Source organism: Acidobacteriota bacterium, assembly GCA_016196035.1.
In the GTDB taxonomy this organism is placed as follows: Bacteria; Acidobacteriota; Blastocatellia; order RBC074; family RBC074; genus JACPYM01.
This window is the reverse complement of the sequence record JACPYM010000060.1, coordinates 1-57,671: the sequence shown is the minus strand read 5'-3', so window position 1 is coordinate 57,671 and position 57,671 is coordinate 1. Positions and strand designations below refer to the sequence as shown.

The 57,671-nt window shown below is 58.2% G+C and carries 50 protein-coding genes and 1 pseudogene (1 of these 51 running past the window's edge); 21 read left to right on the top strand and 30 right to left on the bottom strand.

Going from position 1 to position 57,671, the window contains the following annotated elements; translation table 11 throughout:
- Nucleotides 1-525: the 3' end of a PD40 domain-containing protein gene (locus HY011_18545; GenBank protein MBI3424940.1), read on the top strand. 2,466 nt of this gene lie to the left of the window's left edge; the window shows 525 of its 2,991 coding nt (coding positions 2,467-2,991); its start codon lies off the left edge, out of view; the stop codon is at nucleotides 523-525.
- Nucleotides 526-595: 70 nt separating this feature from the next.
- Here the strand turns inward: HY011_18545 and HY011_18540 are convergent, their stop codons facing one another.
- On the bottom strand, nucleotides 596-1,795 hold the full coding sequence (locus tag HY011_18540; protein ID MBI3424939.1) for an aspartate/tyrosine/aromatic aminotransferase: 1,200 nt from the start codon (nucleotides 1,793-1,795) through the stop codon (nucleotides 596-598).
- A 195-nt stretch (nucleotides 1,796-1,990) separates the two neighbouring features.
- On the opposite strand from HY011_18540, the gene aroC reads away from it, so the two are divergent.
- The 8 genes from aroC (at nucleotide 1,991) to HY011_18500 (ending at nucleotide 9,400) form a co-directional block, all read left to right on the top strand.
- Entirely contained in the window at nucleotides 1,991-3,181 is a 1,191-nt protein-coding gene (gene aroC / locus HY011_18535) for a chorismate synthase (protein ID MBI3424938.1), read from the top strand.
- 79 nt (nucleotides 3,182-3,260) lie between these two features.
- Entirely contained in the window at nucleotides 3,261-3,776 is a 516-nt protein-coding gene (gene def, locus HY011_18530) for a peptide deformylase (protein MBI3424937.1), read from the top strand.
- Nucleotides 3,777-4,043: 267 nt separating this feature from the next.
- Nucleotides 4,044-4,586, top strand: a complete 543-nt coding sequence (gene ssb / locus HY011_18525; protein MBI3424936.1) for a single-stranded DNA-binding protein — start codon at nucleotides 4,044-4,046, stop codon at nucleotides 4,584-4,586.
- Nucleotides 4,587-4,838: 252 nt separating this feature from the next.
- Nucleotides 4,839-5,405, top strand: a complete 567-nt coding sequence (locus HY011_18520; GenBank protein ID MBI3424935.1) for a hypothetical protein — start codon at nucleotides 4,839-4,841, stop codon at nucleotides 5,403-5,405.
- 174 nt (nucleotides 5,406-5,579) lie between these two features.
- On the top strand, nucleotides 5,580-5,921 hold the full coding sequence (locus tag HY011_18515) for a hypothetical protein (protein ID MBI3424934.1): 342 nt from the start codon (nucleotides 5,580-5,582) through the stop codon (nucleotides 5,919-5,921).
- Complete coding sequence (locus tag HY011_18510; GenBank protein MBI3424933.1) at nucleotides 5,918-6,856, top strand: methionyl-tRNA formyltransferase; 939 nt, start codon at nucleotides 5,918-5,920, stop codon at nucleotides 6,854-6,856. The genes HY011_18515 and HY011_18510 overlap by 4 nt, the downstream gene beginning before the upstream one ends.
- Nucleotides 6,853-8,295, top strand: a complete 1,443-nt coding sequence (gene rsmB, locus HY011_18505) for a 16S rRNA (cytosine(967)-C(5))-methyltransferase RsmB (GenBank protein MBI3424932.1) — start codon at nucleotides 6,853-6,855, stop codon at nucleotides 8,293-8,295. The genes HY011_18510 and rsmB overlap by 4 nt, the downstream gene beginning before the upstream one ends.
- Before the next feature lie 7 nt (nucleotides 8,296-8,302).
- Nucleotides 8,303-9,400, top strand: coding sequence for a dihydrodipicolinate synthase family protein (locus HY011_18500; GenBank protein ID MBI3424931.1), 1,098 nt, complete (start codon nucleotides 8,303-8,305; stop codon nucleotides 9,398-9,400).
- A gap of 101 nt (nucleotides 9,401-9,501) precedes the next feature.
- Here HY011_18500 and HY011_18495 read toward each other — a convergent pair whose 3' ends face one another.
- Both HY011_18495 and rpiB read right to left on the bottom strand, forming a co-directional pair.
- The gene (locus tag HY011_18495; protein MBI3424930.1) at nucleotides 9,502-10,785 is read right to left on the bottom strand and encodes a serine hydroxymethyltransferase; all 1,284 of its coding nucleotides are present in this window, start codon (nucleotides 10,783-10,785) and stop codon (nucleotides 9,502-9,504) included.
- Nucleotides 10,786-10,872: 87 nt separating this feature from the next.
- Nucleotides 10,873-11,316, bottom strand: a complete 444-nt coding sequence (gene rpiB, locus HY011_18490; protein ID MBI3424929.1) for a ribose 5-phosphate isomerase B — start codon at nucleotides 11,314-11,316, stop codon at nucleotides 10,873-10,875.
- 182 nt (nucleotides 11,317-11,498) lie between these two features.
- Here rpiB and HY011_18485 point away from each other — a divergent pair, with 182 nt between their 5' ends.
- On the top strand, nucleotides 11,499-13,304 hold the full coding sequence (locus HY011_18485) for a glycosyltransferase family 39 protein (protein MBI3424928.1): 1,806 nt from the start codon (nucleotides 11,499-11,501) through the stop codon (nucleotides 13,302-13,304).
- A gap of 1 nt (nucleotide 13,305) precedes the next feature.
- Here the strand turns inward: HY011_18485 and HY011_18480 are convergent, their stop codons facing one another.
- Nucleotides 13,306-15,114 carry a glycosyltransferase family 39 protein gene (locus tag HY011_18480; protein MBI3424927.1) on the bottom strand — a complete coding sequence of 603 codons (1,809 nt, stop codon included), beginning with the start codon at nucleotides 15,112-15,114 and terminating at the stop codon, nucleotides 13,306-13,308.
- A 230-nt stretch (nucleotides 15,115-15,344) separates the two neighbouring features.
- Here HY011_18480 and HY011_18475 point away from each other — a divergent pair, with 230 nt between their 5' ends.
- The 4 genes from HY011_18475 (at nucleotide 15,345) to HY011_18460 (ending at nucleotide 19,338) form a co-directional block, all read left to right on the top strand.
- Nucleotides 15,345-16,049, top strand: a complete 705-nt coding sequence (locus HY011_18475; protein ID MBI3424926.1) for a class I SAM-dependent methyltransferase — start codon at nucleotides 15,345-15,347, stop codon at nucleotides 16,047-16,049.
- 86 nt (nucleotides 16,050-16,135) lie between these two features.
- Nucleotides 16,136-17,932, top strand: a complete 1,797-nt coding sequence (locus HY011_18470) for a proline--tRNA ligase (protein MBI3424925.1) — start codon at nucleotides 16,136-16,138, stop codon at nucleotides 17,930-17,932.
- A gap of 94 nt (nucleotides 17,933-18,026) precedes the next feature.
- Nucleotides 18,027-18,368, top strand: coding sequence for a hypothetical protein (locus HY011_18465; protein ID MBI3424924.1), 342 nt, complete (start codon nucleotides 18,027-18,029; stop codon nucleotides 18,366-18,368).
- A 139-nt stretch (nucleotides 18,369-18,507) separates the two neighbouring features.
- Complete coding sequence (locus HY011_18460) at nucleotides 18,508-19,338, top strand: hypothetical protein (protein MBI3424923.1); 831 nt, start codon at nucleotides 18,508-18,510, stop codon at nucleotides 19,336-19,338.
- Between the two features lie 88 nt (nucleotides 19,339-19,426).
- Here the strand turns inward: HY011_18460 and HY011_18455 are convergent, their stop codons facing one another.
- Both HY011_18455 and tilS read right to left on the bottom strand, forming a co-directional pair.
- Nucleotides 19,427-21,358 (bottom strand): ATP-dependent metallopeptidase FtsH/Yme1/Tma family protein, encoded by a 1,932-nt coding sequence (locus HY011_18455; GenBank protein MBI3424922.1) that lies wholly within the window; start codon nucleotides 21,356-21,358, stop codon nucleotides 19,427-19,429.
- A gap of 145 nt (nucleotides 21,359-21,503) precedes the next feature.
- Nucleotides 21,504-22,910, bottom strand: coding sequence for a tRNA lysidine(34) synthetase TilS (gene tilS / locus HY011_18450; GenBank protein ID MBI3424921.1), 1,407 nt, complete (start codon nucleotides 22,908-22,910; stop codon nucleotides 21,504-21,506).
- Between the two features lie 78 nt (nucleotides 22,911-22,988).
- Here tilS and HY011_18445 point away from each other — a divergent pair, with 78 nt between their 5' ends.
- Together HY011_18445 and HY011_18440 are read left to right on the top strand one after the other, a co-directional pair.
- A complete protein-coding gene (locus HY011_18445; GenBank protein MBI3424920.1) occupies nucleotides 22,989-24,899 on the top strand; it encodes a PEP/pyruvate-binding domain-containing protein in 1,911 nt (636 codons plus the stop codon).
- 83 nt (nucleotides 24,900-24,982) lie between these two features.
- A complete protein-coding gene (locus tag HY011_18440; GenBank protein MBI3424919.1) occupies nucleotides 24,983-25,513 on the top strand; it encodes a hypothetical protein in 531 nt (176 codons plus the stop codon).
- Here the strand turns inward: HY011_18440 and HY011_18435 are convergent.
- Complete coding sequence (locus tag HY011_18435; protein ID MBI3424918.1) at nucleotides 25,510-26,079, bottom strand: hypothetical protein; 570 nt, start codon at nucleotides 26,077-26,079, stop codon at nucleotides 25,510-25,512. The genes HY011_18440 and HY011_18435 overlap by 4 nt on opposite strands.
- 571 nt (nucleotides 26,080-26,650) lie before the next feature.
- On the opposite strand from HY011_18435, the gene add reads away from it, so the two are divergent.
- Nucleotides 26,651-27,706, top strand: a complete 1,056-nt coding sequence (gene add, locus HY011_18430) for an adenosine deaminase (GenBank protein MBI3424917.1) — start codon at nucleotides 26,651-26,653, stop codon at nucleotides 27,704-27,706.
- A gap of 4 nt (nucleotides 27,707-27,710) precedes the next feature.
- Here the strand turns inward: add and HY011_18425 are convergent, their stop codons facing one another.
- The 4 genes from HY011_18425 to HY011_18410 form a co-directional block, all read right to left on the bottom strand.
- Nucleotides 27,711-29,963, bottom strand: a complete 2,253-nt coding sequence (locus HY011_18425; GenBank protein MBI3424916.1) for a DUF3488 domain-containing protein — start codon at nucleotides 29,961-29,963, stop codon at nucleotides 27,711-27,713.
- A 222-nt stretch (nucleotides 29,964-30,185) separates the two neighbouring features.
- The gene (locus HY011_18420) at nucleotides 30,186-31,466 is read right to left on the bottom strand and encodes a DUF58 domain-containing protein (protein ID MBI3424915.1); all 1,281 of its coding nucleotides are present in this window, start codon (nucleotides 31,464-31,466) and stop codon (nucleotides 30,186-30,188) included.
- Between the two features lie 322 nt (nucleotides 31,467-31,788).
- Complete coding sequence (locus tag HY011_18415; GenBank protein MBI3424914.1) at nucleotides 31,789-32,748, bottom strand: MoxR family ATPase; 960 nt, start codon at nucleotides 32,746-32,748, stop codon at nucleotides 31,789-31,791.
- 318 nt (nucleotides 32,749-33,066) lie between these two features.
- Nucleotides 33,067-34,758: a gamma-glutamyltransferase gene (locus tag HY011_18410; GenBank protein MBI3424913.1), complete on the bottom strand. Its 1,692-nt coding sequence runs from the start codon at nucleotides 34,756-34,758 to the stop codon at nucleotides 33,067-33,069.
- 497 nt (nucleotides 34,759-35,255) lie between these two features.
- Here HY011_18410 and HY011_18405 point away from each other — a divergent pair, with 497 nt between their 5' ends.
- Entirely contained in the window at nucleotides 35,256-35,618 is a 363-nt protein-coding gene (locus tag HY011_18405; protein MBI3424912.1) for a zinc ribbon domain-containing protein, read from the top strand.
- A gap of 57 nt (nucleotides 35,619-35,675) precedes the next feature.
- Entirely contained in the window at nucleotides 35,676-36,659 is a 984-nt protein-coding gene (locus HY011_18400; GenBank protein ID MBI3424911.1) for a VWA domain-containing protein, read from the top strand.
- A gap of 9 nt (nucleotides 36,660-36,668) precedes the next feature.
- Here HY011_18400 and purS read toward each other — a convergent pair whose 3' ends face one another.
- The 12 genes and pseudogenes from purS to HY011_18340 all read right to left on the bottom strand — a co-directional run bounded on the left by purS (nucleotide 36,669) and on the right by HY011_18340 (nucleotide 45,811).
- On the bottom strand, nucleotides 36,669-36,917 hold the full coding sequence (gene purS, locus HY011_18395) for a phosphoribosylformylglycinamidine synthase subunit PurS (protein ID MBI3424910.1): 249 nt from the start codon (nucleotides 36,915-36,917) through the stop codon (nucleotides 36,669-36,671).
- Between the two features lie 100 nt (nucleotides 36,918-37,017).
- Nucleotides 37,018-38,358: an adenylosuccinate lyase gene (locus HY011_18390; GenBank protein ID MBI3424909.1), complete on the bottom strand. Its 1,341-nt coding sequence runs from the start codon at nucleotides 38,356-38,358 to the stop codon at nucleotides 37,018-37,020.
- Between the two features lie 8 nt (nucleotides 38,359-38,366).
- Nucleotides 38,367-38,753 (bottom strand): annotated as a pseudogene (locus HY011_18385) (type II toxin-antitoxin system VapC family toxin).
- The gene (locus tag HY011_18380; protein MBI3424908.1) at nucleotides 38,750-38,998 is read right to left on the bottom strand and encodes a type II toxin-antitoxin system Phd/YefM family antitoxin; all 249 of its coding nucleotides are present in this window, start codon (nucleotides 38,996-38,998) and stop codon (nucleotides 38,750-38,752) included. Before HY011_18380 ends, HY011_18385 begins: the two are co-directional and overlap by 4 nt.
- A 31-nt stretch (nucleotides 38,999-39,029) precedes the next feature.
- Nucleotides 39,030-39,227 (bottom strand): hypothetical protein, encoded by a 198-nt coding sequence (locus HY011_18375; protein MBI3424907.1) that lies wholly within the window; start codon nucleotides 39,225-39,227, stop codon nucleotides 39,030-39,032.
- The gene (locus HY011_18370; GenBank protein MBI3424906.1) at nucleotides 39,227-40,408 is read right to left on the bottom strand and encodes a VWA domain-containing protein; all 1,182 of its coding nucleotides are present in this window, start codon (nucleotides 40,406-40,408) and stop codon (nucleotides 39,227-39,229) included. Before HY011_18370 ends, HY011_18375 begins: the two co-directional genes overlap by 1 nt.
- Nucleotides 40,409-40,434: 26 nt before the next feature.
- Nucleotides 40,435-41,232 (bottom strand): MBL fold metallo-hydrolase, encoded by a 798-nt coding sequence (locus HY011_18365; protein ID MBI3424905.1) that lies wholly within the window; start codon nucleotides 41,230-41,232, stop codon nucleotides 40,435-40,437.
- 268 nt (nucleotides 41,233-41,500) lie between these two features.
- Entirely contained in the window at nucleotides 41,501-42,049 is a 549-nt protein-coding gene (locus HY011_18360) for a zinc ribbon domain-containing protein (GenBank protein MBI3424904.1), read from the bottom strand.
- Between the two features lie 227 nt (nucleotides 42,050-42,276).
- A complete protein-coding gene (locus HY011_18355; GenBank protein ID MBI3424903.1) occupies nucleotides 42,277-42,537 on the bottom strand; it encodes a hypothetical protein in 261 nt (86 codons plus the stop codon).
- Between the two features lie 350 nt (nucleotides 42,538-42,887).
- Nucleotides 42,888-43,319 (bottom strand): hypothetical protein, encoded by a 432-nt coding sequence (locus tag HY011_18350; GenBank protein ID MBI3424902.1) that lies wholly within the window; start codon nucleotides 43,317-43,319, stop codon nucleotides 42,888-42,890.
- 188 nt (nucleotides 43,320-43,507) lie between these two features.
- The gene (locus HY011_18345) at nucleotides 43,508-44,788 is read right to left on the bottom strand and encodes an insulinase family protein (GenBank protein ID MBI3424901.1); all 1,281 of its coding nucleotides are present in this window, start codon (nucleotides 44,786-44,788) and stop codon (nucleotides 43,508-43,510) included.
- A 237-nt stretch (nucleotides 44,789-45,025) separates the two neighbouring features.
- Nucleotides 45,026-45,811 (bottom strand): glucosamine-6-phosphate deaminase, encoded by a 786-nt coding sequence (locus HY011_18340; GenBank protein ID MBI3424900.1) that lies wholly within the window; start codon nucleotides 45,809-45,811, stop codon nucleotides 45,026-45,028.
- A gap of 97 nt (nucleotides 45,812-45,908) precedes the next feature.
- Between HY011_18340 and HY011_18335 the strand changes: the two genes are divergently transcribed.
- The gene (locus HY011_18335) at nucleotides 45,909-46,418 is read left to right on the top strand and encodes a tetratricopeptide repeat protein (GenBank protein ID MBI3424899.1); all 510 of its coding nucleotides are present in this window, start codon (nucleotides 45,909-45,911) and stop codon (nucleotides 46,416-46,418) included.
- Between the two features lie 8 nt (nucleotides 46,419-46,426).
- On the opposite strand, the gene HY011_18330 is transcribed toward HY011_18335, so the two are convergent.
- From HY011_18330 to HY011_18300, 7 genes are all read right to left on the bottom strand, one after another.
- Nucleotides 46,427-47,686 carry a hypothetical protein gene (locus HY011_18330; protein ID MBI3424898.1) on the bottom strand — a complete coding sequence of 420 codons (1,260 nt, stop codon included), beginning with the start codon at nucleotides 47,684-47,686 and terminating at the stop codon, nucleotides 46,427-46,429.
- Nucleotides 47,687-48,449: 763 nt separating this feature from the next.
- Nucleotides 48,450-49,862, bottom strand: a complete 1,413-nt coding sequence (locus tag HY011_18325) for a sulfatase-like hydrolase/transferase (GenBank protein MBI3424897.1) — start codon at nucleotides 49,860-49,862, stop codon at nucleotides 48,450-48,452.
- 252 nt (nucleotides 49,863-50,114) lie between these two features.
- Nucleotides 50,115-51,458, bottom strand: coding sequence for an oxygen-independent coproporphyrinogen III oxidase (hemN, locus tag HY011_18320; protein MBI3424896.1), 1,344 nt, complete (start codon nucleotides 51,456-51,458; stop codon nucleotides 50,115-50,117).
- 13 nt (nucleotides 51,459-51,471) lie between these two features.
- Nucleotides 51,472-52,764, bottom strand: coding sequence for a glutamate-1-semialdehyde 2,1-aminomutase (locus HY011_18315; GenBank protein ID MBI3424895.1), 1,293 nt, complete (start codon nucleotides 52,762-52,764; stop codon nucleotides 51,472-51,474).
- 21 nt (nucleotides 52,765-52,785) lie between these two features.
- Nucleotides 52,786-53,745, bottom strand: coding sequence for a porphobilinogen synthase (hemB, locus tag HY011_18310; GenBank protein ID MBI3424894.1), 960 nt, complete (start codon nucleotides 53,743-53,745; stop codon nucleotides 52,786-52,788).
- 45 nt (nucleotides 53,746-53,790) lie between these two features.
- Nucleotides 53,791-55,299 carry a hydroxymethylbilane synthase gene (gene hemC, locus HY011_18305; protein ID MBI3424893.1) on the bottom strand — a complete coding sequence of 503 codons (1,509 nt, stop codon included), beginning with the start codon at nucleotides 55,297-55,299 and terminating at the stop codon, nucleotides 53,791-53,793.
- The gene (locus tag HY011_18300; GenBank protein ID MBI3424892.1) at nucleotides 55,296-56,345 is read right to left on the bottom strand and encodes a hypothetical protein; all 1,050 of its coding nucleotides are present in this window, start codon (nucleotides 56,343-56,345) and stop codon (nucleotides 55,296-55,298) included. The genes hemC and HY011_18300 overlap by 4 nt, the downstream gene beginning before the upstream one ends.
- Nucleotides 56,346-56,576: 231 nt before the next feature.
- On the opposite strand from HY011_18300, the gene HY011_18295 reads away from it, so the two are divergent.
- Nucleotides 56,577-57,521 (top strand): aldo/keto reductase, encoded by a 945-nt coding sequence (locus HY011_18295; GenBank protein MBI3424891.1) that lies wholly within the window; start codon nucleotides 56,577-56,579, stop codon nucleotides 57,519-57,521.
- Nucleotides 57,522-57,671: the final 150 nt, after the last annotated feature.

The window sequence follows — 57,671 nt, the reverse complement described above, 5'->3', positions numbered from 1 at the left end:
GGTCTGGCGCAAATGACTGATGAGCCGGGCAAGGAAGTGATCGCACCGGTCTGGTCGCCCGATAGCCGCAAGCTGCTTTATCAAATCCGCAACGTCAATTCTTACGTCATTGACGCCGACCGGCCAGGCGCTGCGCAAACGCCGCAAGTGTTGCCGGGCCAGCCTGTGCCAGGATTTTTACCTTGGGAGTGGTCGCCGAATGGTCAGTCTCTGGCGGGCTGGCAGCCGCCCCTGCCAGAACAGCAACGGCGCGGCATTGTCGTTTATTCCGTCGCCCAGCAGCGTTATGAACGGCTCACTGATTTAGGCAGCTACCCCGTTTGGCTAAATGACAGTCGGCGGTTGCTTTTTAAGGAAGGGAATGCGCTTTACCTATTCGACCGCACGGGCCAAAAACCGCAACAAATTCATGCCCTCAAACAGCCTAATCAAATTGGCACTCAAGCCATCTCACGCAATAACCGGCAAATCTATTTCACCGAGGTTAGCAGCGACGCCGACATTTGGCTGTTGAAATTGAAGTGAGGCGGCCGATTCCCGGCAAGACGGAGCAAATGAGCCTCTCTCTTGGCGGCGCATTCGGTTTGCAATTCCGCTACAGCACCTCAGCAATCGCTTCGCAGATGCCGCCAATGTTGTGGTCGTTCAGCGCCGCCACACAAATGCGCCCGCTGCCGACAATATAAAGGCTGTTCCTTTCGCGCAGCGTCTTGACCTGTTCGGGATTCAAGCCCGAATACGAAAACATGCCGCGTTGCTGTTGAATGAAGCCGAAATCCTGCTCAATACCCTTCTCGCGCAGCATCGCCACAAACTTGTCGCGCATTTGCTGGATGCGTTCGCGCATCTCGGTCAACTCGGCTTCCCATTGTCCACGCAAGACGGGATCGCTCAACACCAGTGCCACGATCTGCGCGCCGTGCGAAGGCGGGCTGGAATAATTCGTGCGGATCACGCGTTTGACCTGACTCAGCACGTGCTTCGCTTCCGCGCCCGATTCGGTCAGGAGGGTCAACGCGCCGACACGTTCGCGGTATAGTCCAAACGATTTCGAGAACGAACTGGCAATCAAACACTGGATGCCCGCCTCGGCAAAGGCCCGCACGGCAAACGCGTCGGCTGCCAGGCTCTCACCAAAACCCTGATAGGCGAAATCCAGAAACGGCACCAGCGCGCGCTGTTTGACGACATCAAGCACTAGCGCCCACTGCTCATTGTTCAAATCCACGCCCGTCGGATTGTGGCAACAGGCGTGCAACACGACGATGCTTTGCGCGGGCAGCGTCTTCAACGTTTCGAGCATGCTGTTGAAATTCAGCCCGTGCGTTTCGGCGTCGTAATAGGGATAGCTGTTCACCTTGAACCCGGCGGTCTCAAACAGCATCTGGTGGTTTTCCCAACTCGGGCTGCTAATCCAGATTTGCGCGTCGGGCAAAAAGCGCCGCAAGAAATCCGCGCCGATTTTCAGACTGCCCGTGCCGCCCAAGCCCTGCACCGTCACCGCGCGCCCTTCGGCGATGACTTGCGAGTCCGGGCCAAAGAGCAGCTTCTGTACTTCCTTGTTGTAAGCCACCAGCCCGTCAATCGGCAGGTAGCTCTTGGTCGCCTCTTGCTCGTAATAACGCGCCTCGGCTTCGCGCACGACGCGCAGCACGGGCACCTTGCCAGTGGCATCCTGATAAACGCCGACGCCCAGGTTGACCTTGGCGGGGTTGGCGTCCTGGTTAAACGCTTCGGTCAGCCCGATGATCGGATCGGGTGGCGCTTGTTCGATGTACGCAAACGGTGATTGCATCACAGAGTGTGTCCTTCTCAAATTGTTGATTAAAGGTTGGAAATGAGGGTGGATTATGCCTGCTACGGCGAAACGATTCAAAGCAGCGCGCAGCGGCACGACATCAATTTCGTTTATTTGCCCATTGCTGGCGGCACTTCTATACTTCGTGCCTGTCACGAAGCTGCAACAATAAACACTGAAAAGACCAACGCTATGAATTTCTCTTTTACTACTTCGGGCGAATCGCACGGCCCTGCTTTGGTTGCGACTGTCGAAGGCTTGCCCGCCGGCTTGCCCCTCCGGCTGGATTACATCAACCACGAATTGTGGCGGCGGCAACAAGGTTACGGACGCGGTGGCCGCATGAAAATCGAAACCGACACCGTGCAAATCCTGGCGGGCGTGCGCCATGGTGAAGCGTTGGGCGGCCCTATCGCATTGCTCGTCGAGAATCGCGATTTCAAAAACTGGACGGACGTAATGGCGGTGGAGAAGCCGGAAGGCCTACTCGCCCAAGGAACACCCGGAAGAGACCGCAAAGTCATTCGCCCGCGTCCCGGCCACGCCGATTTGGTCGGCGGGATGAAATACGACCGGCGCGATTTGCGCGACATTCTCGAACGCGCCAGCGCGCGCGAAACGACCATGCGCGTGGCTGTCGGCGCACTCGCCAAACAGTTGCTGCACGAATTCGGCGTTGAACTCGCCAGCCACGTGATCCGCTTGGGCGAAATTGAAAGCGCACAACCCGACGCCAGCTTCGCCGAGATTCAAGCGCTGTATGATGACACGGTGTTGCGTTGCGTAGACAAAGAGGCCGAAGCGCGCATGGTCGCGCGCATTGATCTGGCCGGGGTCGAAGAGGGCGACACGCTGGGCGGACTGTTTGAAGTCGTAGCGCAAGGCTGTGTGCCGGGCCTCGGTTCGCATACGAGTTGGACGGCCAAGCTGGACGGGCAACTGGCCCAGGCCGTGATGTCCATCCACGCTGTCAAAGCCGTCGAGTTGGGCGAAGGCGTCGCCAATGCCTTCAAACCCGGCTCGCAAGTGCATGACGAGATTACTTATGATAGCGCGACGCGCACCTTTAGCCGCAGCTCCAACCGTGCGGGCGGCTTGGAAGGCGGCATGACCAATGGGCAGGAGTTGCGTGTGCGCGGTTACCTGAAACCAATCGCCACGCTACGCAAACGGCTCAAGAGCATCCACATTGACACCAAGGAGGTGCTGGAAGCCGACTTCGAGCGTTCGGACGTGACGGCGGTGCCAGCGGCGGGCGTGATTGGCGAAGCGATGGTGGCGATTGTGCTGGCGCAAGCGCTGCGCGAAAAGTTCGGCGGTGATTCGTTGCGCGAGATGAGACGGAATTTCGAGAGCTATCAGCAGCAATTGCTCGAATACTAGGGCCTGGTTGCAAACGCCGTTTTCTTTTGCTTCAATTGATCTTCCCGAAGATCGTGAGAATTGAGGTGAGTAAGGCTATATGATGTTGAAAGTTGTGAAATATGGCGATCCCGTGCTGCAACAGGAAGGCAAGCTGATTACCGAATTCGATGGCAAGCTGGCCGCATTGGTCGAGAACATGTTCGAGACAATGTACGAGGAAAAAGGCTGTGGGCTGGCCGCGCCTCAAGTGGGTGAATCCATCAAACTGTTTGTGATGGATTGCAGCGGCAGCAACCGTGATCCCCAGCGCCGCTACGCGCTGATCAATCCGCGCATCGTCGAAACTAAAGAGACACAGGTCGGCGACGAAGGCTGTTTGAGCTTCCCCGATATTTACTTCGAGGTCGAACTCCCGCGCATCGTGACCGTCACAGCGCAAGACATTCACGGCCAGGAATTCACGATGCAAGTCGAGGATCTGGAGGCTCGCTGTGTCTTACACGAAACAGACCATCTTTATGGCAAGCTCTTCCTGGACTACATCAGCGCACTGAAGCGTGACTTGGTCAAACGCAAAATCAAGAAACGCATCAAACTCGGCGATTGGGATTAGCTCTGAGCAAATAAGCCTGTCAAATTAGGGCACGCGTGAATCACAAACAACTCGCACGTGCCTTTTTCTTTGCCCGTAACCCGCCTCTTTCCCCACACACGAAAAAAACTGCAAAAAACTTGCGTTTCACTGTTGACACAAAAACAAGACAGGCGTATAAGTCTGTTCTGTCAGTGAAACAGTGAGACGCCGCAAGCGAGCGCGGTGAAAGACAATCGGCGCTGCCGCGGTATTTAGGTTGACAGCGTTTACCAAGTGAGGTGCGAAATGTCATTCAACAAAATCACCATCGTTGGTTATTTGGGGCGCGACCCTGAATTGAAACACACGCCGCAAGGCAATGCCGTGTGCAAGTTTTCGGTCGCCACGACGGAACGGCGCAAAAATGCGCAAGGTGAACCGGAAGAAACGACGACCTGGTTTCGTGTGACCGTCTGGGGCCGGCAGGCCGAGTTAGCGAATGAGTATCTGAGCAAAGGTCGTCAGGTGTATGTCGAAGGCCGGTTGCGACTGGAGGAATACGTTGACCGCGAAGGTCACACGCGTATTAGTCCCGAAGTCACGGCGCTTGATTTGCAATTCCTGGGTCAACGCAATGATGTCGTCGAGACGAACAATGTAACGGTCAGCGCCAGCACGACGACGACGCAAGGCATTCCCAACGAAAGTCCAGCGGAGAAGAAACAAGCGATTGCCAAGGCGCTGGGCGCTACGGCAACAAAGCTAAGCACAACGCCGAGCCGTGGCAAGAAGGCCGCGCCAGCGGCGAAAGAATTGGTCAGCATTGAGGAAGATGACATTCCCTTCTAGCTTCCTAAGTTCCTGACCATTTTGGCAGGCTTGAGCAGTTTGGCCGTGTGCCGCTGTGAGCATCCTTGGCTGCTCAAGTCTGCGACTCTGCATCCCCTTCAATTTTTTCGAATAAAGAATCAAGCAGGAGTAGTTTTGAGAAAGGAGTAAGCCATGCAAGTCGCCTGTCAGCGGTTCAGTTGCCAGAAAGCCGTCGAAGTTTGTTATTGGTCGTGCAAGTTCCGGCGCAACTGCAAAGATTGGCAAAAGGCCGTGACGGGTGAACCTGGCTTAGTCGCCATTCAGTCTCGCTTAGAAGCAGCGGCGGCTAAAACCGGGCGCGTGTTTGAGGTGCAAACACTGATAGCCCCGGCCCGCAAAGCGCAGCCTGCTGCCACCAGAGTTTCCGTTGTGTCTCGACCGGCATTGACCGTACAGAGCAATCCTGGAACGAGGTCAGATGTGGCTATGCTGTCACGCGCGCAAACTGCCGTGTCGAGCACAACGGAAGCAAATACCTTCGAACGTAAAAAGCGGCCCGCGAAAGCGCAGTCGCCCGCACCGGAAAAAATGAGCGAACCAACGAAAGAGACAATTACTGAAAAAGGGACAGCGGCCAAATCCAAAAAAGCTGCGCCCAAAACGCCGCGCCCAAAACAACCGGGCAATGGCACGATTTATCTGCTGTTGAGCAAGAACGGCAAGTACAAGGAACTGCGCGAATCGGAACTCCTTAATCAGGCCGCGATGCTGTTGAACAATCCGGCGCTGCGGCTGGTCAAAGGGCAATTGTTGGTCCCCACGATCAGTTTTCAGCTCTCGGCGGAACCCGCGGAATAAGATTTTTTTCGAGTTACACCACACCAACAACGCACCAATCCAGCGCTTATGGCCTCAAGGCACGCACCACCGCTTTGAGGCCATTTTTTTACTCTTGGTCGAAACACCGCAAATTGACTTCCCCGCCACCCGCCGCCTAGACTGCCGCGACGATTCAACAAACCATTTGCCGCCATGAAAAGACATAAAGAAGAAGCATTTTGCTTATTGGTCACGGGCAGTTACGCAAATCAGAACGAAGCCGAGCACGCCTTGCGCGACCCGTTTATCGAAGATTGGGTCGAGCGCACCGGACGCTTTCGCATTCACCAACTTGATTCAATGACCGTAGCGCCCGGCGTAGCGTTAGGCCAACTCAGCATCGAACCCATCGGGGCAGGCGAGTTTCTGATTCAAAGCAGCGACCCGGATCATCCCCTGACGGCACGCAAGGCCACGACGGTTGCCGGAGCGTTGCGCCAGCAGGCGATGTTCGACACCATTGAGATCGAACCATTGGAACCACCAGAAACATGAATTTGATTTTTATGGGCACGCCCGCCTTCGCCGTGCCCAGCTTACGCAAACTGATCGCAGCCGGGCATCGCATCCAGGCTGTCTTCACCCAACCCGACAAGCCCGTCGGGCGTAAACAGGTCATTACACCGCCGCCCGTCAAAGTCTGCGCGCTGGAACACGGCCTGACTGTTTATCAACCGCTCAAAATCAAAACCGCCGAGGCGCGCGCCGAATTCGAGCCGCTGTTTCAGCAGGTGGATGCAGGGATCATCGCCGCCTACGGCCGCATCCTGCCCGATTGGATGCTCGGCGCGCCGCGTCTGGGCTGCATCAACGTACACTCTTCCATCCTGCCGAAATATCGCGGCGCGGCCCCGATCAACTGGGCCATCGTGCAAGGTGAGACCGAGACCGGCGTGACGATCATGCAAATGGATGTAGGCATGGACACGGGTGACATCCTGCGGCAAGACACAACGGCCATTGGCGCGACCGAAACGGCGGAGCAACTGACACCGCGTCTGGCTGAGTTGGGTGCGTCATTGCTGATCGAAACGCTGGCGGGAATCGAACGCAGCAAGATCACGCCACAAAAGCAAAACGAAGCCGAAGCAACTTACGCGCCAATGCTAAAACGCGAAGACGGTTTGGTGGATTGGACGTTGAGCGCCACGCAACTTTACAACCGGCTGCGCGGGTTCACGCCCTTCCCCGGTTGTTACACTTTGCTTCATGAGCAGCGGCTTGAAATCGTCGCGGCAACCGCTGAAGCACACACAGGTGATGCCGCGCCCGGCACGATTGTTGAAATTGCAAAAGACAGCTTTGCCGTTGCCTGCGGACACGGCTCACAATTGCGCCTCACCCAAGTGCAACCAGCCGGAAAAAAAGTGATGGCGGTGCACGATTTTCTGAACGGCGCAAAATTACAAGTTGGAACCAAACTCGGATGAACACACGCCCCCGCCTCATCAAGTCACAACCACCCAGGCCCCGCCCCATCGAAATCTCGCCCGCGCGCCGCGCTGCCTTCGACATACTCTGGCGCGTGGCGACCGAAGACGCTTATGCGACCAACTTGCTGGCCTCGGAAAACTACAACTCACTGTCGCGCGAAGACCACGGCTTGCTCAACGAACTGGTGCTTGGTGTCTTGCGTTGGCAACGCACGCTTGATTTTCTGATCGAACGCTATGCCCAGCGCCCGACCAACAAACTCGACACCGCGACGCAAATCGCCTTGCGGCTCGGGCTCTATCAACTGCGCTGGCTCACGCGCATCCCAGCCCATGCGGCGCTCAACGAATCAGTCAACTTGATCAAGGCCACCGAACAACCCGCCGCCGCGCCGTTGGTCAATGCCGCCTTGCGCAATGCGACACGCGACAGCGCCACCAGTTTGGAAGAAATGCTGGCAACCGTGCCGAATGACTTGGCGCGCCTCGGCATCGAAACCTCGCATCCGTCGTGGTTGCTCAAACGTTGGCTGGCGCGGCTGGGAGAAACTGACGCCAAAGAACTCGCGACGGCGAACAACACGACGCCGCGCACCGCCTTCCGCTTTAACGCGCTGCAAGCCGATCCGGCGCAAAGCCGCGAATGGCTGGCGCAAAGCGGCATTGGCTTCGAACCATCAACAGTCGCGCCGCAAGCGTTCGTCATCACCGCTGGCAAGCTTTCTTCGCAAGCAACACCAGTGCAAACAGGCGCGCTTTACCTGCAAGACGAAGCCTCGCAACTCATTGCACATCTCGCCGCCAACCATCCGCAATCTCAAATTTCAAATCCGCAATGCCTCGATCTGTGCGCTGCGCCCGGCAGCAAGGCGACGTTGCTCGCTTCCCTCTTGCCCGCCGATGCGCGCATTGTGGCCTGTGATCTGCACGCGCACCGCTTGCGCACGATGGATGAAATGCGCGAGCGGCTGGGCATTTTCAATCTCGAATTGAAACAACTCGACGCCACGCAGGAACTGCCTGCCAGCTTTGTCGAAAGCTTTGACGCCGTGTTGCTTGATGCGCCGTGTTCCGGCCTCGGCACGTTGCAGCGCCATCCTGAAATCAAATGGCGCTTGAATGAAGCCAAACTGAAAGAACTGGCCGAACTGCAAAAGCAGTTGATTGCCAATGCCGCGCGCTGCGTGAAGCCAGGCGGCTTGCTGACCTATGCCGTCTGTTCGACCGAACCTGAAGAAGGTGAAGAAGTCGTGGCGTGGTTGCGCGCACAACAAAAAGAAGCGGGCTACGAATTCCGCGATATGACCCGCGAGCGTTTGCTTGAACTAGGGCTTGATCCAACCAACTTCTTGACCGGCGACTTTGGCGGGCGCACCTATCCGCACCACCACGGTTGCGAAGGCTTTTTCTTTTGTGTGCTTTGGAAGAGGAGATAACGCTTCGATGAATTACAGTTTGCGACGCGGCTTGAACGTCCCAACCATCAGCGTGGTGGATGAGGGCGGCCACGTCATCGAGCACGAACAGCGCCAAGTCTTTCGCTACGTCATCCAAAACGGCCACGGCGCCGATGTCATCTTCGCCAACGGCACTACCGGCGAATGGAACCGCTTGCCGAATGATGAGCGCCAGCGCCTCTTGCACCTTGCCGTAGACGAAGTGCAATCCATCAACACTGAACTGTTCACCCAGGGCCGCACGCCCGTCGAAGTCTGGTGCGGCCTCAATGGCGACACCAAGCAGGAAATCCTCGCCAACCTAGACTTGGCGCTTCAACTCAATGCCGACGCCGCCGTCATCGCGCCGCTGGCGATCAACGATCTCGACGAACACGACATCGTGCGTTTCTTTCGCCGCGAGGTGAACGACCTGATCGAAGCCGCGCCGCATCCCATCCCCGTCTTTCTTTACGACAATGCCGACATCAACGCACCCGGACGTACCGACCACATCCGCACGCACATCGTCAAAGAGCTGAGCCGCCTGCCCTGGCTTTACGGCATCAAGGTCTCGGCCTCGCGCACGGTGCTGGGCAATTACACCAAGGCCGCGCTGCATTACAAACAGCCGGGCGAATTCGGCATTTACATCGGCAATGCCGGGCTGATCTTCGATTGGTATCGTCCGCCGCGCGGTTTCATCGGACGCTTGCGCGCGGGTTGGCACGAATTTCTGTTGCACGATGCCCTGCCGATTGGCGTCGTCTCTGGCCCCGGCAACGTGCTGCCGCGCGAATGGCAAAAAGCCTGGCGCGTGTGTTGGGCAGGTGACGGAGAATTGACCGAGCTGTATCGCGATGTCTGTGAAAGCTTCGAACAAGCCTGTTTGTTTGAAGAGGGCGGACGGCGTGCGGGTAAGTTGCTGGCGTGTTTCAAAGAGTCGTTGGTGTTGAATGGCGTGATTGAAAGCGCGCGGGTTTGCGTGGGGACACCCGCGTTAACGGCGGAACAACGTGCGCAGTTTGGTGAACGTTATCAGAAGTTCCAGGCGGCGTTGCACCTGCAAATCCCCGCTTTATGGCAGAGCCAAGCCAACCAATAACTGCTAAAACCACAAAGCAGCAAAGGGCGCAATGCAGTTCAGACCCATCCTGAACTGCATTGCGCCCTTTGCTGCTTCATAACCGAAAGCTGCTTGTTCGACTAATCGCCCGCCGCGCCATCGGCCTTGCTCAAGCGATTCGGATACAGTGGGAATTTCGCCGTCAACTCTTTGACCTTCGCGCTGACGCCCGCGCGCACGCTTTCGTCGCCGGTCGCGGCCAGCACTTCGGCAATCAACGCGGCGATCTGTTTCATCTCGGCTTCACCCATGCCGCGCGTCGTAACGGCGGGCGAACCCAGGCGAATGCCGCTGGCTTTCATCGGCGGATTTTGATCGAAGGGGATCGAGTTTTTGTTCACGGTTATGTGCGCGGCGTCGAGCGCCTTTTCGGCGTCCTTGCCGAACAAGCCTTTGCTGAACACATCCACCAAAAAGACGTGATTGTCGGTGCCGCCCGAAACAACGCGGAAGCCCGCTGCCTGAATGCCGTCGCAGAGCGCCTTGGCGTTACGCAGGACTTGTTGCTGGTAGGTTTTGAATTCCGGTTGCAGCGCTTCTTTGAAGGCGACGGCTTTGGCCGCAATGATGTGGACGAGCGGGCCGCCCTGAACGCCGGGGAAGACCGTGCGATCAATGTCTTTGGCGAACTGTTCGCGGCACATAATGAGGCCGGCGCGCGGGCCGCGCAGCGTTTTGTGCGTCGTCGTCGTGACGAAATCGCAGTGCGGAAGCGGCGACGGATGCACGCCCGCCGCGACCAGTCCGGCGATATGCGCAATGTCAGCCATCAGCAACGCGCCGACGCCTTTGGCAATCGCGGCGATGCGTTCGAAATCAATCACGCGCGAATAAGCCGATGCGCCACACAGAATCAGCTTCGGCTTGTGTTCCGCCGCCAGCCGTTCCATCGCCTCGTAATCAATCGTCTCGTCTTCTTTGCTCACGCCGTAAGGTACGATCTTGTAGCTCTTGCCCGAAAAATTCAGCGGGTGCCCGTGCGTCAAATGGCCGCCGTGCGAGAGGTCGAAGCCCATCACGGTGTCGCCGTAATTCAGCACCGACAGATAGACGGCCATATTCGCCTGGCTGCCTGAATGCGGCTGGACATTGACGTGTTCGGCGCCAAAGAGCTGTTTGGCACGGTCAATCGCCAATTGCTCGACGACGTCGCTGTATTCGCAGCCGCCGTAATAGCGTTTGCCTGGATAGCCTTCGGCGTATTTGTTGGTGAAGACGGAACCGGCGGCTTCGAGCACGGCTTCGGAGGTGAAATTTTCCGAAGCGATCAGTTCCAAGCCTTCGTGCTGACGGCGCGTTTCGTTTTGAATCGCAGCGTAAACATCAGGATCAGCTTCGGCAAGCGTGCGGTAATGGTTAATCATAGTGGTCAGTGGTCAGTGATCAGTGGTCAGCGGGCGCGCGATTCAGTAACCGATCACTGACCACTGACCACTGATCACTGACCACTTTTATTCTTGTTCCAGTTTGGCAATTTTCTCGAGGCGGCGCGCGTGGCGGCCTCCATCAAAGTTGGTCGTCAGAAAGGTGCGGACAATCTGGTCAATCGTTGCGGGCGGTGTGGTGCGTTCGCCAATCGTGACAATGTTGGCGTCATTGTGTGAACGCGAAACGCGCGCGGTCTCTTCGTTCCAGGCGAGTGCGGCGCGGATGCCGGGCACTTTGTTGGCGGCGATTTCCATGCCGATGCCGGAGCCGCAAACCAAAATGCCTTTTTCGTATTCGCCCGCCGCGACGGCCTTGGCGACACGTTCGGCATAGTCCGGATAATCCACGGACTCATCACTATTCGTGCCGAAGTCGGCATACTCGACGCCTAATTCGGCGAGCGTTTTTTTGATAGCTTCCTTGCCGTGGAATCCGGCATGGTCGCTGGCGATGGCGATCTTTTTCATCTTTCAGGTTACCACATTGGGGTGATTGGTGCTTCAGCGGGGAACGCTGATCTCTTAAGTCAGGGATGTTACCCCAGCGGACTTAAAACTGCCAAACAGGGTGAAGGCGGATTGCGGATTGCGGATGGCGGATTTATGCTGCGGCCCATTCTGGCAGCGCGAACCACCAGCACCCACTAGAAATGAAACCTGATCTCATGCCCCAGCAATTTCCAGCCCGTGCGCGTTCGCAAAGGATGCTGCCATTCGCCCTCCGCCATCCGCCATCCGCCATTTTCTTACTGATGCTGGCCGTCTCGTGGCGCCGCTGGTCGAGCGTGATTGCCGACAGCGGGCGCGAATCGGATTTGCCGTTGCGGCTGCTCAACGGCGAATGGCTGTACCGCGATGTGCATTACCTCTATCCGCCGCTTTCGCCCTACTTCAACGCCCTGCTCTATCGCGTGTTTGGCGCGCACCTGAGCGTGCTGCAAGTCAGCGGCATGCTCGGTTCGTTGCTGCTCGTCTGGCTGTGCGCGCGTATCGCACGACGCCTATTGCCACCGAAAGAAAGTGCGCTGGCGGTTTGTGGTGTGATTGTCTGGTGCGTTTTCAAACCGGCGGGCAATTTGATTTCGCCCTACGCTTATGCCGCTTTGCACGCTCTGTTGCTGGCGTTAGCGGCGTTGTGGCTGACCTTGCGCTATGCCGAAAGCAGGCGCAGCCGCGAGCTAATCGGCGCGGGCCTTTGCATAGGCTTGGCCGCCATCACCAAACAGGAATTCGCGCTGGCCGCCGCGTTGACGTTGGTGGCGACGCTGTTGCATTTGCACCGCGCAAATTGGCGCAGTCTGACGCGAGGTTTATTGCTGGCCGCGTTGCCAGCCTTGGCAATCGCAGCTCCGGTTTACGCCTGGCTGTTTCAGCGCATCGGCTGGCCGACGCTGGTCGAAGATTGCCATCTATTTTTCACGCATCTGCCGGCCTCGCTGGTCTATTACAACCGGCAACGCACGGGCCTGGCGCACCCGTTGGCGTCCTTGTGGCAAATGCTGGGGGCCGCCGCTGTTTGGGGCGCGGCCAGCGGTTTGGTGTGCTGGTGGAGCGCACGCCGCAATAGTCCGGCCTTTGCCATGCGCGCCTTACTGCTTTGTGGCGGTTGCCTGTTGGCGGCGCTTTTGATGGGATTCACTTCAGCGGGCCAATGGGATGGCAGCCCTTTGCGGGCGTTGCCGCTGCTGTTGCTGGCATTGCTAGTCAGCGAATGGCGGCGCGGCCCGGCGGCTGATCCGGCGCGCTTTATCGTGGCGGTTTACAGCTTGGCCGTGCTGGCGCGCGTGGCGTTGCGCGTGCCCAGCGGCGGCGCGTTTGGCAGTTTCTTTCTGCCGACTTCGTTGCTGCTGATTTATTTCCTGCTGACACAAACGCTGCCGCAGGCTTTGCAAAAATGGACGCAAGACGCGCCAGCGGCGGCCACGGCGCGCACGATTGGGCGCGGGTTGTTCGTGGCGGCGTGGCTGGTGACGGCGGTCGTGTTCGGGATTCGGTACCGCAAAAACAACAGCTACGAAATCAACACGCCGCGCGGGACGCTCTATACAACACAGCAAATCGGGCCGGTCTATCGCGCGGCGCTGGAGTTCATCGCCGCACACACACAGCCCGGCGAAACCCTCGCCGTGTTGCCCGAAGGCAGCGACCTGACGTTTTTGAGCGGCAGACGCATGCCGTTGCGCCACCAGATTCTGATTCCCGGCTTCCTGTCCGAACGTGATGAAACAGCAGCCATTGAATTGCTGGCGCGGCAGCAGGTGCGTTACGTGTTGATCGTCAATCGCCCCATGCGCGAGTTTGGCGCAGTGGCATTTGGCCGCGATTTTTATCAACGATTGGGCGGCTGGATTGAGACGCATTATCGCGTGGCAACAGTATTTGGCGCGGGTGGACGCGGGGATGCGCCGGTTGGCGACGCGGAGTTTTTCATCAAAGTGCTGGAACGCCGCGAATAAGTCACGGCTTCCGTTCATACGCCAAAATGAAAAACGGTTTCTCGCCTAGTTTCGCCTGCTGGCTCTCCGCCGTATCAAAACGCGCAACCAATCGATAATGCGCTTCAATCCAGCGCCAGAGTTCCTGGTTGTAATCCAGCCCGAACGTGCGGTCGCGAAATTCCGACGTATCCAGATTCGCCAGCAAGATCAAACGCACCTGGCGCGCCTTGATGCGCTCAATGGCCTCCGCCTCTTTTGCGCCCGTCAGAAAACCCGGATGGACGATCTCTTCACGCAAGGGATAGCGACGTTCAGCCAGAAAATTGATCGTCGTGGCAAGCGGCAAGGTCAGCACTGTTTCGCCGGGAACACTGTGCTGTTCGACGTAACGAAGAGCCTCGGCCAACGGCTGACCGATCTCAGGCACGGTGCGAAAGCTGCCGCGCGGCGCGCTGACAAGAAATGTATTCAACCGCCGCCAACGTAATGCCGAATTGACGGCCATCCCACCTACCAACAAGGCAAGCAATACCGTCGCCGTTTGTTGCACGCGCCGGCGCAACGTCACATTCTCTGTCAGCCAAGACGGAGCCGCACATAGCAACACATACAAATACACCAGCAACAACACTGGCAAAAAGAATGGTGTATACGGGCCCGTCGTCGTTACATTCAGCAATGCTCGCAAGATGGCGAAGAAGCTGAAAATCACCAGCAACAAAAACACGCGCTGTTCCGCCGGGAAGCTGTCGCGTTCCCGCCAAACACGCCGCGCCAGCACAAACAGCAAAACCGGCAAGACAAATACCGCCGCCGCGAACGGCGTCACATCGCTCGGCACGTGCAAGAGGCGTAGCGCCGCTTCACGCCAAAGCAAGCCCGCCACCAGCAACATGCCCGCCCGTTTCGCCAACAATTGCCAACCAGCAACAGACCGCGAGAGCAATGCGCCGAGCAAGCCGCTGCCGCCAATCCAAACGGCCAAAACGCCCAGCCCCGCCAAGCTGAACCACAACGAGCCGGGCCATTGCGCCAACCCGCTGATGTGCCGATTGAAATACACCAACTGCGGCGGCATGTTGGTAAACAACACGTGATTGTCATCCAACAACACGCGCCACGGCACACGCACCAGCAGCGCGCTGTAAACCGCGACGGGCAAGGTAAGCACAGAGAGCGCCAACACCATTCCCGCGCGCCATGCCACTTGCTTTTGCCACAGGCATTCCAACCACCACGCCGCGCCCACCGCCGCCAACGCAGGCAAGGCCAACTCCGGCTTGCACAGCAACGCCAGCCCGGCGAACAGTCCCGCACAAGCGAGTTGCTTCACGCGCCGCGTCTGCGCAAAGCGCACGGCACACACCAACGACACCAGCGCGAAGACCAAGCCATAGAGCGCGGCGTAAGCATAGGGCTGCACATAGTTGGCCGTGGATTTCAGCGCGCACACCACCAGCACCAAACCTGTCGTCGAAGCGGCGGGCCAGACCGTCAGCACTTGGCGCGCCAGCCAATAGATCAGGCCCAAAATCAGTACGGCACACACCACACCGCTCACGTGCAAGACAGCCAGATGCACGCCAAACAAGCGATAGAGCAAGGCATTGAAATACGGCGCCACCGGGCCGTAAAGAAACTGAACATCCGTGTAAAGCTGCTCGCCCGCCAGCAGCCGCGCGGGCAAATTCATCTCGCGCCCGTGATCGAGCAAGGGTTGTGTCCAGCACTGCCACGAAGCCAACAACAACAAGCCGAACAACAGCCCGAGCACGGCCAAAGCGGGCATGTCAGCGCGGGTAAAACGGGTTGTTTCGGTTTGATTCATGCGTGATTTGCCGAACGCCGTGGGCGGCGCGCGCGCGATTATAGAAACGGCCCGCGGCACAAGCAATTCGCGCGCACGAACCGCAACTGAGCCGCAGTTAGACCGCAGGCTCAGGCGAAATATGCGGTTGACATTCGCCCCGTTCCACAAGCATCATCACCGCTCTTTTAAGCGGCCTTTCTGGCTGGCTTTGGTGTTCATGAATGGCTTGGTGATGGAGGCAAGTTCCCGTGCAAGAAAGTCTGACGTTAACCGAAACGCTCAATCAACTGGCCGATTTGGATCAGTACAACCACTGGCTCTATGAGCAAATTGCGTCCGGCTTGGGCAGCCGCATTCTAGAAGTCGGGGCGGGCACTGGCAACATTACGCAATTCCTTTGTGCCGGTGGACGCGCGGTGCTGGCGACGGATGTCGTGCCCAGCTATCGCCGCGAATTGGAAACAATGTTTGCGGACAAAACGCATGTGCGCGTCGGTCAGTTTGATTTGAACAAAGCCGCCCCGGCGGAATACGCGGCGGAAGGCTTTGATTCGGTCGTCTGCTTGAACGTGCTCGAACACATCGAAGACGACCTCTTCGCCCTGGGGCAAATGCGCGAAGTGTTGCTACCCGGCGGCAAGCTGGCGCTGCTGGTGCCGTCGCACCAGTTTCTGTATGGCGAATTTGATCGCGCGGTCGGCCATTACCGCCGTTACGAAAAGCGCGAATTAAAAGAGAAGTTGGAAAGCGTTGGCTTCCGCGTCAACGAACTGAAGTTTTTTAGCCTGGTGGCCATGCTGCCGTGGCTTATCAACGGGCGCGTGCTCAAACGCGATTACCTCCCGCCAAATCAAGCTGATCTCGCCAACCGGCTGGTGCCGCTGCTCAAATTGGAGAAGCTGATCGGCCCGCCGTGTGGCATCTCACTCGTCGCAATCGCAGTAAAACGCTAAGCTCTAAGTTCCGGGTTCTACGTCCTACGTTCAAAGGTTGAGCACCCGGAACGTAGAACTTAGCACACAGAACCTGGAACTTAATTATGCGTTGGTCAAACTTTTTCATTCCTACACTTCGCGAAGAACCCGCTGACGCCGAAGTCGTCAGTCACAAACTGTTGTTGCGCGCCGGCCTGATCCGGCAATTGGGGGCAGGCATTTACAGCTACCTGCCGCTGGCGCAACGCTCCATTCTGAAAATCACCCAGATTATCCGTGATGAAATGAACGCCATCGGCGCGCAGGAATTCTTCTTGCCCGCCCTGCATCCGGCGGAAATCTGGCAGGAATCGGGCCGCTGGTCGGTGATGGGCGACAACATGTTCCGCCTCAAAGACCGCAAGGGCAGCGATTATTGCCTGGGGATGACGCACGAAGAAATCTTCACCGACATCGCGCGCAAGGAACTGCGTTCGTACAAGCAACTGCCGCAGGTCTGGTATCAGATTCAAACCAAGTTCCGCGACGAACCGCGCCCCAAATCGGGGCTGCTGCGCGTGCGCCAATTCACGATGAAGGATGCCTATACCTTCGATATTGACTTCGCCGGCTTGGACAAAGCGTTTGATGACCAGCGCGGCGCGTACTGCAAAATTTATAGCCGCTGCGGGCTGGAATACGTGATCGTGGATGCCGACACCGGTGCGATGGGCGGCTCGGCGTCGAATGAATTCATGGTCTACACCAACGCGGGCGAAGATTTGGTCGCGAGTTGCCCGGCGTGCGGTTACGCGGCGAATACTGAAAAGGCCACCTCGCGCATTCCCGCCGTGGATGATGGCGCAGAGGCGCTGGCCGTCGAGAAATTCCCGACGCCCGGCGTGCGCACGATTGAAGATTTAGTGACGTTTGCGGGCGGTGCCGCCGCGCATAAGCAGGTCAAGACGCTTATCTACGTCGCCGTTGCCGAGAACGCGAAAGGCGAGGCGCGGAACACGCTCTTCCTCGCCTTGCTGCGCGGCGATCATCCGCTCAACGACGCCAAGATCGTCAACGCGGCGGCCAAACTCTTCAACAAAGACGGCTGGGAAGTCAGCGCCGTCCGCCCCGCCCACCCCGAAGAGATTTTCGACGCAATGGGCGCGCACGCAGGCAGCCTGGGCGCGGTCACGAGTACGCTCAAAAACACCAAGCTGCTGGTCATCGCCGACGAAGCCTTGCGCGGTCGCCAGAACATGACCACCGGCGCGAATGAAGACGATCATCACTTGCGCAATGTCAGCCTCGAACGCGACATCCAGGTAACGCTCTGGGCCGAACTACGCACCGTGGCCGAGGGCGAAGGCTGTCCGAATTGTGAAGGCATCTTGCGTTTGGGCAAGGCGCTCGAAGTCGGCCACATTTTCAAGCTGGGGTTGAAGTACAGCAAAGCGATGGGTGCGACCGTGCTCAACGCTGACGGCAAACCCGTGCCGCTGGTGATGGGCAGTTACGGCATCGGCGTCGAACGCATCCTGGCCGCCGCGATTGAATTGCACCACGACGAGGTGGGCATCCAATTCCCGATCACGATTGCGCCCTTTGAAATTGCCGTCACGCCGCTGAATGTGAAAGACGGCGAACTGAAAGCGGCGGGCGAGCGCATCTACATTGAGTTGAAAGCGGCGGGCGTGGATGCGCTTTATGACGACCGCGACGAACGGCCCGGCGTTAAGCTGAACGATGCCGATCTGGTCGGCTTCCCCTTCCAGATTCGCATTGGCGGTAAAAAGATGAAGGAAGGCAAGGTCGAGTTTTATGATCGCGCGACGCGACAGTTTGAGGACGTGTCGGTGAATGAAGTCGTGAAGCTGGCCAAGGATCGGATTGATGCGGCCAAGCAGCAATTAAACGCGCAGTAGCCAAGCTACCGACGAAACATTCAAAGGGTGAGTCCTGGCCTTCAATCAGCGCCAGGACTCACCCTAAATTTCTTCAAGGAGAAGGAGCACTACTATGTCGCAATCCCGCATTGACGCCTTCACCGCCATGACCCAAACCCAACCCGACAACGAAATGATCTGGTACGGGTTGGCCAGCGAATACACCAAACTTGCCCGCTGGCCTGAAGCCATTGAGGCGCTACGTAATGTCATTCGTATCAAATCCGATTACACGGCGGCCTATCAAATGCTCGGCTCCGCGTTGTTGGAAGAAGGACAAACCGAAGCAGCGTGGCAAATCTGGACAGCAGGCCTCGCCGTCGCTGACCGCACCGGCGCGTGGAAGGCGCGGCAGCATCTGGAAGGGCTGTTGGCGGGCGTGGCGAACGAGGGCGAGTCTACGTTTTGCGAATGAGGAGGCGCATTTCCGGCTGCGGCCCCGGTCGAGGTGTGGATATTCAGTTGAAAACGGATTTGCTATGATGCCGTGCGGCAACGGCCACTCTGCCAAGCAGGGCGGCCACACATTTCATCCAACAACAACCGAACCACCTATGTCGAAGAAGAAAAAACAGCCGCAAGCTGCGGCCACGTCCGCAACACCCGCGCTCGATTCCAAGCTAGTGATGGCCATCGGTGCAATGATTTTGATGTTGAGCGCCGCCGCCGCGATCTTTTACCGCACGTTTTCAATGCCTGCGAAACCGGCGGCGACGGTTTCAACCACTACCACGGCGAATGCCGCACACCCCGCCGCGCCGCCGCCCGCCGCTGATCCATCTGCCCCCAACAAGATGAACATTGCGCAGGCTGTAATGGTCACCGAAGAGTTGGATTTCGGCCAGCCGGTGCCAACCATCGCACAAGCGCTGTTGGAGATCGAACGTGGCTATGTGCCAGATGATGGCGTGGGGCGCACGTTCGCGATGCTTGATGCGTATGGCGAACCGACGCCCGACGGCAAGCTGCACATTTCCATGCACGTGAGCAGCGAAAAACCCGGCACGGGCTTTCTGCGGATTAAACGTACCGGCAAAATCCTTTGGCAGGCGCGCATCGGCAATCCTGGCGACGTGCCGGCGGGCCAGAAACAACTAAATATCTATGTGGACAATGGCGCGGGCGGCTCGCATGTCCTGGACGGTTCGCGCGGCGGCGCGAATGTGCTGGACGTGTATTTGAAAGACTCGACGCAGAAGTTACGCGATGTATGGCCGGATAAGACGGTGCGCGAGTTCACCTACGTGTACAGCGCCTGTGGCTGCCCGGTGAAGGTGTTGGTGCGACGCGAAGGTGATCGCACCCAACGTGTAAAGGATACGCCCGTAATTTTCCCAGATGACCCGGATGTAGTGCGGACGATCTCGCAGTTGATGCAGTGGTAAAAGCGTTGCCGGAGATTTCGAGAAACACAAAGGGTGGGCAAGTTTAGAAAACTTGCCCACCCTTTGTGTTGGAAATTGAAACTCGAAGCTATGCTGTCGCCGGATTACCACCCGTGATTGGCGGCAAAATCGGCTTCAACATCGGTTCCTTATCCGCCGGTTTGTCGCTATCAGAGTGCGAAGGCACAGCCGGAGGCATGTCATTATCCAACGGCAGCCCCGCCACGATGCGGCGCATCTGCACTGAATCCAGCGTTTCGCGCACGAGCAGTTCTTGCGCCATACGATCCAGCGCATCCCGATTGTCGAGGATGATCTGGCGAGCGCGCTCGTATTGCTCCATCACAATGCGTTTGACCTCCTGGTCAATCTTGATGGCGGTTTCCTCGCTGTAATCCTGGTGCTTGGCGATCTCGCGGCCCAGGAAGATTTGCTCTTCCTTTTTGCCAAAAGTCAGCGGCCCCAGGTTCGACATACCGAATTCACAAACCATGCGGCGGGCCATCTCGGTGGCGCGTTCGATGTCATTCGAGGCGCCGGTCGTGATCTTGCCCAGGAAGATGTCTTCGGCCAGACGGCCACCCATCAGGATCGCAATCGAGCCTTCGATGTAATCCAGCGAATGGGTATAGCGGTCGCCTTCCGGCAATTGCTGCGTCAGGCCCAACGCCATACCACGCGGAATGATCGTCACCTTGTGCACCGGGTCGGCGTTCGGGACTTTGAGGCCCACGATGGTGTGACCGGCTTCGTGATACGCCGTGGTCTTTTTCTCGTCCTCGGACATCACCGCCGATTTGCGCTCGGAACCCATCAGGACTTTGTCCTTGGCCCACTCAAAATCATGCATCGCCACGACTTTCTTGTTGTAGCGGGCGGCGTTCAACGCAGCTTCGTTGACGAGGTTCGCCAAATCTGCGCCAGTGAAACCGGGCGTGCCGCGCGCGATGACCGAAACATCCACGTCTTCGCCGAGCGGAATCTTGCGCGTGTGCACGGCCAGGATGCCTTCGCGGCCTCTGACATCAGGACGATTGACGATGACGCGGCGGTCAAAACGACCGGGCCGCAACAGGGCCGGATCAAGCACGTCCGGACGATTGGTCGAAGCGACGAGGATCACGCCATCATTCGATTCAAAACCGTCCATCTCGACCAGCAACTGGTTCAGCGTCTGTTCGCGTTCGTCGTGCCCGCCGCCCAGGCCCGCGCCGCGATGACGACCGACGGCATCAATTTCGTCAATGAAGATGATGCAGGGCGCATTCTTTTTGCCCTGCTCAAACAGGTCGCGCACGCGCGAGGCACCCACGCCGACAAACATTTCGACGAAATCGGAACCGGAAATGGAGAAGAAGGGGACGTTGGCTTCACCGGCAATGGCACGCGCCAACAGCGTTTTGCCAGTGCCCGGGGGGCCCATCATCAGTACGCCTTTGGGAATGCGGCCACCGAGCTTTTGGAATTTTTGCGGCTCTTTCAGGAATTCGATGATCTCCTGCAATTCTTCTTTGGCTTCTTCGACGCCCGCGACGTCCTTAAAGGTCACGCGCTTTTGCTGGTTCGAGAGCAGCTTGGCGCGGCTCTTGCCGAAGGAGAGCGCCTTATTGCCGCCCGATTGCATCTGGCGGAGCATGAATATCCAGAAGCCGAAAATGAGTAAGAAAGGCAGGTAGCCGATGGCAAATTGCATCCACAGGCTGTTGCTCGCCGATTGTTCGTATTCGACCTTGCTGACCTTGTTGTCAGCCATCGCCTTGGCGACATCCGCTGCCGCGAAATCGCCGCCCAGCAGTTTGGTCGTATATTTCTGCCCGCTGGCGAGCGTGCCGGTTACACGATCCTTTTCAACCTTTGCGTCCGTCACGCGCCCGGCTTTCACCTCTGTCATCAAGTCCGAATAGGGCAACTCTTTCGGCTGATTCGCGCTGCTATTGTGGAAGACCTGATACAGCAAAATCGCGCCGCCAATAATCACCACCCAAAAAATCACTTGTCTGATAGTCGAGTTCAATACCATGTACCTCCGTTAAAGACCTCCGCTAGACATTCTAGCGTATTCCCCTGATTTTCGCTCACCAAAATTCTGAAATGCATCTGTGCTTTGCCCTATTCCAGCCCGGCAACGATCAAATGTCAAAGACGCTGCCCTTCCGCCATAGGTTTCAGTGCTTTTCTACTGTCAGCAAAGCGCAAATATCTGCTTCTGCGGGCAGCGCAAACTCATTGGCAACGGGTAATCCAGGACTCCAAACAATTTGTCCCGCCACCATCGTCAATAACGGATGCGCCGCGCGTTCGGTTTTGCCGATTTTGTGGCGCGTCAGCAACATTTTCAGTTTTACCGGCTGCTGTTTTCGTTCCGGCACATACGCGTCGCCGACCCGGCGGGTACGCAGCCGCAAGGCATCCAGTTCCTTGCCCTCGCGCACTTGCACGGCCTGCCCGCGCGGATAATTTTGCAAAAAGCTGGCAGCCACTGACCTGGGCAAATGACGTTGGAGCGTAAATCTGTAGCCGCCAAACTCCACTGGCTCAGTCGTGTTCCAAGTGACTTCGGGCAACTCGACCGGCGCCAACGCCGCAGGCGCAACGAGGCGCAATTCGGCAAATTCGCGCACGACGCGCCAGCCGCCTGGCAATTCGACTTCTTTGCCGCTTTGGCCCTGGGTGATGAGCTTCAGCAAGGTCTGTAGATGCACGGCATCAAGTCGCCGCAGCGCTTTGCCTTCGCCTTGTAACCAGGCCCGCAGCACACGCTTGCTCAACGCCGGATGCGCCGTGTTTAGCGGAGCCAGCCGCAAGCGCGTTCCCGCTTCCACCTGCTTCAACAATTGGGCCGCGCTTTGGCGCAAAAAATCATCGTCTTCTTCCAGCGCGGCGGCGACACGCACCAAAGCCTCGCCCACACGCGGATTAAAACTGCGCAGCAGCGGCAGCAAGGAATGCCGCACGCGATTGCGCGTGAGCTTTTCAGAGGCATTGGTTTCATCCGTGCGAAATTCGACGCCCAGTTGTGCGCAATGCTCCAGCACCTCGGCGCGTGTGACGTTCAACAAGGGCCGCAACAAACGCAGCCCTTCGCCCAATTCAGAAACTTCATGAATGCCGCGCAAGCCCGCCGCGCCCGTGCCGCGCAAGAGCCGCATCAGCAGCGTCTCGACCTGGTCGTCAAAGGTATGGGCGGTGCAAATGAATTGGGCGTCGCATTGCCGCGCGACTTGTCGAAAAAAGTCGTAGCGCACCGTGCGCGCCGTCGCTTCCAGGTTGCGCTGTCCATCTTTGGCCAGTTGCGCGACATTGCTACAAGTGCCAAAGAAACTGACGCCGCGTTGTTCCGCCCAGGTTTGCACAAATTGCATGTCGGCGTCCGCCGCCGCGCCGCGCAACAAATGATTGAGGTGTGCGGCATTGATGACACCCGGCGCGCCCGTGCGTTGCCGCAACCGGATCAGGGCATCCAGCAACGCCATCGAATCGGCGCCGCCCGACACGCCGACGACTACGCTGGACTGTGCGCCCACGCCCAAGCGCCGCAGCCTGGCTTGCAGCTTGCGCTCTAACTGCGTCAATGGTTGCAGTTTCCTGCCGGCAGTTTTAAGTTCTGGCGTGTACCTGCTGCTCAAGCTCGAATCTCCCGGTGATCGTCTATGCGTTATCTGTTGCTGCTCGGATTGTTTTTTTGCCACACTTGCCTGGCGGCGGCGCAATCCCGCGCGGCCCAGCCTGCCGTCAAATACTTGCCGCGCCTGACCAGCCGCGCCGACTTTGATCGGTTGTCGCGCGTTTATTACCAAGGCCGTTTTTACGCGCTGCCGCACCTGATGTTTGTCGTAGACCGCGCCGCCCAAAACAAGGTCTATTTTATAAATTCCCAACGCTATGCGTTTCATTCTGAATTCGTGAACGCAAGTTATCTCACGCTGGAACGCGGGCGCGAGTTTTTCCGGCACAATTATCTCGAAGCCACGCGCCGCTTTGTGCTCGGCACCATCGCCTATCAGACCCGATTGGACAAATACACCTTTGAGTTTTGGGAGGGCGATCTGGCCACAAGCGAAATCGTGCGCGAAACGCAGCACGCCTTGAACGCCAGTTTTTTTGCCCCGCTCTATTTCAAACCCAACTCCGCCCGTCAGGAGGAAGTCGCGGCTCAACTGCCAGAGTTGCCGAAATTATTGCCCAGCGAAACCAATGCGCCGCAAGATTACTTGCCGCTCAACCAAGCGCAAAACGCGGGCGTGCTGCGCATCCTGGATCGTCTGACCGACGACATCATTCTCGACCGCAATGAGATTGTCGTCTTCGGCGAACCGCCGCTTACGTTGACGCCGGTTTCCGGAATCATCACGACGACCTTTTCGACGCCGCTGGCGCACGTCAACTTGCTGGCAAAAAACTGGGGCGTGCCGAATGCTTACATCAAAGGCGCGGCGGAAACCTTTCAACCACTGGCGGGCAAGTTCGTCTATTTTGAGACGCGCGACGATGGTTACACGCTGCGTCCGGCGACCGTCAATGAAACGGCTGAACGCGGACGGCAATTGGCGAAGCGTTCTGACCTCATTACGCCAGCAGCCGATTTGGAATTCCGTGAGTTGACCGCATTGAAAGACCAGCGTTCGACCGAGGCCAAACGCTTCGGCGCGAAATCGGCCAATCTGGGTGAGTTGCTGCACGCCGTCCACGCCGGCACGGTGCGCGACATCACGGTGCCGTCCGGCTTCACGATTCCGTTTTATTACTACGAACAGTTTTTGCGCGCGCACAAGCTGGATGAAGCGCTGCTGGAATTGCTTGGCAACGACCGCTTCAATCACGACGCGGCCTACCGCAAAGAACGCCTCGCCGAATTGCGCGGCAAAATTCAAGCGGGCAGTCTCAATGCTGAATTCAGCCGCGCCGTGCTTGCCAAAAAACGGCTGCTCTTCGGTGGCAAAGGCGTGTTTGCGCGCAGTTCGACCAATTCCGAAGACTTGCCCAACTTCAACGGCGCGGGCCTGTATACCAGCGTGCCCAACGTGCGCGACGACCAGGCGTTGTTGGCCGCGATCAAAACGGTCTGGGCCTCGCTCTGGAATTACGAAGCCTACGAAGCGCGCGAAAGTTTCGGCATCAACCATTCGGGCGTTTATCCGGCAGTGCTGATTCAGGAAGGCATCAATGCCGAAGCGGCAGGCGTGTTGATTACGACCAACCCCTTCGACCGCAGCGATCACGGGGCGGTTTACGTCAACGCCAAACGCGGCCTCGGCATGCGCGTCGTCGAGGGTCGCCGCGTGCCCGAACAATTATTGTTTACGCCCAAAAGCAATGCCGTGCGCGTGCTGACACGGTCGGGCGATGACACGCTCTTAACCTTTGACGACCGCGGTGGCGTGCGTGAGGTCAAGATCGAAACGGAGCGCGCCGTGTTGACCGATGCCGTGGTGCGGCGGCTGGCGCGGGCCGCCCTGCAAATTCAGCGCGTCTTTCGCGGCGTCGCGCAGGACATCGAATGGATCACCATCGGAACGCAAATTTACATCGTGCAGTCACGGCCTTATGTGGAGACGAGATGAGGAAAAAGACTTTCACCACGAGGAAACGAAGAGCACGAAGCGAGGAAGCAGGCACTGGGGGAAAATCTTTCAGACGGTCCTTCGTGCTCTTCGTCTCTTCGTGGTTTCATTTCATTTTTGCGGCAGCGCTGGCGCTTTGCCTAACCGCTTGTGCGCGCAAAAACCCCGAAGCTGAGCGGCAAACGGCAGTGCAGGTAACGCTGGCCCGCGTGCAAGGTTGTCTGAAGCAAACAGCGCCGAATGCGGCATTGCCGGTGGCCGTGGCAGAGATTACGCGCCTGCCGCAGGAAACCCGTGTGCGACTGGTCGCCTTTGCCAGTCAGGAAGCGGTGGAATTGAATCTGCCGGTTTATTTGCTCAGCCGGGGCCGTTGGCTGATTGACGAAAAGGAACGTGTTTACTTGCTGGATGAAAATTGCCGCGAGTACAAGCTGCAAGACCGCAAGACGATGGACGGTCAGCCCTTCCCCGCCACAGGCAAAGTGAGTCTGAAAGCGGGCGAGGCCTTTACCTTCAAGCTCAGCTTTCAAGCCTTGCCGGCAGAAACGCGCGTGGGGGCGTTGGTCTATGGCACAACCGTTTTGCCGTTTGCGTTGTGGCCGCCGGCCGCTTAATTGCCGCTCTTTTGCCCGTCGTCCGGTTGTCCGCCTTCGGTTAAGTTGAAACAGGAGTTTTTCAGCAGTTCCGCTTCGCTATTGGTGAGCGGTTTGCGCCGTTTGTGGGGTTGGCGGTTGCCATAAAAAGCGTGCCCGCAATTGTCACAGCGGTAGGGGCGGATTTGCGTCAGACCAAAGACCAGGCGCTGCCAAAACTTGCGATGGCGGCGGCTGACTTCGCGCGAATCGCAGTGCGGGCAAATCTGGCTGGAGCCGTTTTTGCGCCGTTCATCTAACTCTTCTTTGAGCTTTAACAGCGGCTCTTCCGTCGGCAATGACGGGGGCGGCGCACTGATGCGCGCGCGCATGTTGCTGGTTGAGGCATCTGGTGGATCAATCACATCAGGCGCTGGCGTTCCAGACATCACTGGTTCCAAGTCGGTCTCGAAATTGTCTGGCAAATCCGGCAGAGGCCCGCGCGCGGCATAGGCGGCGGCGGCAGTGGCGACGTGCACCGGCAACGCCGAACGATCAAAGCTGATCGCCGGCTGCAACCGCCGGGCCGCCCCGCCAGGTTGTCCCAAGGATTCCAAATCAACCGCTGGGGCCGCATTAAAGACATCGGCTTTACGCTTGGAGCGCTGTCCGTTCCCGCGCTTCGGTTCACGCGGGCAAAAGGCACGAAATTCGAAATTACAGTTATCGCAAAGCAGCGTGCGGATACCCAGCAGTCGCAACGGCAGCGGCGCCGTGCGATAGCCATTTCGTAACCGCTCACTACCACAAGATGGGCACAAAGCCATGTCGTACCTTTCTCAAGCAAGAGGTAGTTTCAAACTTTGCGTGGATATTTCGGAAGGGGAACTAACACCGCGAATCGTCATCGTTTGGGACGCGCGGACTCTAGCATTCCCGCTTTGGTTTGCAAAGTCACGTCGGCGCTATTTCACTACGCGGCCAGGCATTTCTTACGCCAAGCGGCCTTTTTTGTATGCGAATCCGCAGCCTTGAGGGTGAGAGGCAACGGCCTGGCTACAAGCCAACGGTTCCGGCAATCTGACTTGGTTCGTCGCTTATGATAATTTGCCAGCAGTCTCCGGCTGGCAAGGTTCCGGCAACTCTGCAAAGTAAAAACCGTGGTTCAATCGTGGTTCAATGATGAAGAAACAATTGCTCGCTCAATTCATCCGCCGTATGCCCAAGGTCGAATTGCACGTTCACCTCGAAGGCTCCATTCAACCGGCTACGCTGCTCGAACTGGCGCGCCGCAACGGCGTCACGCTGCCCGCTGACGACATCGCGGGATTGCAACGCTGGTACCGTTTCACCGAGTTCAAACACTTTATCGAAATCTATCTGACGATCTCGTCCTGCATCTGCACCCCGGCGGACATCGAACTGATTGCCACTGACTTTCTGCGCCAGCAGGCCGCGCAAAACATCCGCTACAGCGAAGTCACCTTCACGCCCTACACGCATTTCAGCACCAACCGGCGCATTCCCTTCGCTGAGCAATTCGAGGCGCTCACACGGGCGCGTGCCTGGGGACTGCGCGAACTGGGCACGCGCTGCAATTGGGTTTTCGATCTGGCGCGCAATGTGCGCCCCGTTGAACACAGTTTGACCGTCGCGGAATGGGCGATTGCGGGCAAAGACCAAGGCGTCGTCGGGTTTGGCTTGGGGGGCTTGGAAGCGGGCAATCCGCCCGAATTGTTTGCCGAAGCGTTTGCGCGCGCGCGCGCCGCCGGGTTGGCCGCCGTGCCGCACGCGGGCGAAATCGCGGGGGCGGAAAGCGTGCGCGGCGCCATCGAGGTGCTGCACGCGCGCCGCATCGGTCACGGCGTGCGTTGTCTGGAAGACCCGCAACTGGTCGAACTGCTGCGCGCGCGCCAAATCCCGCTCGAAGTCTGCCCGACCAGCAATGTTTGTTTGGGTGTCGCGCCTTCTTTCGCCGCACATCCGCTGCCGCGCCTGCTGGCCGCGGGGCTGTATGTCACGCTGAATTCCGACGACCCGCCGATGTTCAACACCACGCTGACGGATGAATATCTGCAAGCCGCCGCGACCTTCGGGTTTGAGGTAGAGCAAGTCGAACAACTGGTGTTGAATGGGGTGCGCGCCTGCTTGTTGAATGCGGCTGAGCTGGCGGCGATGGAACGCGACTTTCAGACGCAATTCGCCGCGTTACGCGCGGAGTTGTTGAACGTTTGAGAAGTTACCGCACCGGCACTTTGCTGGATTTCAGGCTGCGCAATTCACGCAACAGTTGCAGCGCCCGCGCAATCTCGCCCTCGTTCAAGCCCTGTTTGCCAAAGCGCGCGCGCTGGTACAACCCCGTCAGTTCCGTGACTTGCGGCCAGCGCAGTTGGGCGGCGAATTCTTGCGGCGTCTGCGCCGGAGTGCGGCGTTTGCCCGCGCGTGCCAGCGTGTCGAGCAATTCCTGATAGAAGGCGATGGCCGAACGCGCCGGGTCGTGTTTGAACCGATAGCGCCAGGAACGCCGGTATTGCCGCCACAAAAACACCGCCAGCAAACTCGTCAACAACACCAGCAGGAATTGCGTCACTGGATGCCAGAGCAGCACCCGCGTCCGTTCAGCCAACGTGGGCTGCGCGGCGGTTGACTCGATCAGGCTGGCGGACGTGTCGGCTGGATCATCCCACGCGGCCAGCCATTCGTTTAGTTTGCGCCGCCAATCGAACCAGCGCGTGCTGGATTCATAACGCCAGGATTGCAACTTGTGCTGCGCCGCCAGCAGCATCGAAAGCTGTTCGCCCGCGTCGAAGCCGACGATGCGCTCTTGCCAGAACATCTGCATCGCATCGCCATAATGCCGCATCCAGGCCAGCCAGCCGTTGTCATAAACATTCAACCCGGCATCCGGCGTCGGATCGAAGGTGATCCAGCCGGATTTCGGAAAATAGGCTTCGACCCACGAATGCGCGTCGGATTGCCGCACGGTGTAAACATCCGCCACTTCGCTGTATTCGCCCATCTGGAAGCCGTTGACCAAGCGCGCCGGAATGCCGTGCAGACGCAACAGCAAGACCATCGCCGAAGCAAAGTATTCGCAATGTCCGGCTTTGGCATTGAACAAAAAATCGCAGACCGGGTCGCCCGCTTCGACTTCCTGCAAATCGAGCGAATAGGCATAGTTGTCTTGCAAATGCTGTTCGATGCGCCGCGCCGCTTCGTATGGCGTTGCCGCGCCGTGCGTGATCGTTTCAGCCAGTTTTTTCAGCCGCCGGTCGGGTTCGTCGGGTAATTGCAGGTAAAGCCGCCGCGTTTCTTCGGAGTAGGAGCCCGAAGCGTCCGCTTGCAATTTCTCTGCGGGCATTTCGCTGGTGTCGGACTGGACGGTGTAGCGGTAGCGGTAAAACGCGTGCGGATCAGTCCAGAGCGCCCCGGCATCATCACGCTTCAGCGCATCCAGTCCACCCACACTAATTGCGCGCGCCGCCGCAAAGACGATGTCGGAATTAAGCGGTTCCAGGAAAAATTCCTGTTCGGTGTAAGGCTGTCGCGCGGCGCGTTCGCTAATCACGTAATAGCCTGTCCCATGATCATCCAGTCGGCTGGGCCGGGGCAGCGTGCGCGACCAATTGCCATTTTCGTATTTGTCCAACGCCAGCCCGCGCCAGCGCAGCCATTGACGCGGTATTAGCGGCGGGAACTTCACGCGCACACGCATCACGACTTGCGGATTGAGTTTGATGCGCGCGACTTCGCCCAGGCGCACGTTCTCGGAAAAGCCCGACAGCGCCTCGCCGCGCATGAAGTTGCTGGGCAGGGCGCGCGCCACGCGCGGCATCACCAGAAAGAGCGGCGCGGCCAGGGCAAAGATCAACAACAGCGCGGCCCCCGCAAAGAGCGAAACATTGTGCCAGCGCGGCGCACCCAGCGTTTTGCGAATGCGGCGTCCGGCGCCGGCAAAGCCGAATTGCCGCGGCTCACGCCAGAATTCGGGTTGGCCGGGCTGGCTCTGCTGTTGTTCTTCAAAGCTGTGCGCGGCCCGCTGTAATTCAAAACTCACCAGCGTCGAGATGGCCGCGAACAGGTACACGATCAATAACACCAAAAACGTCGTGTCAATCATCAATCCGGCGGCAAACAGCACCTGCATAAACGACACGGTATACAGCCAACGCCAATCGCGGTCGTTCTTTTGGCGCAAAAGCCGCAACGCCACGGTAAAAAGCAAGAACCGCATGGTGATCGCCGGCAGCGTCGAATCGAGAAAATACCAATCCGCCAGCGCCACCGGCAGCCAGGCCGGCACCAGCCAGTTCACCCAGCGTCTGGGTTCCCACCAACGCCTCAAACCGCAATCAATCAGGCAGGCCAGCAACAACACGGCGGCAAACAGCGACAGCGAAATCAAATCGAGCTGATGCGTCGCCACCAGCATCGCCGTGCCCGTGGCCAGCAAACCGTATGATGAAAGTTTGAAGTAACGATCCAAGGTCATAACGCTCAACGTGACGTAATGAATAAATTCTTGCTGTAAATTTTTCGGAGACAGCAGTTTAGAGTTCACGCTTCAGCGTGTGCGTAACGGCCCGCAGACACGCTGAAGCGTGAACTCTGAACGTGCCCGCAGACACGCTGAAGCGTGAACTCTGAACGTGCTCCCTTTCCAACCCCGCATTATTTACAGCCAGCAAAAACTCGTTACAACGAAGGGTTGTCCTTACAACTCGTCGAAATGAATCATCTGTGTTGACGCGCCTAAGCCGCTCGGCAACATAGCTGGCGCTGCCGAAGTCAGCCAGATGCGGAATTCATTGCGCAACTCCGCACCCGTCCACTCTGCTGTGGTAGCGGCGGGTTCCGCCACAGCTTGCTCCGTCACTTGCAAGCGCGCCAATTCGCGCAACAGCGCGTACCAATGCGCGCGGCTGCTGCCGTAACCAAAATCCGCCGCGCCAATCAACAATCGCACCTCGGCGCCCGCCCGGATGAAATATTCGAGCAAACTGGCCGTCAACGCGATGGCGCGCTCGAAGCGCTCGCTCTCGGCCACGGTGGCGCGAATATCGAAATGAATCGTCACGCGCCAATCGTCTTCGCGCGTGAACTCGCGCACCATCAGCCGCGCGGTTTTGGCGGTCGCCTTCCAGTCAATCGTGTGGCGGTGATCGGCGGGCCGGTATTGGCGAATCGCATAGAGGTCGCTGCCGCTGCCCTTGCGCAGGCTTTCGACCTGTCCCAGCGCTACCGGCAACGAATGCTCAAACTCGCGCAAGGGTTGCAACGCCGGATACACGACCAATTCACCCCGGCTATCGAGCGTGTAACCGCGTTCGACAAAGCCGAACGGAAAGCGCGTCACGACCGCCAGATTTTGCAGTTCATACACGCCACGCCGGGCGAAGGTATGCGTCAATCGCACTTGCGAGCGGGCGCGGGGCGGCACAATGGCAAAAAAGGCCAGCTCGCGCGCGTCGGCTTTGGGTTCCTGCAAGACGGCCAGCAATGAAAACGACGGCAACAGGCGTTTGCGATTGGTCAGCGTGAGTTCCAGCGTGGCCGGTTCGCCCGCGAAAATATGCTTGGGCGGTTTCAGGTCTAACTCAAGCCGCGTCAGATTCAACCGCGCCGCCACGGCGGAGACAACCGAGGTCGCCAGCAACAACGAAAAAATCAGATAGAGCAGATTGTTGCCGGTGCTGAAAGCGGTGAGCGCGACGACAATCACAAAGGTGCCAAAGGCGATGCCGATGCCGGGCAGTTGAAAGGGCGCGCGGAAAGGCAAGGCTTCGGGCTGCACCACCTGCGCCAGCTTCGGCAAGGCATAGGCCACCAGCAAGACAAAGATGCCCAGCGCCGCGCGCATCCACCCCGTCGCCCAACTCAGATCGCCACGTTGCCGCGCAGTCAGCGCAATCACCAACGAACCCAGCGCCAGACACGCCAGCGTCCCGGCGACGACGGCGAAACTGAGATTGTTGCGACGCAGGAAGTTGAACATAGAAAATCGTTGAACCACGAGGGCAGATGGGGGCACGGGGAAAACCAAAGAGGTGCCGGAAAATTACAGTAGACTTTATCGGGATTAAGCAACGAGCGAACCACGGGGCGCACGGGGAACGCAAGCAAAATCCCAGCGGCGGAAGAGTTTCGAACTGTCGGTCTGCTTTGTGCTTGCCCCTCTTCCCCCGTGTTCCCCGTGGTTAATTCCTATTCCCGATAATGTCTAATTTATGCAGCGCGTACCAGCGACACGGCGAAACAGAAAAGCAACTCACCGCACCAGCAAATCCTCGTGCTCCCCGTGCCCCGTGGCTGGCTTTTTACAGCGGCACGCGCAAGCTGTTGACGATCTCCAGCAAAATCTCTTCGGCCTCTTCGCCGTGATGCAAGCGGCTGGCGTAACGCGAGCTGACGACGACGCGATGCCCGCAGACGGGACCGACCAGCCGTTTGATGTCATCGGCCAGGCAATAATCGCGCTCTTCGGTCAGGGCCAGTGCCTGCGCCGCGCGATACAACGACAGCGCCCCACGCGGGCTGACGCCCAGTTCCAGCTTTTCGGAATGGCGCGTCGCATTGACGATTTGCATCAGGTAATCGAGCAAGGCTTCGTCCATCCGCACGCCTTTGACCTCGTCCTGCAAATCCAACACGTCGTCGGCGCTCATCAACGGCACGACGCGCTCAATCGGATGGCGCTGCGCCTGTTGCCGCAAAATCTGCTTTTCTTCTTCGACCGCCGGATAGCCCATACGGATGCGCATCAGGAAACGATCCAGTTGCGATTCGGGCAGCGGGTAAGTGCCGTGATGTTCGAGTGGGTTTTGCGTCGCCAGCACCAAAAACGGGCGCGGCAAATCATACGTTTGATTCTCGATGGTCGCGCGGCCCTCGGACATGGCTTCGAGCAGGCTGCTCTGTGTTTTTGGCGTGGTGCGATTGATCTCGTCCGCCAGAATGATGTTGGCGAAGATGGGGCCGGACTTGAATTCAAAGTCGCCCGTCTGTTGGTTGAACACCGATACGCCGACGATGTCTGACGGCAACAGATCGCTGGTGAATTGGATGCGCTGAAAGCTGCCGTCCAGACAGCGCGCCAGCGTTTGCGCCAGCGTGGTTTTGCCGACGCCGGGCACGTCTTCGACCAACAGATGCCCACCCGCGAGCAACGTCGTGATGGCAAGTTGCACGACTTCGGACTTGCCGCGAATGACGCTCTCAATGGTCTGTTGCAACTCACGCAAGCGCGCGGTTGTAGTGATGGTTGTTGCTGCTGCTATCAATCCTACTCCTTGCCAAATCAGCCGCCTCGAAACTATGCGCGAACTCAGCCCGCGAACGCGGGCGGCAGCATAAAGCCTGGGGCGCAGGCGCAGCCGGAACCCCAGGTAGTGTCAATGATGAATTCATTCAGCCCACGAAGTGGGCGGCAGACATTAGTTTGGTTGTCTTCGTCTACTTCTGACGATCTGTCGCCCGCGTTCGCAGGCTTGACGTGCAAGCACTACTTATCCCAGGGTTACACGCTCTGCGTTTCACCCTGGGCTTTATTCTGATGCCCGCATTCGCGGGCTAAAGCTATACGCAGCAATTCCGTCTCACCAGCCAATCGCATATCGTCCGCGCCGTACATCCGCCCCTGCTTCAATCAATTTGCGCTGTGGATCATACAGGATGATGGTCGGCGCGGCGGTGGGCGCAAAGTCGGGTTTGACTTCGATCTTGTGGCCGCGTGCCTTCAGCGCTTCGTGCAACGCTGCGCCGAAGCGGCTCTCCATATTCAAAATGCCCGGATTGAACTTGTGATCTTCAAACGAGCTGACGAAATGCAAAGTTTCAAACCGGGCCGCTTCGACCGCTTCCTGCGGATTCATGCCGAATTCGATCACGTTGAGCAGCACTTGCAGCAACGCCTGATCCTGGTTGTCGCCGCCCGGCGTCGAGAGCGCCGCAAAAGGCTGGCCGTCTTTCAGCACCAGCGTCGGCGAAAGTGTCACGCGCGGGCGCTTGCCCGGTTGCAATTCATTTGGATGGCCGGGCGTGAGCAGGAAGCTTTGCAGCCGCGACGAGATTGGGATGCCCGTGTCGCCCGCCACCACGCTGGGCAGCCACGCGCCGCTCGGTGTGGCCGAAAAGACGTTGCCCTGGCCGTCAATCACGTTGACGCAGGTCGTGTCGTGCGCGCGTTCGGCTTCTGGGATTTCGGTCGGGCCGGTTGGAACGTAACCAATCAATTGCGCCAGCGAACGTTTGTTGACCGGGTCGCCGGGCCGCTGCTCCATTGAAGCGACTTGCGGATCAATCAGCGCGCGGCGCATGGCCGTGTATTCGGGCGAGAGCAATTCGACTGCCGGGACTTTGACGAAATGCGGGTCGCCGTAATAACGGTCGCGGTCGGCAAAGGCCAGCTTGATCGCTTCGGTCAGCGTGTGCACGTAATCCGCCGAATTGTGTTTGAGCGCCTTCAGATCGTAGCTTTCCAACAGATTCAACGTCTGCAACAACACCGGCCCCTGCGCCCAGAATCCAGTCTTGTAAACTTCGTAGCCGTGAAAGTTGACCTTGGTCGGCTGGTCAAGCTCGGCCTTGAAAGCGGCCAGATCGCCCGCGCGCAACAGCCCGCCGGCCTTTTCCACCGCATCGCAATAGCGTTTGCCCAACGGCCCGCGATAAAAATGATCGCGGGCCGCCTGCAACGCGGCGCTACGGCCCCGCTTCGCATTTTTCTTTTCGACCTCGACCAGTTCGCGCAAGGAATTGGCAAGGTTCTTTTGCACGAAGATGTCGCCGACCTTGGGCACTTCGCCGTTGGGCAGGAAGACGGCTTTGCTGGCGGGCCATTGCTCAAAGACGCTGCGCGTGTTGCGAATGTAAGACACGCGCAGTTCGTCAATTGGGAAGGCCTCGGCCAATTCAATCGCGGGCTGCATCACATCGGCCAGCTTCAGCGTCCCGAATTTATCGAGCGCGACAACCATCGCATCCAGCACGCCGGGCACCGTCGCTGCCAACGGGCCGGTGCCGGGGATCAACCCCGGTTTGCGCCCGCGAACTTCCGGGCCATCCGCACTCGCGCGCTTCTCAAAAAATTCGCGCGTCGCCAGCTTAGGCGCAGTGCCCTGCCCGTTGATGGTAATGACCGGCTGATTCGCCAGCTTAATCAAAACTGGGACTTCGCCGCCGAACGCAAAGTGCGAGAACTCAATCACCGAACCGGCCAGCGTCGCCGCGACGCCCGCATCCACAGCGTTGCCGCCGCGATGCAACATCCGCAAGCCCGCTTCGACCACCGCGGCTGTCCGCCCGCGACGACGCCCCGCGTGCCACGCACTGGCGGACGAAAGGTGTCGGGCCGTTGCGTCTGGGCAGAACTAGAGTACAGCGGCGCGCTGGCAAGCAGGCCAACCAGGCAATAGATGAGTAACTTTGCAGGCTTTGATTTCATCGGGTGATCCTTTCTGTATCGCGCAGGGGTTGCTGTGGCGTTGCCGCCAGGACGAAAAAGCAGGCCACTTCTACCAAATCGCCGCCGCTGGGACAAGCCGTCGAACCGGTAGCGCAACCCGCCGAGGTTGCGCCGCTGCATTGGCTACGACATTCAAGCCGCCCCGGTCTTCCACCGCTTTGTTGCTGAAGCTGCGCAACCTCGGCAGTTGCGCTATTGTGCCCCTTCGCCAAAACACGCCGTTGTGAGCGAATGCGCGCTTATGCTAAATTCCGTTTGCACCAAAAGACCAGTTGAACAAGGAATTCAGGCAATTCAGGGAGGTTATTTTCAAACGACACTATGCCGATTTACGAATATGAATGTTTGAAATGTGGAAATCACTTGGAAGTGATGCAGAAGATGAGCGATGCGCCGTTGACCAAATGCCCGCAGTGCAAGGCCAACAAACTGGAAAAAATCTTTTCCCAGACGGCCTTTCAGTTCAAAGGCTCCGGCTGGTACGTGACCGATTACAGCAACAAAGGCAAAGAAGCCAAAGGCGGAGACAAGAAAGCTGAAAAAGCCGACAAGACGGAAAAAACTGAAAAAGCTGAGAAAACCGACAAGGCTGATAAAGTGGACAAGGCTGATAAAGTGGACAAGGCTGATAAACCAGACAAGAGTGAGAAGAAAGAAACTGCCGCAAAGGCAAGCACGACTTGAGTGCTTGCGCGCGCGCAACTTGTAGCTGAATTAAGGTGGAAAAAAGGAGTCGTTGAAATGCAAAGTAGTAACTCATCGTTGAAGCAACGTCGCATCAGGTTTGCGCTCCTTCTTTCCACTTCTCTATCCCTGTTGCTCCCCGTTCTTCCGGCGTTCAGCCAATCGGGCCGCAATGTGATCAACAACCGCCGCACCCTGGTCATCCCGGTCATTGCGCAACGCGTAGACGATCCGAACAAACCCAAACGCCTGTTGGCCAGCACCGAAGACAAGGCCGAAGTCGAGAAATTTATCTCCAAACTGGAATTGGAACTGTTCGACGGCAGCGTGCTGCAAAAGGTCGAATCATTCGCGCCCGACCCGACGCCCGCGCGCATCGTCGTCTTGCTTGATAATTCGGCGACCATCCAGACCGATGTCAAAAAACTGGCCTCAGTGCCCGCCGCCTTCGCGCCGGAAATTTACGAGGGCGACAAGGTGCAAGTGATCGGCTACGACACCAAACCCGAAGTCATCACCGAATGGACGGACAAGCCGGAGGATTTGCAGAACACGGTGGCCCTGCTGCGCAAGACCGATGCGCCACACTTGTTCGACGCACTGGACGTGACGATGGAAGATGTGTTGCGGCCCGAGGTAGGCTTCAGCAAACGCATCATCGTGATCGTTGGCGACGGACTGGATCGCGACAGTAAAATCAAATTCGAGAAACTGCTCGCCACCTTGCAGGACGAGAACATCACCGTTTACGCCATCCAGGTGCGCGACCGCACGCGCGGCGCGTTGCGTAAGAACGCGCCCAAAGCCGCTGAAGCTCTCGAAAAACTGACTGAGGGTACCGGCGGTAAGATTTTCCCGATTGACGGCGACATCAAAGTGGCGGTCAAAGAGATTTGCGACGAATTGCGCAATGACCGCTACCAACTCACCTACTACCCCGAAGGCATCAACCCGATCAACAAACGGCTGCTGCTGATCTCCTCTTCCGACCAGACGATCAAGATGCGGCATAAGGCATACCATCCGCCGCGCGGGCAGTAACGCAGCTAGCTATTGCCGTACCAACTCAACCCGGTAATCCTCAATCACGGGGTTTGCCAACACATCGTGCGCAAACTTTTCGATCTGTGTTTTGGCCGTCACTTCGTCCAGCGTCGCGTCGAGTTTGACCTCGAAATACTTACCCTGCCGCACGTCGTCAATGCCCTGATAGCCGATGGTCGAGGCGGCGTGGTGAATCGCCTTGCCTTGCGGGTCAAGCACGCCGGTTTTCAATGTCACATACACTTTTGCCAACATTATATTTTTCCTTTGCTACGTCGGGACGGTACCGCGCGCGTCAGCAAGCGGACACTCTAGCTAAGAGCCGCTTGCTGACGCGCGCGGTACCGTCCCAATCTCATGTGTCCTGATTCAACGGCAGCGCGCCGCTGTATTTGGTAATCCCTCCGCCAAACACCCGCTCAAAGACGCGGTCTACGTTTTTCAGCATCAGTCGCACATCAAACGCCTTTTCAATCTGTTCTGCCGTCAGCCGCGCCGCGATGTCGGCGTCCTGTTTGACCAGCGCGCGGAAATCCAGCCCCTCGTCCCACGATTGCAGCGCGTTGCGTTGCACCCAGTAATACGCCTCTTCGCGCGCGACGCCCGCGCTGGCGAGCGCTAGCAGCAACTGGCCCGAAAAAACGATGCCGCGCGTGAGGTTCAGATTGGCGAGCAGTTGGTCTTGGTTGACGACCAGCGTTTCGATCAGCGAGGCCGCCTTCGCCAGCATGTAATCCACCGCGATGCAGGCGTCGGGCAGGATGACGCGTTCGGCGGACGAATGCGAGATGTCGCGTTCGTGCCAGAGCGCGTTGTTTTCAAAGGCCGTCAGCGCGTAGCCGCGCACGACGCGGGCCATGCCGCACAGCCGTTCGGAGAGAATTGGATTGCGTTTGTGCGGCATCGCCGAAGAGCCTTTCTGGCCGGGCTTGAAATACTCCAGCGCCTCGCGGACTTCGGTGCGTTGCCAGTGGCGGATTTGCAGCGCGAACTTTTCGATGGACGAGGCGATGATCGCCAGCACCGAGACGAATTCGGCATAACGGTCGCGTTGAATCACCTGCGTCGAAACGCTGGCCGGACGCAAACCGAGCAGGAAACAAACGCGCTCTTCGATGTCAGGGTCGAGATGGGCAAAGCTGCCGACCGCGCCTGAAAGTTTGCCGTAACTGACCCCGACGCGCGCGCGCGTCATACGATCAATGTTGCGCCGGTTCTCTTCGTACCAAAGCGCGAAAGTCAGCCCCAGCGTCGTCGGTTCGGCGTGCACGCCGTGCGTGCGGCCAATCATCGGCGTGTCTTTGTGCTCCAACGCGCGCTCTTTCAGCACGTCGCTCAAGCGTTGCAGCTTGGCCAAAATCAAATCGCCCGCTTCGACCAGTAAGAGCGCATTGGCCGTGTCCACAACGTCAGACGAAGTCAGCCCGTAATGCACCCAGCGCGCCTCAGGGCCGATGTGCTCGGCCAGATTGGTCGTGAAGGCGATGACATCGTGGTCCAGCGTCTTTTCGAGTTCGTGAATGCGCTCGACCGAGAATTTGGCTTTCTCTTTGATGACGAGCACGGCCTCGCCGGGAATGTTGCCCGCTTCAGCATTGGCCTGACAGGCGGCAATTTCAACTTCGAGCCATTTTTGGAAACGGTTTTCTTCCGTCCAGATCGCGCCCATTGCGGGCAGGGTGTAGCGTTTAATCATCTTTAGGTTTATTGAAAAATCGCAGTAGGATATGAATTAAAAACAGGATCAATTGTCATCAGTGTCAGGCTGTGGGCCAATGCCTGGCAAACCAACATTCGGTCAAAGGGATCGCGGTGCACTAACGGCAAGCTCGCCAATTGCGCAACACTGATTTCATCAAGTTGTCAGTCGTTGATTTGGTGCTGCCGACGCTGCGCTGGAATGTATTGCTCTAGCGCTTGCGGCAAAGGCAGCTTGCCGATTTGATATTTGATGCTGATCTCCCAAAACGAAACGACGCTCAGATACGTTTGATTGCCCGGCTCACGAATCGCGTCGCGCATTTTGGCTGGCAAGCGTGCGTCCCGGTTGATGAACCAAAGGAAGAGGTCCGTATCCAGCAAGAGCTTCATCTTCCCTCAAAGGCGTCTAGCAATTCATCAGGTAAGGGGTCGTCAAAATCATCCGGCACGACAAATTCCCCCGCGGCCAAACCATACGGGCGCAATTGCCCAGGTTCCGCCTCAGGTGCCGCCACTGGTTTAATTTCTGCCACAGGCTCGCCCGCTCGCATTACCAGCAGCGTTTCGCCTGCCGCGATGCGTTGCAGCCAACTCATGCCAGTACGTTCTAGTTCATCTACAGTAATCGTACTCATAGCGGCATTATCAAAGCTCACTTGGTTGAAATCAATCTTTGGCTTTCTGATACAGCGACCAGCACAACACGCTCAACGCCGCCGCCCCAATCGGAATCACCCAATTCGGCCTTTCAGTTTCGGCGCGCGCCACCAACAAAAAGGCGAGCGTCCACAGCAGCGCCGTCGCGCCCAGGGCAAAGCTGGCACGACGATAGGCTTTCGCCAATTGCTGTTTCTCGTCGCTCATCACTCTCCCACCCAATAACTGCGCCGCGAGCGCACAGTCAGGCCTTTACGCGCAGCCAGCACTTCGATGGCGCGCGTGTTGTCCAGGCTCGGGCGCGTCTCGGTGATAAAGGCCAGGCTGTATTGCGCGCCGATTTCAGCGGCGATGCGCCGGGGCGAATTCACCAGTTCGTCATAATTCGGCGGCTCTAGCCATTCGCCACCCGTCGTCTCGGCCAAATCGCGCAACTGGATCGCGGCGCCTTCGAGCAGGCGTTGATAGCGTTGCAATTCCTCGATGCGTTTGCGCGCGTTGCCCAGCAAATCAATACCCGCCGGCGCATTGGCTTTCACGCGCTGTAACGCGATGCTGATCTCTTCGCGCAAGACTTCGGCCCAACCGACGATGTAAAGCGTCGCCTGCGCGCGGGCGAGCGCGTTGATCGCCTGTTGACGATTCGTCTTGCTGGCCGAATCCAAACCATCGCTGATGAGAATGACGATGCGGCGCCCGGTTTTGCGTTCTTCGAGTTTCTCGGCGGCCAGCTTGAGCGCGTCGTAATAGCGGCCTTTCAAGCCGATGCGATATTTCGCCTGCAAGGCGCGCAACGCCTCAGCGCCATCGCTCGTCCAGTCCTGCACGAGTTGCACTTTGTCGGCGTATTGAATGATCGCCAGGCTGTCGGCGGGCGAAAGCTTCTTGACGAGATTGTCGGCGAATTCGCGCGTCGCCGGACGCGCCACAATTTGATACTCGCCTTGCTGATGCCACATAGGCTTTTGCTTGTCTGCGCTCGCGGCTTCTTTCTCCGCTTCTGAACGGGAACGGATGTGCGTGCCGTTTTTGAAGGTGCCGAGTTCGTTGTTCAGGTCGAGCATCAATACGATGTTGGCGGGTTCGTGGCGTATGTAACTGACCGGACGCGGTTCGCCGTCTTCCAACACCAACACATCTTTGGGTTCGAGATCGCTGACCAGTTTGCCTTCCGCGTCGTAGGCGCTCAGAGGAACGATGACCTCTTTGGTTTCGATGCGCGCAATAGGCTTTTCAGTAGCCGGCTGTTGACCAGGCTGTTGTTGCGGTTTGCGGCCAGATTGGGCGCGGCTGGTGAGTGGCCGCAGAAAAGGAACAAAGAGGCAGCTCAACAGCGAGACAGCGAGACAGCCGATGACAACTGGGTTCTTACCTCTCTTGCTCTTCATCTCGCCTGCTCTCCTGCACTCAATCATCACAACTCAATCCACTCGCTCGGCGCGCCGTATCGCGCGATGCGCACGCGCCGTTCGGCGTCGGCGCTAAACAGCGGCGCGCGTTCCTGCAAAGCCTGAATCGCGGCCAGCCGGGCGATTTCAGGATGATTGGTGTTTTGCGACAGATGCGCCAACACGATATGCGCCGCCTTGCCGTCGAAATCATCACGTAAAAATCGCGCCATCTCGTCATTCGAGGTATGGCCCACACGACTCAGAATGCGCTGCTTCAACGCCCAGGGGTAATAGGTGCAAGCGCGCAACATTTCGATCTCGTGGTTGGCTTCGATGATCAACGCATCGGCGCCGCGAAAGCGCTCCGCCGCCAGCGCGTTGATGTAGCCCAAATCCACCGCCATCCCCAGCTTGCAGCCATTCGCTTCGACCGTGAAAGCCAGCGGGTCAGCGGCATCGTGCGGGATTGCAAAGGGACTGAACCGGAACGCCCCGATTTGGAAATCTTGCGTTGAGCAGATGGCTTCGCCGCGCCGCACCAGCGGTTGCTTGTCGCCGAGCTTACAGGCCACCAGTGTGGCATCGGCGACATAAATGGGCACGTTCAGCGCTTTGCACAACGCCGACAGGCCGCGCGCGTGGTCGCCGTGTTCGTGCGTGATGACGACGCCGTCGAGTTTGGCAGGGTCTTCGCCGACGGCTTGCAGACGTTTGATGGTTTCGCGCCCGCTCAGGCCGCAATCCACCAGCACACGGGTTTCACCCGCGACCAGCAGGGTCGCATTGCCGGAACTCCCGCTGCTCAGGATGCAAATGCGCATTGATTGAAGGGTGAAGGACAGAGTGGTCTGTTCAAATAGGCGCGCATCCTAGCATACGGTTTGCGACGCTCACAAACCGAGCCTTGCATCCGAACTTCGGACAAAGACGGCGTGACAAAACCGGGCGGCTTGGCACGCGTAGCGCAACCCGCCGAGGTTGCGCCGCTTCATCTGTCGAGCGCCGGCGCCAATTGAAGCCCTGGTCGTAGTTGATGAAGCCGCGCAACCTCGGCGGGTTGCGCTACGCGTGCGCAGAGCACTTCCCTTTTCAAGTGCGCTCAGACTCACGGCGCGGGGCGGCGTCCAGGTGGCGGGTGGTGTGTTCGGTGATGCTTTGCGGTGCGCCCACAGCTTGTTCGGGCAGCTTGAGTTCGGAAGTGGTGGGCACAGGGAGTTGCGGTTGCGGAGAGGCAGGCGGCATGGGTACGGGGACGTTATAGCTGGGCGGCGGCGCAAATTGGCGTGGTTGCTCTCGCAAGGAAAGATACTGGCCAATCCCCTTGCCCATTGCGCCGAAAGCCGGAATCAGCATCCAGAACCACCACCATTTGCCCCCTGGGAAAAATTGCCAAATCGCCAGTGACAAGAATAAAAACCCCAGGCCGCCGAAAAACTCTTTGCCGGCGCTTTCCATACTCAATGGCCGATTGTGCCGACGGCGACCCCGGCGGTCATACACTAAACCGATCAACGGTTCGGCTGGGGGCGCGGTCGGCAATTGGCCGGTCAAAGCCTGTGGCACCAGACTGACATTCGCGCCGCACTTGCGGCAAAACTTCATGCCATCCACTTGAGCGGCACAGTTTGGGCAATACATCGTGTTCCTCCATTCGGTGAGCGGGTGACGCCTCTTCCTACGTTCACGCGTGCCGCCCAGTTCGTCAACACACCAACTGGGCGCGTTTGAACTTGAAGCCTTTCAGATTTCCCAAGCCCGTGACGGCAAAGGCGGCAGGTTGGAAAAGCTCGTGCGCCAGCCGTTGCACGTCTGCTGCGGTGATGACCACGCCTAAGCATCTGGCTTGTAAGGATTCAACTCGGCTGTCACAATACAGCGTAGAGAATGCCGTTGAGTAGGAGCCTTTTAGGATCAGGTCGCCCGCTCGCGCCGATTGTCCCATCCGTTCTTAGATATTGATGAACAAGAGCAACTCTTTCGTTTTGATCATTAAAGTAGGCGACCAGTTGGCTGCGCGTGCAAAATGGCTCATTGGCTAAAGGCAAAGAGGGGTGACGGTCTTTTAGTACTTTTGCGGTCATCTCTCCTTGCTGAACTTTTTCCCAAAACTGACCGTTATTAAACATCTCACGTAACTCTTTATCACTGACTGGATATAAGGGGTAACTATTCATGACAGACCTTGAAATCAGATCAAAATTAGCAATCTATCTCGCTGGAAAACTCACAAAGCAGCAATTTCAAGAATGGTTGATAGCGGCTACGTGGGACATTGACCAATCGCCTGATGAGAAATTGAGACAACTGGTCTACACGATTGAATTGGCTTTTGCGGAAAACCATAGTGGTCACCTACCTGACGATGAGCTAAAAAAGGAACTCATACCACTGGTCAGAAGTTTCACTACAAAGTTGGTGACTGGAAGCAATAAGGTTTTCATCGCAACAGGGACAAGTTCAGCTTCAATAGCTATCTCTACCCCTGTAAGACTCGGTGATAGATCACTCGCAAAGGTACTTTCGTGACAAGGTCATCGTGCAGGTAGACATTGAACCAGTGGAGTCCTTCTTCTTTGATCTCCAAATTCAGTTGAAGCTTAACATTCACCCCGCGCTCTTCCCCTTCAAATAAGGCAGTGAAGGACGCCTGATTAGTTTCCTCTCCGCTAGGCGAAGATAAAGTAAGCTTTATTAAGTAACTGTCTCTGGCTAAACCCGACTTGAAACCCAAAAACAAAACTAGGTTGTTGACAGGAATTGACGGCATTTCTTCAGGTGCTTCACCAGAGACAGTAAAAATCAGCCGGTCAACCATCCTGATAATGCTATTTACACCATCTTTCTCTTCGATGACCATGTGGCATAGCACAGCCGCTGATATAAAAGGCCCTGCAATTTCGCTTGCCATTATTCCTCCAATGATGGGTTAGGTTCATGATTGATCAGTCTCAGTTATGCCTTCCATGCCTCCCCAGCTTTGACCAATCAAGTGGATTGCTATTCGCTTGATGTACCAAACTCTTTATGTATTTGACGAACAGAGAGATTGCCTCTTGTAGGCAATCTCTGTCCAGTCAGCGCCGCGCGCGCAACTCATCAGCATTCAAGCTGCGCGCGTTTGAACTTGAAGCCTTTCAGATTGCCCAATGCCGTGACTGCAAAGGCTTCAGGCCGAAACAGCTCTTGCGCCAGTCGCTGTACGTCTTCGGCGGTGACGGCTTCGATGCGCGCGACGGTTTCTTCCAGCGGGATGAAGCGGCGTTCGACGATCTCGTTACCGGCCATCGCGCTCAAGCGCGAGCCGGAATCTTCCAGGCTCAAAATCAGCGAGGCGCGCATCCGGCCGCGCGTGCGTTGCAATTCATCGGCGCTGACGGGTTCGTTTTTCAAGCGTTTCAACTCGGCCATGATCGCGTTGATCGTCTCGGTCAGCCGGTCGGGCGAGGTGCCTGCGTAAATCTGAAAGAAGCCCGTGTCCTGAAACTGATTGGCCGAAGCATACACGTCATAAACCAGGCCGCGCTCTTCGCGCACCGATTGAAACAGACGAGAACTCATGCCGCTGCCCAGAATCATTGTCAGCAAGCCGGTCGTGTAAAACTCTTCGCTCAGCAACGACGGGCACGGCACACCCAGCACCAGATGCGATTGCTCCAGTTCTTTCTTGCGGCGCAAGGTGATGTGCGGCGTGGGCGGCGGCGCGGTCGCGGGCACGGCGGCGTGGCGCTTAGACAAGGCGCCAAAATACTGCTGGGCCAGTTCCAGCACCTGTTCGTGTTTGAGATTGCCGGCGGCGGCCAAGACGACGTTTTCCGGGCTGAACAAATCCTCGTAATAACTGGCGACCCGCTCATCGCGGAATGTCGCCACGGTTTCGGGCGTGCCCAATACACGGCGGCCCAGCGGATGATTGGGGTAGAAATTCTCGAAGAACACGTCAAACAGAATGTCGTCCGGCGTGTCTTCGGTCATCTTGATTTCTTCGAGGATGACGTTGCGTTCCTTGTCCAGTTCGGCGGGATCGAAGGCGGGCGCGGTCACCAGATCGGCCAGCAATTCAAAACCGCCCAACAAGTCTTCGTCCACGACCTCGTTGTGAAAGCCGACGATCTCGCGGCCCGTGAAGGCGTTCAGATTGCCACCCAGCACGTCGGCGTCCTTGGCAATCTGCAAGGCCGAGCGTTTGCGCGTGCCTTTGAAGAGGGCGTGTTCCAGAAAGTGCGTTAGCCCGTTCTGCTCGGCGGTTTCGTAGCGCGAACCGGTGCGCAAAAAAACGCCGAAGCTGACCGCGCGCGTGTGCTGCATCTGCTCTGAAAGCACGACCAGCCCGTTGTCGAGCGTTGTTTTCCGAAGATCGAATTGCTGCTTTACCCACATAGGCGACGGAGTTTACTTGCCGCAAAATGGTTGTGCAACCGCTGTGTTCAGCCGCAAAAATGCGCCAAAAGACGCCCAGTCTCGGTCGTTGCAAAATTGAGTGAACATCGAACAAGCGGACGCGTGCCGATTCCCGGCTCCTGATTCCTGATTCCTGATCGCTGGAAAAGCGCGGCTGATTTTTTGACTATCAGGAGTCAGGAATCAGGAGCCGGGAATCAGGTGCGGCGGAAGTTCTCACAGCGCCAACGTCGCGGCTTCCTGATCCAAAAACAGATGCGCATCTTTGTGCATACGCAGGATCGAAGCCGGGCAGCCCGTCGTGATCGGCCCTTGCAACGTTTTCTTGACGGCTTGTTGCTTGCGCGGCCCCGGCACACTCAGGAACAGTTTCGCGCAGGCCATCAACGTCGGAATCGTCAGCGTCAAGGCGCGGCGCGGCACAGCGTCCAACGTGGGGAAGCAGCCATCATTCACTTGCTGTTGGCGGCAAGCTTCATCCAGTTCGACAATCTTCACTGTTTCGGGATCATTGAAATCACAGACAGGCGGATCGTTAAACGCCAAGTGGCCGTTTTCGCCGATGCCCAGCGCTGCGAAATCGGGCGGTTTGAAGGCCAGCAGCGCCGCGTAATTGGCGCAAACCGCCGCCGGATTGGCCGCCTCGCCGCGCAAACCGTGGAATTCAGCCAGCGGCACGCGCTTGACCAGCCGCTCAATCAAATAGTGGCGGAAGGATTGTGGCGCCTCTTCATCCAAACCCAGATATTCGTCCAGATGAAAGGCGATCACGCCCGTCCATTCGATGTCCGGCGTGGCGACCAACGCAGCCAGAAACTCGTTCTGCGACGGTGCCGCAGCAAAAATGCCGATGGCGCGTTGGCGCTCCCGAATCAACCGGCGCAATTCAGCCGCGACCGCCGCCGCCGCCGCCGCGCCCATTTGCGCACGAGTTTCATAAACGTAAACATTCAATTGATCCGCGCGAAACTGATGCAGTAAACCGGTGATCGGAATTTCCATAGGCTTCTCGTTTGACCGCGCGGGGGTGATTTTGACAATGTACCTGGCGCGCGCTGGCGATTTTGAGCAGCGGCGCAACACAATGCAAGGAACCAAGATGTTTGCTGATTTTGTTTTTGAAGAAGAACTGGAAGAGTTACGCGCCGAAGCGTTGCGCTGGTGGGAGCGCGGCCATGCGGCGCAACAAGCAGGCCGCCTGGCCGAAGCGCTTGAACTTTACACGCACTCCCTCGAAATCCATCCGACCGCCGAGGCCTATACGTTTCGCGGCTGGGCTTACAGTTTTCAAGGCGACCTCGACGCCGCCATCGCCGAATGCCACAAAGCCATTGAGACTGACCCGGATTACGGCAACCCTTACAACGACATTGGCGCGTATCTGATTCAGCAGGCCAATTACTTCGACGCGATTCCCTGGTTGCGCCGAGCCTTTGACGCGCGCCGCTATGAATGCCCGTTTTATCCGCGCTTCAATTTGGCGCGGGTGTATGAAAAGCTCGGCGATGAGATGCGGGCCATGAACTTGTACAAAGAAGCCTACGAGTTGAACCACAATTACAAACAAGCCTTGCTGGCGTTCCGGCGCTTGCAGACCAAGCTGAATTGAGCATGCTTTTAAAACACGCCGTGCCGTCCGCGCAACCTGCCCGTTTGGATGCCAAGATTTATCCTTGCCGGTAAATCCGTAAGCGCCGATCTGAACCCGGGAAAGCGTTCGGGCATATTGCGTGTTTCAGAGGGTTCACGTAGGGGGGCGGGGCTGTCCGGTTCGCCGGGATGTTTGAAATCTAGCTGCCACAACGAATCACCTTGGATGAATAAACGCGGCGACCGCCCGGCCAGTTTGTCGGTTTCGCCTTCGCTCAGGCCAATGACTTGCGGATAAGCGCGGCCTTCGGGGTCGAGCGGCAAACGCTCTGGCGTGCTCCAGCCCAAAGGGTCGGTGAGGTCGCGGTTGTAGCTGAGATAAACCCCTTCCTGATACCAACGCGAATCCAGCGCGTGATTGAGCAACATCACATACTGTTCCAGATAGCTGTTGTAATGCACCGACGGCCCCCAATACGCATCCGGCTCCGCGCTATGCCAATCCGTGTTGACGGCTATAAACGGCGTCCCGCGCCCATTCAACCCCGGCTCACCCCAAGCGCCGTCGCGCCATTTCCAGGCTTTGCCGACCGGCTCGTTGCGATCCTCATAGCGCTGACGCGCCACACAAATTCCCTGCTCGTCAACCTGGCTATCATACGAGCCGTAATAGAAATAAAAATATTCCTTGTTCCGGTCGAGCAGTACCGTGAAATCGCCGTTGCCGCCGGCAAAAAAGAAATTCTGGGTGCCGCAGTTGAACGATTCCGTTGGTGCTTGCAACACGATGCCCAGGTCTTCCCAGGTCACGCCTTCATCGTGCGAGATCAGGGCGCCGATGCGGGGCACGGTCAGAAATTCATTCTCGCAACCGGCAGAGATTTCATTGTGGTACCAGCCATACAACGTTCCGTCTTCGTCGCGATAGGTCGCTTCCAGCCACATGCCGCCAACCAATTCAAAATCCGAGTGAATCGAGGTCGAAAGCGGCAATTCAGCCTTTTCGATGAGGCCCAACAGGCCGATGCCCTCGCTGCGAAAGGGATGCTGCACCGAAGCGAAAAGATAAAGATTGCCCGCCGCATCCCAATGCAAAGGGCTGTTGCAATCAATGCCGTCTTCGATCCCGGCTTCGGGCAACCGTCCGCCGGGCAGGCGCAACGGCTCGCCGGGCAAGACGGTCACACGCGGGCGATTCACTTGCGCCAGCAACGGCTGGCTGCCCAGTGGCGTAAGAAGTAAGGTGAGGAGTACAAACACGAATTGCTGCGTGAATGACACTTTCATAATTTTGACTTGAAATGAACTGGCAGACTGAAACCCAACCGCTAGGGACGCCTGACACTGGCTCGCTAGCCCTTTGGGGGAGGCGTGAAAGCCTGATGAAAGAAACTTGAGGTGCAAAGAAACCGGCAAATTTTGCGGGCCACAAACATAGACGCGGCGCACACGCCGCCGGTCTCAAAATTTTCGGTCAAAGTGTGAACGGCGTTTACCACGCGCGCGCAGGCCGTTGCTGCACCCTCATTCAATAAAGCGCTAAACGCCGCGTGAACCCGCCAGTCCGGGCAAAGATTTTTCTTCCTGTAAAAAATCCGGTGATGACAATGTAGGGGCAGACACCTGCCTTGTCATTACCCACATTTTTTGATTTGGCTCGAAGCCAGAATTTTCGAGGTTTCTTTGAGAAAAGTGGCGCCTCTCTTGGCTCCGGAGGAGCCGGATATTTATAGCTTGGGCGTTCGTTGTTTCCCAAGCTCCAGCGGAGCGACATCTGACAGATGTCGCTCCGCTGGAGCTTGGGGGTGATTTTGGCCTGAATGCTATAAACATCCCGCCCCGCTGGGGCGAAGAGCAGGAGCCGTCCCTGAAATCAAAGACCAGGAAACTGGAAAAATGTGGGTAATGACAAGGACACCTGCATGTCTGCCCCGGTGGCAGCAGACGGCATCAAAGGACGCAAAAGCCACCGGGGCAGACACGCAGGTTGCCCCTACATTGTCATCGAAAAATTTACAGGAAGAGATTTTTTTTGACGGCTACAAACAGGCTAACGTTCGATCACCAACCGCGCTTTCTCGCGCAACAGCGGATCGCTGATGCTTTGCTGCCAAGCCGTCAACTGGCGTTGCAATTCGTCGCGCACGGCGCGCTGGTTCGCATTGCCGTAAAGATTGCGCGTCTCGCCCGGATCGTTTTTCAAGTCGTACAACTCGTCCAGTTGGTTGGCATGATGATGCCGCACCAGTTTCCACTCGCTGGTGCGGATCATGCGCATAAACGCCAGGCCGCCGTTGTGCAGATCGTATTGCCCAAAAATTTCATTGCGCCATTCGACTTTCTGCCCGCGCAAAAGGGGCGCGAAATCGCGGCCTTCCTGCCGCACGCCGTTCGGCATGGGCAGCCCCAACATTCCCAGCACTGTGGCAAAGGTGTCCAAGTTGACGACCATTTCGGCAACTTCGCGGCCCGGCGTGACCACGCCCGGCCAGCGCACGAGCAGCGGAATCGCCAGCGATGTATCCCACATATTCGGGCGGGTCGGCCCATTGCCGCCGCCCAGCATCCAGTAGCCGTTGCCTTTGGTGTGAATGCCGTGCTGGCCGATGTTGTAACCGTGGTCGCTGGTGAACAGCACGATGGTCTTGCGCGTCAGATCAAGCTTGTCCAACTCGTCAAGCAACCGTCCCAGATTGCGGTCTACCGAATGAATGCTGGCGTAATACTCGCGGTAAAAGCGTTTGGTTTGCGCCACGTCCAAGCCCTTGAAATCGGGAATGGTCGGATCAAGCGTCTTGAACGGCTCGCTGTCCACTTCGGGCACCGGCGCATAAGGCGTATGCGGCGCGCGGAAATGCAAGGACAACGCGAAGGGCCGCGCCTGGTTTGCCACGACAAAGCGCAGCGCTTCGTCGGTCAGCAAATCCGGCAACGAGCCTGACAGCTTGCTCTCCTTGCCATTCACTTCCAGCGTCGGATTCATGGGCGTATTGCCGCCGCCCAAAAAACCATAAAATTCATCGAAGCCGCGTTTGGTCGGATGAAACTGCGCTTGCGATCCCAGATGCCATTTGCCCAGCAGCGCCGTGCGATAACCATTGCGTTGCAGCACCTCTGGCCAGGTCATCGCCGAGGCGGGCAAACCCAACCCGGCGGCGTCTTCATTCGGCGCAATCCAATCGGTGATATTGACCTGCGTGCCATACAAGCCGGTCATGAACGCGACGCGGCTGGGCGAACAGACCGGCGTGGCGACAAAAGCATTCAGAAATTTGGCCCCCTCGCGCGCCAGCCGATCCATATTCGGCGTGCGCGACTCGCGGTTGCCATACGCGCCGATTGACCAGCGCGCCTGATCGTCGGTCACGATGGAAATCAAGTTGTAACGCGCGCCCGTTTGCGCCCACACCGGCGCGGCAGACAAAACCAGCAGCAGACTGCTGACCAGACCTTTGACGTTCATGCGATTCACCTGTTGAGATTGGATTAGCAAGTACGGCGTACTGCCGCGCCAATCTGGCGCAAGCTGCCGCGCTTGTCAAAATACAGCTTGCCCCAGCGCCAGCATAGACTGGCGGTCAGACGTTGCCGGGTTAGCCAAATTCAGCAACAAGACGCCGCTCATGGTTGCGCTGCTCCTGCATTTGAATTGCGGCTTGCGGCGCGCGTTCGAGCAGTTTCGCCAACGGAGCGGGCGCGTTGCGTCAGTCTTTGCTCACAGCGCCTGCGAGCAGGTGCGGGTTTGGGGTCGCCGCCGCCGCAAGCGTTCGTCAAAAAACATCGTCGCGTTGCGCAGGAAAGGCCGCCCGCGTTCGGTCAGCCGCAATTCGCGCGCGTGCAACTCGACCAAACCATCTTCAAAAAGCGGTTGCAGGAATTGCGGCGCGGCGGCTTCCTGCTCTTCAGTCAGTACGACTTTGAATTGCGTCATGAATTGCAGAATCTGTTCGCGCCGCGCCTGATCTTCAGCATTCAACAAATGACCGCGCAGCGTCGGCAACTCGCCCGCTTGCAAGCGCCGCTCGTAAACCGGAAAGGCCTTTTCGTTTTGGTGAAAGCAGGTCGGCGTCTCTGAAATGGCGCTGACGCCCATGCCCAACAGCACGTTCGTGCGCGCCTCGGTATAACCCATAAAGTTGCGATGCAAGCCGTTGCCGCGTTGCGCCACGCTCAAGGCATCGTGCGGCAAGGCGAAATGATCCAGGCCGATTTCAAGGTAGCCCGCGTCCAGCAACATCTGGCGTGCAAGTTCATACAAGGCGCGTTTCTCGTCCGCCGTCGGCAAATCTTCGTCTTTGTAGCCGCGCTGCGTGGGTTTGATCCACGGCACCAGCGCGAAGCTGTAAAGCGCGATGCGGTCGGGGCGTAACTCGATGGTTTGCCGGATTGTCGCTGCAATGCTCGCCAAGGTCTGGCGCGGCAGGCCGTAGATCAAATCGTAATTGACGGACGTGTAGCCCAACGCGCGCGCTTGTTCGGTCAGGCGTTGCGTCAGCACGAACGGCTGGTGGCGATTGACCAGCTTTTGCACCTCTTCGTTGAAGTCCTGCACGCCGAGTGAAATGCCCGTGAAGCCGAGTTCGGCCAGCGTGCGCAACTGCTCAAGCGTCGTGTGGCGTGGATCAACTTCAAGCGAAGCGTCGAAATGCTCTTTGTCCAACTGCGTTTCGGTCAGCAGCGGCGTCAGCATGCGCTTGAGGTTTTCAGGCGCAAAGAAATTGGGCGAACCGCCGCCCAGATGTAATTGCCGCAACGGGCGCGCGGCCAATTGCGGCAAGCGTTCGCGATAAAGCGACCATTCGCGCCGCAACAGTTCAAGGTAAGTTTCCTCGCGTCCGTGATCGCGCGTGATGACGGTGTTGCAAGCGCAAAAGGTGCACAGCGTTTCGCAAAAAGGCAGGTGCAAATAAATGGCCCACGTCGCGCGTTCGTCTTGCAAGGCGCTTTCCAATTCCTGCAACCATTGTTCGGTCGTCGGGGATTCGCTCCAAAACGGCACGGTCGGATAGCTGGTGTAGCGCGGCGCGGGGATGTCGTATTTGGCAAATAGATCGTTCATCGCAAATTTGCGCTTACGCCTGCGCGGCGCTGACGGCCTCCAGCAAAACTTGCGCGGCGCGTTCCAGCAAGGCGTCTGTATGCGCCAGCGAAACGAACCCGACTTCATAACCGCTCGGCGCAAGATAAACGCCGTGGGCCAGGGCCGCGTGAAAGATGCGCGCGAACTTGGCGCTGTGTTCGGCTGGAATCTGCGCGATGCTGCGAATCGGCGCAGCCGTTTGCCCCCGCAGCCAGAACAACGAAGCCGCGTATGTCATCTCGTATGGCAAACTGCGTTCGCTGAATTGCCCGTTGAGCCAAGCGCAAAATTGCGCGGTCTTTGTTTCCAACTGCGCCCACACGTTGAGGTGCTCAGCTTTTTGCAGCGTCGCCAAGCCCGCGCGCATGCCGACCGGATTCGCGCTCAATGTGCCCGCCTGATAGACCGGCCCGCTCGGCGCCACGAGGTCGAGCAAAGCGCGCCGCCCGCCATAACAGCCCACCGGGAAACCGCCGCCGATGATCTTGCCGTAACAAACCAGATCGGGTGTGAGGCCCAGCATTTCAACCATGCCGCCGCGCGCCACGCGAAAGCCGGAGATGACTTCATCAAACAACAACAGCGCGCCATGCTGCCGTGCGAGTTGCGCGAGCCTGCTCAGAAATTCAGGCCGTTGCAGCAGCAAGCCATAATTGGCCGGCAGTGGTTCGATAACCACGACCGCGATCTCGTGGCCGTAGGTGGCAAAGACTTCTTCCAGTGCCGCGTCATCATCGAGCGGCGCGACCAGCGTCTCGCTGGCGACGGCTTCGGATACGCCCGCGCTCGTGCTGGCCGCCACGCCCGCCAGACCGCTGCCCGCTTTGACCAGCAAGGCGTCCGCGTGGCCGTGATAGCAGCCTTCAAACTTCAGCACGCGCTGGCGGCCCGTGGCGGCGCGCGCCACGCGCAAGGCGCTCATCACGGCTTCGGTGCCGGAAGAAACAAAGCGCAGCTTTTCTACCCATGGCAAGCGCGCCGTAATCCATTCGGCCAGCGCCAGCGAATAGGGTTCGCACGCGCCGAAACTCCATGCCGTCTCAATCGCGGCGTGCACTTCGGCGCTCACGTCGGGGTCGCGATGTCCCAGCAGCAGCGGCCCGAAGCTCTGGCAAAAATCAATGTATTCGCGGCCTTCGACCGATGTGAGCAGTGCGCCTTGTGCGCTTTGGAAAAAGACGGGCGTGCCGCCGACGCTTTTGAAGGCGCGCACGGGCGAATGCACGCCGCCGGGCGCAACCTGCAACGCGCGGGCGAAGTACTGTGCTGAAGTTTGATCAACCATATTTCCCGCCTATCCTCTTGCTTACGTGGCGATGCCCAAACGCTTCGCATAGCGTGCGCCATACGTGATGATGAATTGCGCGCCCGCGCGTTTGAAGACGTGCCAGGTTTCCAGCAGCGCCGCGTCAAAGTTGAGCAAGCCGTGCTCGGCCAACAGTGACAGCCCCGCGTATTCGCCGCTGACCTGATATGCGCCGACCTGCTTGCCCGTGCGTTTGCGAATCGGGCGAATCAAATCGAGCGAGGTTAGACCGGGCTTGACCATCAGCAGGTCTGCGCCCTCTGCCGCGCAACGCTCGCTCGCGGCTAATGCGGCGCTGCGCATGCGCGGATCGAGTTGGTAATGCCGCCGGTCGCCGAATTGCGGCGCTGAGTCAGCGGCTTCGCGAAAAGGGCCATAAAAATTGCTGGCGAATTTGGTGCTGTAACTCATCACCGGTGTCAGCGCAAAGCCGTTTTCATCCAGGGTTGCGCGAATGCGGGCGACGCGGCCATCCATCATATCGCTCGGGCTGATGCCGTCCGCGCCCGCTTGCGCAAAGGCCAGCGCCGCTTGCGCCAGGGCGTTGAGCGTTTTGTTCAAATTGATCTGTTCGCCTTCCAGCACGGCGCAATGCCCGGTCGTGGTGGAAGAGCAAAGGCAGGTGTCTATCCACAAACACAGGTCGCGTCCGAAGCGCGTTTTGAGCGCACTGATCGCCGCTTGGGCAAACGTATGCGAGAAGCCATCCGCGCGTTTTTCACCCGGCACGGGAAACAGAATGAATTGTGTGACACCTGCTTCAAGATCGCTTGCGACCTGGCGCACGGCGGATTCAATGGATTGCCGCGCCGTGCCGCGCAGGCCTGTGATCGGTTCGTCGTGCGCCAGGCCCTCAACGATGAAGAGCGGTTGAATCAATTGTGCGCGGTTGAATTCGGTTTCAGCGCACAGGTCGCGGAGGTGGCGGTGGGCGCGTAAGCGCATCAGTCGTTCGGTCATATTCGCCCTCAAATGTTGTTTCGCCGGCTTCAAGCGGACCGCATTTCAGCCAGCCAATGCTCCCAGCCAATGCTCATGGTCAAGACAGATGTGCGGTTCCACGCCTGCCGCGCGTAGCGTAGCTGGCGAAGCGCCCGGCCCGCAAAAATGCACGCGGTTGCGCAAGGCCGGATAGAGTTCCAGCGCGCGTTGAAAGGCCGACCCGCTCGACCAGTAACAGTATTCGACTTGCTCGAATTGCTGCCAAGTCGGCGCGGCGGCGTCTGGCAATAAGCGGTACGTTGCCAAGGTTTTCATCCCGCCCGCCGTATCGCTTTCAGCGTGGGTGAGCTTCAACCATGCGGGCGCACGGCCAGGCAGCGCCGCAATGCGCGGGTTTTCCTGCTCACCCAAACCCTCGGCGCTGCCGTTGACCCAGATGCCGCGCGCGGCCAATTTGCGCCACGTCTCCCAGCCACTCACCCAAATCAATTGCGTTGGTGGCACAACCCAATCCGCTGGCAGCGCACTGTCTTTGGCAATCCACAACGGCGGCTGCCCCGGCGGCTCGCTCACGGGCAGAGCCTCACGCACAAACCAATGATTTTGTTCGCGGCGCAACGGCCACAACGCCTGTGCGCCAACTTTGGGCGGATAAGGTCGCGCGGGTCGCAACGCTGCGGTTTGCAACGGTTCACCGTCCTGGCGCAAGCCGCGCACAAAGGTGATTTCGCCGTAAGGTCGTTGCAGTACGCTCGCGCCAATGGCCTGATGGCAGCCGCCACCGTGGGCACGCAAGATCGCGCGTTCGCGCTCGACGGCGGCGTAAGTTTCAGCGCAATTGATTGCCTGTAAGCGGGCGAGCAAATCCGTGTCCGCGCGGCGGGCTTCGAGGGCGAGCGCGCCCTGTCCCGGCGCCGTCGGATTCCAGCGCAACGGCAAGACCATCCAATGACATTGGCCGAGCGCCGCGCGCAACTCGTCACGTGACTCGGCGAATTCGACGACATCTGTTTCAAGCAACCGATCAAGCGCGGCCTTGGCGATGATCAGGCCTGCGGCGTCTTCGGTGAACAGCTTCTCCACGCGCGTCTGAATGCTGCCGCGCACGGGTTTGAATTCGAGGTGCCGGATGGAGGCGGGCAAGGCGGCGGGCAGCAAGTCGCGCAAATTCTGGGCGCGGCGCGGCGACGAAGTCAGCACGGCGAAGCTGCCATGCGCGCGCACACGTTCCCAACGTTTGGCGTTCACCAACAACAAATCGCGTTGATCGGCGCGCGGCAACGTGGCGGCAAGGCAGGTTTGCGGATGCTCTTCGATGGGCAAATCCTTCCACGAATGCACGACCAGATCGCAGCGCCCGGCCAACAACTCGGCGCGCAAATCTTCGGTGAACACACCTTTTTCAGGCATTTGCCACAACGGTTCGTCAGGCCGCTGATCGCCGAGGGAAGCGCGAAACTGATAGTTGATCGTCAGGTCTGGCTGCGCTTGTTGCAAGGCCGCGCCCACGAGCGCGGCTTGCAAGCGCGCCAGGACGCTGCGGCGCGCCGCGATCCTGATGACCGTGCTCACGCGCACAAATCCTCCCAGCCATACGGTCGGTATTGCGTTTGCCGCAACTGGCGTTGGGCGGCTTGGGCAATCGCCACGCGCGCCAGGGTGGCGCGCTTTTCTCCGCGTTGGCGCTCTTGCCTCAAGCCGGCGAAGAATTCTTGTAAGGCCATGATTTCGGTTCCAGCCAACACTGCTTTGGGCAGCGGATCATTCACCGCCTCACCGCGCAAATCGAGCACGCGGGCGAACGACGCGCCTTGCCGTTCGATCCAGGCATAGATTTCTTGCGCGGCGAGTGGCGCAGCGATGATCAAACCGCTTTGCGCGTTCGGCCAGCCTGGTGTGGCGTGGTCGGACAAGCCGTGCACTTGCAAATTTTGCTGTTCGCCCAAAGCGGCGGCGGCGCGCGCCGGATTGCGCGCAAACACGCGGACTGTGGCTTGCGCCGTCAGCCAGGGCGCTAACTCGCCCACCAATTGACCCGCCCCTAGAACACCGAGCACCGGCAAGCTGTGCAACCATTGACTGGCGTGGCTGCCATACGAGCGATGCCCCAGATGTTGCAGATATTGCCGGCGAATGCGTTTAGCGTCGCGCAACAAATCGCCCGTCAGTTGCCGCAAAAAATTGCCCCAATGATTTTCAGGAAAAGGCGCGGCCAGATAAAACTCCCGGAACTGCCCCAGCACTTCGGTTTCGCCCAACAGGGGCGAATGCAACCCGCAAATGATTTCCAGCAGAAATTGATAAGCGCTGGCAGCGCGATAAATTTCCCGGCGAGCGCCAGCTTTGTTGAACCTGGGGTCGAACCTGGGGTCGAACTTGGGGTCGAACCTGGGGTCGAAGCCGAGGTTGAGGTGGGATGGCAGAGCATCCTGATGCAAGATCACCAACCGCCGCAAACAAGTCTGCCATTGCAGAGCTTGCCGCCAAAGCTGGTTGTCGGTGCGCGCGGCGTCACTCACGCGTGGGATGTGCAACAACCTGAGTTCGTCCAGCATAAGCGCCATTATAGCGGGCCGCCGCCGTTCAAGTGTCATCGCTTTGTCATCAGTCTTTTTCATTGGGCCATCACGCGCCCGCCAGACCTTCCACTGCGGCGCAAAAACAACCGCCCCGTTTCAGTGCGCTAATTCCAGACGGCAATAGCTAGGGGAACCGTCAGAACGCTTGGAAACCGCATTGCGGTTGCGTAAAGTGAACGGCGCGGCCCGGCCACCCATGCGGTGCGCTTCGCCTGACTCCCAAGCGAATCAACATCAATTTAGACATTTGGCTAGACATTTGGAGCAAACATGCAACTTCGCCAACTTGGCAATAGTGATCTGAAAATTACGCCCGTCGGCATCGGCGCCTGGGCGATGGGCGGCCCGGATTGGGCTTTCTCTTGGAGCGCACAGGATGACCGCGATTCCATTGCCGCCATTCACGCCGCACTCGACGCGGGCATCAACTGGATTGATACCGCGCCGGTTTACGGACTCGGTCATTCGGAAGAAGTCGTCGCGCAAGCCCTGGCAGGGCGCGCGGCCAAGCCTTATGTCTTCACCAAATGCGGGCGCGTCTGGAGCGCGGCGCGCCAGATCGGCAAATCATTGCAAGCCGCTTCGATCCGCCAGGAATGCGAGGCGAGTCTGTGCCGGTTGCGCGCGGACGTGATTGACCTCTATCAAATTCACTGGCCGGAACCGGATGAACAAGTGGAAGAAGGCTGGGCCGCCTGCACCAAGCTGCAAGCGGAAGGCAAAGTGCGCTGGATCGGCGTTTCAAATTTCAACGTCAGCCAGTTGCAACGCGCCCAGGCCATTGCGCCGATCACTTCCCTGCAACCGCCCTATTCGCTGATTCGCCGCGAATACGAACCTGAGGTATTGCCTTACGCCCTGACCGAAAACATCGGCGTGCTGGCCTATTCACCGATGGGTTCGGGCTTGCTGACGGGCGCAATGACGCGCGCACGTATTGCCGGGCTGGCGGCTGACGATTGGCGCGCGCGCAGCCCGCAGTTTCAAGAACCGCTGCTGACACGCAATCTGGCGTTGGCCGGCAAGCTGCAAGAGATTGCCGCGCGGCATGGGCGCACGGCGGGCGAAGCGGCGATTGCCTGGACGTTGAACAACCCGGCGGTGACTGGCGCAATTGTCGGCGTGCGTAGCGCCGAACAAGTGGCGGGCATTCGGGGCGCGCTGGAATTTCGCTTGAGCGTGGATGAAGTCAGTGAGCTTGAAAATCTGGGTTGAGATTTCAGTTTTGCTGATCCCACTGGATTTTGTGGGTAAGCTCGGTCATTGAAAAAGAAACGGATGATTGCGTTGTAGCGGGTTATCCTTTTGGGTGACGAAACTCGAAAGGAGTCCCAAGCGCAACCATCCGTGTGTAGAAAGCATATC

Coding starts and splice junctions, on each gene's coding strand:
- HY011_18365 (MBI3424905.1), bottom strand. CDS start 41,232: ATGCGCATTTGCATCCTGAGCAGCGGGAGTTCCGGCAATGCGACCCTG.
- def (MBI3424937.1), top strand. CDS start 3,261: ATGATGTTGAAAGTTGTGAAATATGGCGATCCCGTGCTGCAACAGGAA.
- HY011_18465 (MBI3424924.1), top strand. CDS start 18,027: ATGTCGCAATCCCGCATTGACGCCTTCACCGCCATGACCCAAACCCAA.
- ssb (MBI3424936.1), top strand. CDS start 4,044: ATGTCATTCAACAAAATCACCATCGTTGGTTATTTGGGGCGCGACCCT.
- HY011_18370 (MBI3424906.1), bottom strand. CDS start 40,408: ATGAAGAGCAAGAGAGGTAAGAACCCAGTTGTCATCGGCTGTCTCGCT.
- HY011_18485 (MBI3424928.1), top strand. CDS start 11,499: ATGAAACCTGATCTCATGCCCCAGCAATTTCCAGCCCGTGCGCGTTCG.
- HY011_18335 (MBI3424899.1), top strand. CDS start 45,909: ATGTTTGCTGATTTTGTTTTTGAAGAAGAACTGGAAGAGTTACGCGCC.
- HY011_18315 (MBI3424895.1), bottom strand. CDS start 52,764: ATGGTTGATCAAACTTCAGCACAGTACTTCGCCCGCGCGTTGCAGGTT.
- HY011_18295 (MBI3424891.1), top strand. CDS start 56,577: ATGCAACTTCGCCAACTTGGCAATAGTGATCTGAAAATTACGCCCGTC.
- HY011_18515 (MBI3424934.1), top strand. CDS start 5,580: ATGAAAAGACATAAAGAAGAAGCATTTTGCTTATTGGTCACGGGCAGT.
- add (MBI3424917.1), top strand. CDS start 26,651: ATGATGAAGAAACAATTGCTCGCTCAATTCATCCGCCGTATGCCCAAG.
- HY011_18480 (MBI3424927.1), bottom strand. CDS start 15,114: ATGAATCAAACCGAAACAACCCGTTTTACCCGCGCTGACATGCCCGCT.
- HY011_18355 (MBI3424903.1), bottom strand. CDS start 42,537: ATGTTTAATAACGGTCAGTTTTGGGAAAAAGTTCAGCAAGGAGAGATG.
- rsmB (MBI3424932.1), top strand. CDS start 6,853: ATGAACACACGCCCCCGCCTCATCAAGTCACAACCACCCAGGCCCCGC.
- HY011_18455 (MBI3424922.1), bottom strand. CDS start 21,358: ATGGTATTGAACTCGACTATCAGACAAGTGATTTTTTGGGTGGTGATT.
- HY011_18425 (MBI3424916.1), bottom strand. CDS start 29,963: ATGACCTTGGATCGTTACTTCAAACTTTCATCATACGGTTTGCTGGCC.
- aroC (MBI3424938.1), top strand. CDS start 1,991: ATGAATTTCTCTTTTACTACTTCGGGCGAATCGCACGGCCCTGCTTTG.
- HY011_18510 (MBI3424933.1), top strand. CDS start 5,918: ATGAATTTGATTTTTATGGGCACGCCCGCCTTCGCCGTGCCCAGCTTA.
- HY011_18325 (MBI3424897.1), bottom strand. CDS start 49,862: ATGAACGTCAAAGGTCTGGTCAGCAGTCTGCTGCTGGTTTTGTCTGCC.
- hemB (MBI3424894.1), bottom strand. CDS start 53,745: ATGACCGAACGACTGATGCGCTTACGCGCCCACCGCCACCTCCGCGAC.
- purS (MBI3424910.1), bottom strand. CDS start 36,917: ATGTTGGCAAAAGTGTATGTGACATTGAAAACCGGCGTGCTTGACCCG.
- HY011_18420 (MBI3424915.1), bottom strand. CDS start 31,466: ATGTTCAACTTCCTGCGTCGCAACAATCTCAGTTTCGCCGTCGTCGCC.
- HY011_18390 (MBI3424909.1), bottom strand. CDS start 38,358: ATGATTAAACGCTACACCCTGCCCGCAATGGGCGCGATCTGGACGGAA.
- HY011_18405 (MBI3424912.1), top strand. CDS start 35,256: ATGCCGATTTACGAATATGAATGTTTGAAATGTGGAAATCACTTGGAA.
- HY011_18375 (MBI3424907.1), bottom strand. CDS start 39,227: ATGAGCGACGAGAAACAGCAATTGGCGAAAGCCTATCGTCGTGCCAGC.
- HY011_18495 (MBI3424930.1), bottom strand. CDS start 10,785: ATGATTAACCATTACCGCACGCTTGCCGAAGCTGATCCTGATGTTTAC.
- HY011_18330 (MBI3424898.1), bottom strand. CDS start 47,686: ATGAAAGTGTCATTCACGCAGCAATTCGTGTTTGTACTCCTCACCTTA.
- HY011_18470 (MBI3424925.1), top strand. CDS start 16,136: ATGCGTTGGTCAAACTTTTTCATTCCTACACTTCGCGAAGAACCCGCT.
- HY011_18340 (MBI3424900.1), bottom strand. CDS start 45,811: ATGGAAATTCCGATCACCGGTTTACTGCATCAGTTTCGCGCGGATCAA.
- HY011_18400 (MBI3424911.1), top strand. CDS start 35,676: ATGCAAAGTAGTAACTCATCGTTGAAGCAACGTCGCATCAGGTTTGCG.
- HY011_18380 (MBI3424908.1), bottom strand. CDS start 38,998: ATGAGTACGATTACTGTAGATGAACTAGAACGTACTGGCATGAGTTGG.
- HY011_18460 (MBI3424923.1), top strand. CDS start 18,508: ATGTCGAAGAAGAAAAAACAGCCGCAAGCTGCGGCCACGTCCGCAACA.
- HY011_18300 (MBI3424892.1), bottom strand. CDS start 56,345: ATGAAAAAGACTGATGACAAAGCGATGACACTTGAACGGCGGCGGCCC.
- hemN (MBI3424896.1), bottom strand. CDS start 51,458: ATGAACGATCTATTTGCCAAATACGACATCCCCGCGCCGCGCTACACC.
- rpiB (MBI3424929.1), bottom strand. CDS start 11,316: ATGAAAAAGATCGCCATCGCCAGCGACCATGCCGGATTCCACGGCAAG.
- HY011_18345 (MBI3424901.1), bottom strand. CDS start 44,788: ATGTGGGTAAAGCAGCAATTCGATCTTCGGAAAACAACGCTCGACAAC.
- HY011_18540 (MBI3424939.1), bottom strand. CDS start 1,795: ATGCAATCACCGTTTGCGTACATCGAACAAGCGCCACCCGATCCGATC.
- HY011_18350 (MBI3424902.1), bottom strand. CDS start 43,319: ATGGCAAGCGAAATTGCAGGGCCTTTTATATCAGCGGCTGTGCTATGC.
- HY011_18500 (MBI3424931.1), top strand. CDS start 8,303: ATGAATTACAGTTTGCGACGCGGCTTGAACGTCCCAACCATCAGCGTG.
- HY011_18445 (MBI3424920.1), top strand. CDS start 22,989: ATGCGTTATCTGTTGCTGCTCGGATTGTTTTTTTGCCACACTTGCCTG.
- HY011_18360 (MBI3424904.1), bottom strand. CDS start 42,049: ATGTATTGCCCAAACTGTGCCGCTCAAGTGGATGGCATGAAGTTTTGC.